Below are 55,648 nucleotides of genomic sequence, written 5' to 3'. Positions count from 1 at the left end.
ATCATAAGTTAAATAAACACCTATTCCTAAGAGAAATAACCCTAAATATTCTTTCTCATATAGAAAGTAAATGCCCGATATATTCATTATTAGAGAAAGTACTAATAAAAAAAGAATAGCAATTCTTGAGTAAAAAATTACCGTTTCTTTTGGTACTGAAATGTCATCTTTAAAAATGTCTTTTTCAAGAAACTTTTTCTCTAACTGTTTTAATTTCTGCTTTTGCTGATAATTTTTAAATTCTGTTTTTTCAAACCAGCTTCCGCTTTCCCAAATCAATTTTTCTTCAACTGCCTTTCGCTGTAATTCGTGGACATTTCTAACATTTTCGAAAGCCCAAATTTTCCATTGATTGACAAAATAACTCCACACGAGCCATCCAGATAAAAAGCCTAATACAAATCCGACGGGAATGATCCAACCTTCAAATGTTTTTGCATAGGAAAGGTAAATTCCTCCTCCAATGATGCCAAAAGTTACAATCATTGGCAAATGTTTTAATTGCCATCTGCCTTTTTTTAAAGCTTGTTCTACGGTTACAGTTTCGGTCATTTTAGTTTTTTGGGGTTAAAAAGGGAAAATTAATGTTTAAATTATATTGTTTTCTTTCTTAAATCTATTTCGTTGAACAGTAAGAACAATGCTTAATTCAGTTGCGTCTGTACTTAATTCACCAAGATCAAATTTCATTATCTGGTCAGATTCGATAATATAGTAGATGAAATATTCTGTGCGGCCTCTTTTATAACCATTGTTTACCGAGATAGTTCTTTCGTTTTCAATGTTATTCCACGGGACCAAAATATCCTCTTTATACTGGATTCCTTTGGAATTAATTATAAACTGAATTTCATCAATTCTTTTTATGGATTTAATAAGTAGAGGGATTTGAAAAACAAAAACGAAAAAAAATATTGAAACTAAAATAAGCTGGCTTTGGATATAAAAATAAAGAAGACCTATAAGAGCTCCAGTTACATAAAATATTCTCTCAAGGATTTCTCCTCTTGTATAATAAATCAAAAAATCCTTAGAATAATTAAGATTATTTTCGTCAATAAGCGGCCTCATATTATTTTTGCAACGAAATTTGTCTTTTCGCTTCTCCAACCACAAAAGCCACAGAATTAGCAATATTAAAACTACGAATCAATTTTGACATTGGAATCGTTAAATGATTTTCAAATAAAGCCAAAACTTCTTTGCTTAAACCAACACTTTCTTTTCCGAAAACCAGCCAATCGCCATCTTGAAAATCAGTTTCTAAATATGATTTTTCGGCATGCGAACTCATTAAAAAAACACGAGATTTATCTGGAATCTGTTGCATCCATTCTTCGACATTTTGATATTCCGTTACATCAAGATGCACCCAATAATCTAATCCTGAACGTTTCAGGTTTTTGTCATTGATTACGAATCCGAAAGGATGAATTAAATGAAGTCGGCTTTCTGTACCAACGCATAATCTTCCAATGTTTCCGGTATTATTAGGTATTTCAGGTTCTACAAGAACAACGTTTAGCATTTTTTTTGAGTTATGAATTATGAGTTATGAATTATGAGTTATGAATTATGAGTTATGAATTATGAGTTTAGTAATTATCTAATTGCCATATTTTCTAATTATCTAATTGAAAATCTAAAACTTCAAGAACTTCTCCCGCTTTTAGGTTTTGCAAATATACATTACCAATTCGAACACGAACTAAGCGTAATGTTGGAAAACCAACTGCAGCAGTCATTTTTCGAACCTGACGAAATTTTCCTTCTCTGACTGTGATTGATGCCCAGGAAGTTGGACCATGACGTTCATCACGAATTTTTTTAGCTCTCACTCCAAAATCCGGAATTTCAGTAACAATAAAAGCTTTACAACGTTTTGTTTTGTATTTGCCGCCATCAAGTCCAATTTCGACACCTTTTTGCAATTGTTCTATCGCTTCAGGAGTAATTAATCCATCAACTTGAACATAATACTCTTTGTCGACCTTTTTGCTTCGAACGAGTTCGCTCATATTACCGTCGGTTGTCAGCAAAAGCAATCCTTCAGAATCTTCATCAAGTCTTCCAATTGCCATTGTTCCTTCGGGAAAATCATGCAATTCGCCCAAAAGTTTTTTCTTTCTTTTTAATTCATAAATGAATTGGCTCAAATAGCCGTACGGTTTAAAAAGAATAAAGTGTCTGTGCATTTTTAATTTTTTGCAAAGATAGTTTCTTTGGCAAAATTAATGGGTAAAGTTTTTATGCTTTCATTTTTTTGAGCCATTGATACACAAACCAAATTACAGTTATCCCGAAAACGACAAGCAAAACCTTATAATAGTTTTGGAAAAATTCATGAAAATAGCTTCCGGCCAAAATATAAATTGAAGCCATACATAATTTTATAAGAATGAATTCGGCATTTGACCAACAGGTTTTGATTTTGAAGAAATTCATAATAATTCGAATGTTAAGTTGCTATCATTAAAGGTAATAAATTTCGAAAAGATGGCAATTATAAAACAAAAGCAAGATCAAGTCGTAAATTTTTCAAGTGAGGAATTCGTAATATTATAGAAAGAACTCTAAATGAATAAAGTTATGGAAACGAATAATTTAGGTACAAAAAAAATAAATGGAGTACAGAAAAATGTTGATGATACAAAAGGCAAAAATGTTTCGCACGATGGAAAGTCAGAATCTGCCAATTTGAAAAAAGAAATTATTGCAGATAAAGAGGGAAATAAAGAAGTTGTGGAAAGAGCAAGAAACGAAAATGAGAAAATTAAAAAAGTTGCCGATGAAATAAGTCCAAATAATCCAAATGCTAATCGTGGTGTAGAAACAGATGAAGAAGCTAAAAAAACAATAGAGAATAAAGACAGGAATTCAGACATAACACCAAACCGTTATCCAAATTCATATCCCGAAAGTCATGAAGATCGAGGAAACATGAAATTGGATGGAGAGAATTAAAACATTACGGATTTTTTCTTAAAAAGAAGCCGTTTTAGCGTTAAATAACATTTGATTAGCATATCTAGTTAATGTTATTGTAAACTCCGTTTTTACTGCTCTCGTTGCGTGTTATCTTCGTAAATTGTAAAGACAATTTAAAATTACAAGAATATGGCACTTTTAGAAAACAAAGTGGCTTTTGTATCTGGTGGCGGTTCAGGAATTGGGCGCGCGGTTGCAGAAGCTTATGCTCGAGAAGGAGCAAAAGTGGTCCTTTCGGATATTAATGTTGAACATGGTGAAGAAACCGTAAAAATTATAAAAGACAGTGGAGGCGAAGCCTTTTTTGTAAAAGGTGATTCGTCGACCGCAAGTGATAATAAGCGCATGGTTGAGGTGACAGTTTCAAAATACGGCCGACTTGATATTGCCTGTAATAATGCCGGAATGGGCGGGCCAGCAAAACCAACCGGAGAATACGAACCTGATGCCTGGGATCGTGTAATTGCGCTTAATTTAAGCGGTGTTTTTTATGCGTGCCGTTATCAGTTAGAGCAAATGGAAAAAAATGGTGGAGGAAGCATTGTTAATATTGCCTCAATTCATGGTCAGGTTGCAGCGCCAAACAGTCCAGCTTATACTGCATCAAAACATGGAGTAGTGGGATTGACTAAAAATATTGCGGCAGAATATGCATTGAAAAATATTCGCTGTAATGCCGTTGGTCCCGGTTATATTGAAACGGCTTCGCTGAAAGATAATCTTACTCAAAATTTGATGGATGCCGTTGAAGCAAAAGCACCAATGAATAGACTTGGAACTGCTCAGGAAGTTGCAGATCTGGTTGTGTTTTTGAGCTCTGAAAAATCGTCTTTTACAACAGGAAGTTATATTATTGCAGATGGAGGTTATACTGCGATTTAACTTTAAAATATAAAAGTGAAAAAGGCTGTCTGTTTTACCAGGCAGCCTTTTTTATTAATAGGAAATCAATTTTTTAAAAGCGTCAAAATCAGGTTCAGGAACTATTGGATAAAAATAATCCAATTGCCATTGCTGTGTTTTTTTGGCTTGTTTGCTTTCAGTTTCATCCCAAGGCGGATAAACTCTGATGGCTCTTTTTCCTTCTTCTGTTTTTGAAGAAAAAATGGCTTTTTCCAGCATAACATTTTTTGGAAAAATGAATTGTCCCAAGAGATTATCTTTTCGGACACTTAAGATGACAAAATCGATGGCATCAGAATGATCAAAAGGCTCGATCAGTCCAAGTCTGCTTCGTTTCCACAAAGTGACAAACTGCCCGGTTTTGGCTGGAGTGATTTTAGCCTCACGATAACAAATGTTTTTTTCATTCATCTGGAAGCGATAGGCACTGTAATCAATGCTTTCACTTTCCTGCTGCGGCTGAGTGCAATCAAAATCAAAACAATCATAAACCAGTTCCTTGGCTAAAATCAAATCCTTGGGGAAAGATTTGTGGTTCGACCAATGGTTTTTTACGATCATTTTGAGAAGACTTGCTTTTAGGCTTGTTTTCAAAATTATGTAGGTTTAGGGGGTTACGTTGGTTTTGGGGTTTAAATAGTTAATAATTTTTTTAAAATGAAACATTCAATCCAAAGTTCAATCCCCATTGGAATTGATTGAAAGACTGACTGCTCAAAGGATTCATATAATAATTCATAGCTGGTTCTACAAAAATATTTGTTTTTTTATAAACTCGATATTGTACTGTACTGCTTAAAGTTGGTCCGTAAACAAAACTATTTGCGTTTGCGTTTTCACCAATCGAAGTTCCATCAATAGCAATACTATTTCCAATTAATTTTCCAACAAATCCGCCCGTATTTAAACTTATACTTGCTTTGTTTTTTGAAAAAACAGCATACGAAACCTCTAATGGCATTTCGATATATTTCAAGCTCTGATCTAAGTTCCCACTCTGAACATTATTACTATTCAGTGCATTTCTTGTGGTATTAGAAACCAGTACATAACTTTCGTTTGTTGCAATCTGAGGAACGGTCGCATTTTGTATTAAATAATCACTGGTTCCTAAAAATGCATTATTTTTCGTGCTAATATATGAAACATTTGCAACACTTTGTCCTAATTCATTTATTTTAAATCCAGAACCTACAGCCCATTTTTTGTTGAGCTTGTATTTCGTTTTCACTCCATAACTGTTACTTTGTTTGGAATCGTTGACGTTGCCCAGCGTTTTGTCATTTTTATAGTTTTCAGAACTTGCTACGCCTGCAAAAACTTCAACTGCCCATTTCTCACCACTTGAAGCGGTTTTAGGTTTCTTTTCTTTTTCTCTAGGCTCTAAAAAAGTTGCGAGTCCAGACTGAATATTTTGAAGCTCTATTAATTGAATAGAATCTTGCTTGGTTAAAACCTCGTTGTTTTTTGAATTATTTTTTTGAGTGTTTTCAGCAATCGCATTTTCTGATTTCTGAGTCCTGTCTAAAGTTTCCTTTTTGTTTTCACTCAGCATATTTGGCTTTCTTTCCGTTGAATTTGTTTTCGAAGGATTTAAAGCGACATTATTTGCATTCGAATTTAAATTGTTTTCAAAAACAGAATTTGGAAGTTGGGTTTTTGAAGTCGAATTAAATGAATTCGTTGTTTTGCCTGTAAATGTTTTTTCAGCCAAAACTTTGTCAAGATTTCTTTTTTCATTTTCAGAAAATTGATTTTTTCCCGCTGAATTAAACCCGTTTTGTTTTCCAGAAGTATAATTTTTAAACGCTACAGCCTGATTCGAATTTCCTTTTTCGTTGTTTGATTTTTTATTTTCAGAAGTGTTAAACTGATTTTTCTCAGCTGAATTAAACCTGTTTTGTTTTTCTGAATCGTAACTTTTAACTGCTACAGCTTGATTTGAATTATTTTTTTCAGTGTTTAATTTCTGAGTTTCTGAAGCATTTAATTGATTTTTATCAGCTGAATTAAATCTATTTTCTTTCGCTGAATTATAATTTTTAACTGCAACCGCCTGATTCGAAATTTGTTTTTCTGAGTTTATTTTTTGATTTCCACTAACAGAAAATTGATCGTTTTTCTCTTTAGCAGTTTTTCCATCGGCGACAGCCTGATTTGTATTGCTATTTATAATGTTTGATTTTGAAACATTTGATTTTGAACGTGCAGTTTTAGAAGTATTTTCTGTTTCTGAATTATTTTCAGCAACTGCTGTTTCTTTCGTTTGATTTACAATCGAATTGTTTGTAGGGTTTGTAACCTTTTCAGAATCTGTGTTTAAAATTCCTTCGTTATTGTTTTCCGAATTTTGATCTTCTGTTGAAGTCGATTTTTTATGGTTTTCACCATTTTTATTTTCATCAAGAACTACATTGTTTTTTTCTAAAGAAGTACCATTGCCAATTTTATTGCCCGAATCAGACAGAACTGCAGGAAGTGATAAGCATAATAATAAGCATGCCGCAGCCGACCACCAAAGAATCACTCTTTTTTTCTTTTTAGGTTTGTCTAGTTTTTCCTCAATACCAGCCCAAAGTTCTGGTGGCGGAACACTCGAAAAGTCTTCCAATGATGAAAAAATATCTTCTATTTTATGCTTCTTCATGCTATTTTAAAATTTTTTATGCTCAAAATCCTTTTCTGCAAAATTCCCTTTGCCCTGTTTAAATTTGATTTTGATGTTCCTTCTGAAATCTTCAATAATTCGGCTATTTCTTTATGTTTCATATGTTCAAAAACATATAAGTTGAAAACCGTCCTGTATTGATCGGGTAAATCCCGAATATATTCTAATAGTTTTTCTTTTTCTATCGGAATTGTTTCTAATTCTTCTTCTTCAATAAAATCAGTATCAGGATCAAAAACATCTAAAAAGAAACTTTCTTTTTTCTTCTTATTTAAAGTTTCAATGAGTTTGTTGATGAAAATCCGTTTTAGCCAGCCTTCAAAACTTCCTTCAAATTTATATTGGCTTATTTTCTGAAAAACAATTACAAATGCTTCTTGAAAAACATCCTTCGCATCATCTTCATTTTTCATATACTTTAAGCATATACCATATAAAACCGGAGAAAACAGCTGATAGATTTTCAGCTGTCCTTCTCGGTTATTCTGCATGCAGAGCCTAATGTATTTTTCTAAATCGTCTTTCAAAAAAGTGGTATTGTTTGGTTTTGCAAAAATAGTTTATATAAACTTAAAAAACTATCTTTTAAAGATACTGCGCGCAGCATCCTGATTGTTGCTTACAATGGTTAGGTTTTGATTATCAAGATTTTCTATTACGTATGTTTTGCCTTCAAAGGTAATTAGGTCGTGTTCTGCTTGATCAGAAAACCCAATTCCTTTTCCTATTTCATAAGAGCTGTTTCTAATTTCGACATCATTTTTATAAGTGATAACTCTTCCGTTTGAAGTAAAAATTACTTTTTTGTTAAAACCAGCAGTTTTTGGTGTTGCTGTATAGGGATTGCTTGCGCCGCCAACTGATTTTTCCCAAATCCAGGTATTTACAATTGAACCCGAATTTAAATTGGAAGAATCAATTGAATAGGCAGTGGTAAAAAGTCCAAAAACTATAAGAAATAAAAAATGTTTCTTCATAATCAGATTATTTTAGATTTGTGATTTTATCTTTAATCGCTCTTTTGAAAGTGATGACATCTGTACTTTGATCTGCTGTATCGTTGTTGTCAAGAAAAATTTTAGTTGTAGTTGCACCCTGTTTCCATTGGAAAAAGACACCACCTTGGTTTGCTGAATCTGGTGTTCCAAATGTTTTATTTTGTCCTTTTAAGCTTAAAATTTCTGAAGGAATAATTTTTCCAAATGCAGTATATTCACCTCTTTTAGTTTTTGCAAAATAAGCAGACTGATTAAAATTGAAGTTTCCAGGAGCTGTACTAGTTAATTTTAGAATGTTGAAATCATTTAGTTGAAAGAAGTTTTGACAATCAGAACCTGAACAATTTCCAAAATAGCTTCCGATAATAATATTATCTGGACTTTCGGTAGTTTTACTGAAAATGATTGTTTTAGAAGATCTTGGAAGTATAATAAAATCCGAAGGATATGTTGGAGCTACATTAGTTGCTTCTCCAGATTGAGGACCACTTTCGAAATAACTAATTAAAATTTCGCAGTTGTTTTCGACTACTGAAGTCATTTTTATCGAATATCCGCTTGTCGCTTTGACACCTGAAAAAATTCCAACTATCATGTTTTTATTAAAATCTATATTTGGGTCAGTTGCAATCGGGCATGTGTTTTCATGTTTAGTGAAAAGGAAATCCAATTTTTCTTGAGATGTTACTATTACAGCAGCCGGATTATCTGGGTAAGTTTTAACTGCGTAATTGCACAAAAGCGGATAACCTGCAAAAGGAAGTTCTTTACTAGCTCCACAATCTACATTTAAATCATCATTTCCTAAAGAGCATGCACTCAATCCAAAAGCTATAAATAAGCTCAACATTAATTTTTTCATTATATTATTTTAATAGGTTATATTTTGTAGATGGCTGAGTTTTAAAAAGGTTGCGTAGAAATTTATTTTTTCTTTTAATTTTTTTCAAAATGATGATTTAATTTAGAATAGATGCGAATTCGTGAAATTTTAATTTTAAAGATTTACTACTACGTATTATTGCGTACTTTTACTTAAAAAAAACTTAGATATGTTGAACTTTCTTCCCGTTTTATTGGCTTTTATTGTCGCGCTATTTTTAGGTATTTACTTGGGAAAACTTTTAATGTCGGCTAAATCTCAAACTGAAAAAGTGAGTTTAGAAGAAAAATTAAATGCCAATTTAAATCAGCAGCAGCTGCAAAAAGAGCAGCTTGAAACGGAAAGAAATAATTTTCAGAAACAGATTCAATTAATCAATGCTGAAAAAGAAAATATAAGAACAGAAAAAGACAGTCTCGCAATTCAGCTTTCAAAAAAAGAAGTCGATTTTGAAAATTTATGGGAACGCCATAAAGAGCAGAAAGTTGAAATAACAGAGCTTCAGGAAAAATTCACCAAAGAATTTGAAAACCTGGCGAATAAAATTCTCGAAGAAAAGTCGGCTAAATTTACAGAACAGAACAGTGAAAACATGAAAAGCATTCTGTTGCCACTTCAGGATAAAATTCAGGGATTTGAGAAAAAAGTCGAACAAACGCATAAAGAAAGTATCGATTATCATGCTGCTTTGCGCCAGCAAATTATTGGTTTAAGTGAAATGAATGCGCAAATGAGCAAGGAAACCCTGAATTTGACCAAAGCTCTGAAAGGCGATACTAAAATGCAGGGAAATTGGGGCGAACTAGTGCTGGAGCGTGTTTTAGAAAAATCTGGTTTAGAAAAAGGACGCGAATATGAAGTGCAGCAAAGTTTTACCAATACAGAAGGAAGTCGAGTTCTGCCAGATGTTGTAATCAATTTGCCCGATGGAAAGAAAATGATTGTCGATTCTAAAGTTTCGTTGGTTGCTTACGAAAAATGGATTAACGAAGAATCAGAATTATTGAAAATCGATTTTCTGAAAGAACATGTGAGTTCTATAAAAAGACATGTTGAGCAACTCGGAAACAAAAACTATCACGATTTGTATCAAATGGAAAGTCCGGATTTTGTCTTGCTTTTTATTCCGATAGAACCCGCTTTTGCAATTGCTTTAAACGAAGATGCTACCTTATATAATAGAGCTTTCGATAAAAATATTGTAATTGTGACTCCGACTACTTTATTGGCGACTTTGCGTACAATTGACAGCATGTGGACGAATCAGAAACAACAGGAAAATGCTTTTGAAATTGCGAGACAAGCCGGAGCACTTTATGATAAATTTGAAGGTTTTGTGAGCGATTTAGTCCGAATTGGAAACAAAATCAAAGACACCAAAACCGAATACGAAAGCGCTATGAATAAATTAGTTGACGGAAAAGGAAATTTGATTTCAAGCGTTGAAAGACTTAAAAAAATGGGAGCAAAGGCAAAGAAGTCGCTTCCTGAAAATATTATTGCAAGAGCCTCAAATGAAGACGAAAATCAATTTTTAAATTAGATTACGATTTAACTACATCCAGAATAATATAAAATACAAAAAAAACAAAAACATGACTTCAGATTTCAAACTCGTTTCATCATCAAAAATTAGTATTTCAGAATTAATGCTGCCATCGCATACCAACTTTAGCGGTAAAATTCATGGAGGATATATTTTACAATTACTGGATCAGATTGCTTTTGCATCGGCATCAAAATTTAGTGGAAATTATTGTGTAACTGCGTCGGTCGATACAGTAAACTTTTTAAAACCAATTGAAGTTGGCGAATTGGTAACTATGAAAGCTTCTGTAAATTATGTAGGAAGAAGTTCAATGGTTGTTGGAATTCGTGTGGAAGCCGAAAACATTCAGACCGGAGTAATAAAACATTGTAATTCGTCATATTTTACAATGGTTGCCAAAGATAAAGAAGGTAAAAGCGTTCAGGTTCCGGGACTTATTTTATCAAGTCTGGAAGAAGTACGTCGTTTTAGAAAAGCCATCAAGCATATTGAAATCAAAAAAGAAGTTGAAGAGCATGAAAAAGTTGCTAATGTGAGTTCTATTGAAGATTTAGCGAGCTTGGATAAATATAATGTTCTCTTAGAAATCAGTTAGATTGTCTATCTTTAGGTTATAACATTAGAATTATAACACAATGGTAAAGTTTGGATATACAATATTATATGTTGAAGAAGTAGAAAAAGCAATTGAATTTTATGAAAATGCCTTTGGATTTTCAAGAAGATTTATTAGTCCGGACAATGATTATGGCGAATTAATTACAGGAGAAATCACGCTTTCATTTGCATCAAAAAATTTAGCAAACCAAAATCTGAAAGATGGCTTTATTCAAAGCAATTTAGAAAATAAACCTTTTGCAATTGAAATAGGATTTATAACTGAAGATGTTGGTGAATTGGTGGAAAAAGCAACTTCTTTTGGAGCCGTTTTAGTTACTGAGCCCACGAAAAAATCTTGGGGGCAGGTTGTAGCTTATGTGCGTGATCCCGAAGGATTTTTGATTGAGATTTGCACGCCTGTTCAGTAATAAAATTGAGGTAAAGTCCCTACGGGACAAATAGCGGTGTTAATATGTTTTTTTCTACCAATATTTAATTCCTAACGGAATATCTCGTAGAGATTATATATTGGTAGAAATATAATAGAACACAATCCTTTTTTGTCCCGTAGGGACTTCACATTTTGCGTTTCACAATAATCATTTCACCCCCAAAATATTCACAAATTTTTAGCAGTAGCTCTAGAACTTTGTAAAGAGAAATTTCGTAACTTTAAGTATAATTATTTAGGTTATAGAATATCTCACGGAGTACTGCCATTCAATTTTTTTAAGCCATTATCTTAAGTTCTGATTTTCTCTTCTTAAAATAAAAAAATCGAATGACATAATTGTTTAATGATGACGATTATGAAAAGAACTACTTTATTAATTTTACTTTTTACCGCATTTTCTTTGCTTGCTCAGGATAAATTTAGAACCAATTCCGCGGTTGTAAATTTTGAAGCTTCTGTTCCTTTTTTTGAAGAAGTGAAAGCGGTAAATAAGCTCGGAACTCTTGTTCTTGAACCTGAAACAAGTACGCTTATCTGTACTGTTATTATCAAAGATTTTCGTTTTAAAATGGATTTAATGCAGGAACATTTTAACGATAATTATATTGAAAGCCATCGGTATCCAAAAGCTGTTTTTAAAGGCAAAATTGAAAAATTTGACCTAAAAAATATCGATGAAACTGAAAAAGAATATGATATTAAAGGAAAATTATATCTGCATGGGAAATCGAAAATGATTGCGGTAAAAGCGCTGATGAAAAGAGTTCCTGAAGGAATTCAGATTGTATCGACTTTCCCTATTTCAGTAGAAGATTTTAATATCGAAATTCCGTATGTTGTAGCCAACAAAATTTCAAAAACTGTCCAGACCGATTTAACGGGAATCATGAAATAAAAATTGACGAAGATTTTTACAAATTCTTTTGGTTTTTAAAATAAATGGGTAGCAGCATATTGACCTCAAGAATTTGTAGAATCTGAGTCGTATGTTATTGCAAACAACTTCGAAGCGTTCGCTCTAAATCTGTAAACTGGAATTCAAATCCTGTTTTCTGGATTTTTTGTGATGCAACACGTTGTCCTTTTAAAACCGCTTCACTCATTTCTCCAAGCGCAATTTTTAAGAAGAAAGCAGGTATTTTAGGAAGCCAGATGGCATAACCTAAAACAGTCGCTAATGTTTTTGAAAACCCTGAATTTGTCGTGTTATCAGTAACACAGGCGTTATATGCGCCATCTATATTTTCATCGGTAATTGCTTTTAGGTAGATTTGAACTAAATCATCAATATGAATCCAGGGCAAATATTGTTTTCCTGTGCCTAAAACTGCACCAAAACCCGATTTAAAACTCGGAACAACTTTTTTTAGGAAACCTTCATCTTTCCCAAAAACAATTCCAGTCCTGATTTTTACCGTTCTAATTCCGAGTGTATTTATTTTGTCGGCAGTATTTTCCCAAATCTGGCACGTTTTTCCGAGAAAGTCATTTGCAGGCCGCGTTTCTTCATTACAAATTTTGTGACTTGTAATTGCCCCATAAATTCCAACTGCAGATGCAGAAACAAATGCGTTTACTTTTTTATTGTTTTCTTCTAAAATTGAAAAAATAAGTTCGATAGGTTTTGTTCGGCTTTCTAAAATTGCTTTTTTACGCCTTTTAGTCCATCTTTTTTCAACAATTCCTTCACCGGCAAGATGTATAATATAATCAGCATTCAGAACGGCTTCTTTCTCAATAAAATTTCTTTTGAGATCCCATTTGTAATACGTAATAGATGGCGTATTTTTTTGTTCAGATCGGGTCAAAACAGACACGGAAAAGCCATTGTCGATAAGAACATCGGTCAGATGTTTACCAACAAATCCTGTTCCGCCGGTTAGTAAAACATTTTGAGCCATAATAGTTTATAATATATTTAACAGTGGTTCTTGTTTAAGGATAAGTAAAGGTACTTAAACAATGTTTACCTTTATGGCAAATTCTAAATTTTAATAAAATGGCGACTAAAAAAAAGGTAATTACCAAAGATGATATCGTTTCAATATACATGAATGAAGTTTTAGAAAAAGGCCAAAAACCAAAATCCGTTTTTCATTTTGCGAAAGAAAATGATTTTACCGAAGCTGAGTTTTATGCTTTTTTTGGAACATTAGAAGGTTTAGAAAAAGAAATATTCCGACTATTTTTTGAAAACACAGTTAACTTACTTCACAAAAACGAAGAATATCAGCAATATGATATGAAAAATAAAATGCTGAGTTTTTATTACACTTTCTTCGAAATTTTGACAGCCAACAGAAGTTATGTGCTTCAATCGCTTAAAATCGACAGAAATCCGCTTAAAAATTTAGTTCAGCTGACGTCGCTCCGAAACAGTTTCAAAGAATACGTTTCAGAAATTCTAACAGATGATTACAGATTAGAACAGGAAAAACTTCAGAAATTTCAGGAAAGCGCCATTCAGGAATCGGCTTGGCTGCAGTTGATGCTGACGATTAAATTTTGGATGGATGATGAATCTGCCGCTTTTGAAAAAACCGATATTTTCATCGAAAAATCTGTGAATGCTTCCTTCGAATTGATGAATGTAGCGCCAATGAATCATTTGATTGATCTTGGAAAATTTCTGTTTAAAGAAAAAATATACAGCAAACAATGAAAACAATCGATTATATACCAACTTCGAAAATAGAAAGAGCTGGAAAACTGGTTCAGACCGGCGCCAAAATTGGAGTAAATTACGTAAAACATTACGCAGAAAAAATAGTTAATCCAGATTTGACCCGTGATAAATTAAATGAAAATAATGCCGAGGATATTTATGACGGATTAAAAAGTTTAAAAGGAAGCGCGCTGAAAGTCGCTCAAATGTTAAGCATGGATAAAAACTTTTTACCTCAGGCTTACGTTGAGAAATTTTCGCTTTCGCAGTTTTCTGTTCCGCCGCTTTCTGCGCCTTTGGTTTTAAAAACCTTCAAAAGCAATTTCGGAAAAACGCCTTATGAGATTTTTGACGAATTCAATCCAAATTCTGTAAATGCGGCGAGTATTGGTCAAGTACATTTGGCTAAGAAAAATGATAAAAAACTGGCGGTTAAAATTCAATATCCTGGAGTTGCAAACAGTATTTCTTCTGATTTGGCTTTAGTTAAACCAATTGCCATCAGAATGTTTAATCTTCAGGGAAAGGATTCGGATAAATATTTCAAGGAAGTCGAAGACAAATTGATTGAAGAAACTAACTATTTGTTAGAGTTAAAACAAAGTCAGGAAGTAGTTGATGCTTGTAATAAAATCGAGAATATTTCTTTCCCAAATTATTATCCTGAATTTTCATCAGAGAAAATCATTACAATGGATTGGATGACGGGAATTCACCTTTCTGAATTTACGGCTAAAAATACAGATCAGGAAGTTGGCGATAAAATAGGGCAGGCACTTTGGGATTTTTATATGTACCAAATTCACGTTTTGCGAAAAGTACACGCCGATCCGCATCCGGGAAATTTTTTGGTTGATGATCAAAATCAATTAATTGCATTGGATTTTGGTTGTATGAAACAAATTCCGGAAGAGTTTTATACGCCGTACTTTGAGTTAATCAATAAAAATGTAATTACAGACGAGAAACTTTTTAATGATAAGTTATACGAATTAGAGATTCTTCGTGAAGATGATACGCCTGCAGAAGTAGAATATTTCACTGAGATGTTCCATGATTTATTATCGCTTTTCACGAAACCTTTTCAAAACGAAACTTTTGATTTTGCCGATGAAACTTTCTTTAATGCAATCGCACAATTAGGAAAACGTTTTTCAGAAGACACTAATTTGAAAAAAATGAATGGAAATCGTGGTTCTAAACACTTTATTTACATGAACCGCACTTTCTTCGGACTTTACAATTTAATGTTTGATTTGAAGGCTAAAATCGTCGTTGAGAATTATTTGAAATATTAAAATATTGTTTGTTTTGTTTCAAGTTTCAGGTTTCACGTTACCCAACCTGAAACTTGAAACCTGAAACAAAAACAATCTATTTCAAAATTCCAGCTTTATAAGTCGCAATCGCACGATCTCTCGCGAAAGCGTGATCAATCATTGGTTCATTATAACCAAAATCAAATTCAGGAATCCATTTTCTTATATATTCGCCTTTTTCGTCAAATTTCTTTTGCTGGATTTCGGGATTAAAAACTCTGAAATAAGGTGCGGCGTCGCAACCTGTTCCAGCCGCCCATTGCCAGTTTCCTACGTTTGAAGCCAATTCAAAATCCAATAGTTTTTCTGCGAAATACGCTTCGCCCCATTGCCAGTTAATCAATAAATGTTTGCATAAAAAACTCGCCACAACCATTCGAACACGATTGTGCATATAACCTGTTTCGTTTAGCTGACGCATTCCAGCATCGACCATTGGATAACCTGTGGTTCCAGAACACCAACGTTTAAAATCTTCTTCGTTATTGCGCCATTGGATTCCGTCGTAAGCCGATTTGAAATTATGATTGACGCAATTTGGGAAACTAAATAGTATTTGAATAAAGAACTCTCTCCAGATTAATTCACTTAAAAAAGTCTGATTTTTTCGGTTGGCCCAATTCACTAATTTTCGAATGCTCACGGTTCCAAAACGCAAATGCGGTGAAAGATAGGAGGTGCTGTCTAGAGCAGGAAAATCCCGTGTTTCTTTATAATTTGAAATCTGAGTTAAATTATGAGGTTGTACTTTTATAGCACTTCTTTCAAAACCAATTTCTGATAATTTTGGAAATGAAAACTGATTTTTGAAAAAATTAGATTGAAATGGAGTAGAATCATATTCTGGAGCTGATCCTAAAAAATGATATTTTTCGAGCCATTTGTTTTTATAAGGCGTGTAAACCGTATACGGATTTCCATCAGCTTTTGTGATTTCTTTTTCTTCGAAAATTACGTGATCTTTAAAAGAGAAATACTCGATTTTATTTTCTTTTAAAAGAGAACAAATTGTATTATCACGTTTGATTGCAAACGGTTCGTAATCTTTATTGAAAAAAACGTTTTGGATGTCAAATTCTGTAATAAGTGATTTCCAGACTTCTGTTGTTTTTCCTTTTTTGATTAGAATTGAAGAATTGAATTCGCTTAGCTGTGAATTTATTTTTTGAAGTGAATCGTAAATAAAAGTTACTCTGGCGTCATTTTTCGGAAGATTATCCAAAATATCTTCGTCAAAAATAAATAGCGGAATTACAGGAAAATCCGATTGTAAAGCATGAAATAATCCGGTATTGTCTTCTAAACGTAAATCGCGTCTGAACCAGAAAAAAGAAACTTTTTGTTTTGTCATTTGTATAATTTTCGCTTGACGAATATTTCTACGTGTTTAATATTTTTTGCTTGCCGTTAATTTGGATAATTTGTGGCTCTTTTTGGGTATTAAATAATTCTTCGATTTTGTTGTGACGGAAATCGAAGATCGTTTTTAATTTGTTTCTGACAATCAAAGTATTCATGAACCGGCCTAAAATTCCGAGTGGAAGAGCGTAATGAACAATATCTGTCATTTTTGTTCGGCCGTCTTTTGTGCGTTCAAAAAAATGTTTGTGATGCCATAATTTATACGGACCAAAACGCTGAATATCGATGAAATATTCATTTTCCTTGCAGGCCGTAATTTCAGTAACCCAAGAAATTTTAATTCCGAAAAGCGGTTTTAAGGTGTAAGTAATGAGTTGTCCGTGATACATTCTTTTATTATCAAAATCCTGAATTTCAAAACTCATATTGTCAAGCGTTATGGTTTTAAGATTTTTGGGACTGGAGAAAAAATCCCAGCAATCTTCAACACTTGAATTTACATACTGAACGGTTTCTATTTTGTATAATTTCATTTTCTCGTTGAATCAATTGTTCTTAAAAAACGTGAGCGTTAGGGGTTGCAGTGGAGCTCTTTTTGTGGCTGGCTTCTTTAGCCAGACATAAAAAAGCGGGAACGGAAAACCCGGCCGTTAGGTAACGCCCAAAATATTTTACATTCTATAATATTTAAACGGTACAAACAACATTCCGAAACATTCTCCTTTTTCTTTATTAAGGTGTTTGTGGTGTATTTTATGCGCTTTTCGGAGTCCGATGAGGTATTTGTTTTTAGTGTTTTTAAACCATTTAAAACGCTGATGAATCAAAACATCGTGAATCAAAAAATAACAAACGCCATAAAGTGTGATTCCGCAGGCCACGAAAAACAAATAATTAAAACCACCCTGAACACCAAAATAAAACAGAATAATACTTGGAGTCGCAAAAATGACAAAGAAAATATCGTTGCGCTCGAAAGTATGTTCGTATTTTGGCTGATGATGATCTTCGTGAAAATACCACATAAAACCGTGCATTACGTATTTGTGCGTAAGCCAGGTAATACATTCCATGAACAGAAAAACGCCTATAAAGATTAAAAAAGAAATCATTTTATAAATGTTGTTATTAAAATTATGATTTTATTTTGTTTGAGTTTGACTTTAGGTTGTAAAATGTTAACTCTAAAGATTTTTTGTTTTAATGTTGATTCTCTCATTTTTGTCATTCCGAGGAACGAGGAATCTCCGCAAGTAACTCCGCAACGAGAATCCAATCTTTGTCGAGCTTCTCGTGGAGATTCCTCGTTCCTCGGAATGACAAAACTATGCGCATAATCAAACTAATTTCAATTTATATGTCACAAAAGACTGCGCTAAAAGCCCCGCTTTTGTATAATTTGAAACCCGAATTCTGGAATTACCAATTTCATGCGACGGTGTGTTTTTTAGTTTTTTGAGTAATTTTTTATAATAAACATAAGCCGTATAAACGCCAAATTTGGCTTCAATTGGTAATTTTACAATTCCTTGATAGGCGATACGGAAATCTTCTTCAATTTCTTTAATAATTTGTGCTTTTGAAGCTTCGTTGAAATTGTTGAGGTTGATTCCCGGAAAATAAGTTCGGTTTAAAATAAGATTGTCATCTCTTAAATCTCTCAGAAAATTGACTTTCTGAAAAGCTGAACCCAAACGCATGGCTTCATCTTTTAATTGTTCGTATTTGTGCTCTTTTCCAGCAACAAAAACCTTCAGGCACATTAAACCTACAACATCTGCAGAACCGTAAATGTAATCTGTAATTTCGGTTTGTGTGTTGTAAGTTGATTTTATAAGATCGAGTTTCATGCTTCGCAAAAAAGCCTGAACTAAATCATCGGTAATATTATATTCTTTTACGGTATGCTGAAATGAATTCAAAATAGGATTTAAGCTGATGCCCAATTGCATTGCTTTGTAATATTCTTTTTCGAAATCATCAATAAGATATTCTTTTTCATAATCGTGAAATGAATCTACAATTTCATCGGCAAAACGAACAAAACCATAAATGCTGTAAATGGCATCGCGAATACTTGGCGAAAGCATTTTTACAGCCAATGAAAAAGAGGAACTGTAATTTTGCGTAATCAGTTTACTGCATTTGAAAGAAACGGCGTCGAATAATGATTTCATTTTTTAAGATCTAAAAGATTTTTGAATTAACTCAGCAACCAATTTTCCCGAAATTAAAGCAGGCGGAACCCCTGGACCAGGAACAGTTAATTGTCCTGTAAAATATAAGTTACGTACTTTTTTGCTTTTTAGTTTTGGTCTTAAAAAGGCGGTTTGCAATAAAGTATTTGCCATTCCGTAAGCGTTTCCTTTGTAAGCGTTGTAATCTGTTACAAAATCATTTTTACAGAATGACTTCTTAAATATAATGTTATTTTTTATTTCTTGTTTCGTAAGCTTCTCGAAACGAGTGATTATCTTTTCGAAATATTCTTCCCGAAGTGCTTCATTATCTTCGATTCCTGGTGCAAGCGGAATTAAGAAAAATCCTGATTCCATTCCGTTTGGTGCAGCTGTTAAATCGGTTTTAGAAGGGAAATTGGCATAAAATAATGGAGCTTCGGGCCATTTTGGATTATCATAAATGTCTTTTGCATGTTGATTGAAATCGACATCGAAGAACAAAGCATGATGCGAAACGTTTTCTATTTTTTTATTAAAGCCAATGAAAAACAGGAGAGAAGATGGTGCGAAAACACGGCTTTCCCAATATTTATCAGAATATGCACGATGGTTTTTTTCTAATAAAGTTTCGGTATGCTGATAATCGGCGCCACTTAAAATTAAATCTGCTTTTATGATTTCTCCGTTGATTTTAACTCCGGTTGCGGTTTTATTTTCAACAAGAATTTTTTCAATTGGTGAATTGGTTTTGATTGTTACGCCAAGTTCAAGAGCTAGTTTTTCGATGGCACAAATCACATCAAACATTCCCGTTTTTGGATGCCATGTTCCTAGTCCAAAATCGGCGTAATTCATGAAATTATAAAAAGAAGGCGTTTTGTCTGGTTTTGCTCCGAGAAATAAAACTGGAAATTCTAAAATCTGAATTAATTTTTCATTTTTGAATTTCTTACGGATATCCTGACTGACATTGCTTAAAAACTGATTTAGTTTTAATGCGGTTTTTGGAGTAATTAATTCTAAAGGCGAAACTCCGGGACGATAAACCAAATCTTTAATGGCAATATCGTAATTGCTTTTTGCCTGATCGATAAAGTCTTGAAGTTTAGTTGCGCTTCCTTTTTCGATAGTTTCAAAAGTGGATTTGATTTCTTCCAAATTATCACAAATACTGATAAAATCATTTGTTCCAAAATAAACCCGATAAGCTGGATTTAGTTTTATTAACTCATAATAATCAGAAGTTTGTTTATTGAAATCCTGAAAAAAACGTTCAAAAACATCTGGCATCCAGTACCAACTTGGCCCCATATCAAAGGTAAAACCGTCTTTTTTGAATTGTCGGGCACGACCACCAATTGTTGGATTTTTTTCATAAATAATGACCTTGTTTCCTTGCTGTGCCAAGTAACATGAAGCGGCTAATGAAGAAAAGCCAGATCCTATTATGATGATAGTTTTTGTCATTTGTTTAACAAATATACAAAAACTTTAAACAAAACTATTGAATTTCTTCTATTGTTTCTTCCATCGAATCAAAAATACGAATGCGTTCGTGCAAAGCTGATTGATCAATATGTTCAACCATATTACCCATAAGCCAGATTTCGTTGTTTTTCAACAGCAGTTTTTGTCCCATTGATTTCACATATTGATTGATAACAGCGCGATCAGGTTGTACAGTCATAAACGAAACGAAAGTGATATTTTCAAAATGACGCGTTAAATCCTGAAGATTTTCAATTGGCATACTTTCACCCAAATAAATGGTTTTGTATCCTTTTGATAAAATCTCGTATTGTAAATACAAAAGACCAATTTGATGAATTTCATTTAAAGGCAATGAAAGAACAAAGATTCGATCTGTTTTGGTAGGTTTTAATATTTGAAGACTTTCGGTATAAATTAAAATCTTTTGCTTGATCAAATGACTCATGAAATGCTCATTTGCAGGTGTAATAGTTTCAGATTGCCATAACAATCCTAATTCTTTCAACAATGGAAGAAAATGCTCTTTGAAAACTTCTTTAAAGCTTTTTTCTGAAATAAGCCAATCAAAAGTATTAAAGAACAATTCCTGGTCAAAATTCATCATTGCCATTTTAAATGAGGTAATGGCATAGTTTTGCGAATTTTTCTTTGAGATAATTTCGCGAACTAATTGTGGAATTTTCTCTTCAGGATAAGTCGCAATTTTAGATATTTTATAACCGTACTCGTGCAGTAAAGTAATATTTAAAAGCTTTTGTAAGTTTTGTAAATTATATAGTCTGATATTAGTATCAGTTCGCATTGGTTCAAGAATATTATATCTTTTTTCCCAAATACGAATTGTATGCGCTTTAATTCCAGATAAGTTTTCAAGGTCTTTTATGCTGAAAACTGTTTTTATATTGTTTACCATTTTTAATTGTTGAATAAACAAAAATAAAATAAAATCTGAAAAAACCTCTAAAACTTTATCAAAATGCTAGATTATTGAAAGTTTGTAGTCTCATACTGATTTAATTTGTCCAGATGAAGAATTGTTTTGGATGCGTTTTTACTTCTGTTGTACATAGTTACAAATTTTGCGCCGTATATAATTTCGTCAAAAGTATACGAAGTTCGGGCAGCAACCGTGTTGCTAAACATGTCATCAAAAGTGGTAATAAAGACTAAAATTTCACCATGTGTTTTTTTGAAATCTTCTTCGGTAAAATTATATAAAGGACTGTTTTCTGTAATTGGATGCACCAATGTCCAGCTTAATGTAAGCGCATTGATTCGGTCCAATTCCAGTTCCAAATTGTAGAATTTATTTACTCGTTCGCCATTTTCTTCAAGACTCAATCCTAAAGTTATTTTTGCAGTGGCATCAGTAAAATTAGTGTTTTTAAAAGGTACTAACCGAATCATTAAACCTTTGTTTTCTCCATAAGGCGAAATTAAAGCATTATGGGAAAATTTTAAAAAGGCGGTAGGTTTGCTGAATCTTCCAAAAAACAATCCTGTTGCAATTGCAAAGCTTAATAATCCAATTAAAGCTTCGGCGGCAGATAAAGCGCTCGTTAAAAATCCTGTCGGACTAATATGTCCATAACCAACCGTGGTGAAAGTTTGTGCACTAAAAAAATAAGCTTGGCCAAATTGCGTCAAAATACTTTGAGATTGTTCGATTCCATTAAGATGCTCAATCCCGATAGCATAATAGATGACGGCAAAAATAAAATTGATGACAATGTAAAAACTAAATAAGATGAGCATAAATTTCCAATTTGGCATATCAATCATGGTATGGTACCAGCTGATGCGTCGCAATAAATGCATGCCTCTTTTTTCAACATTTGCAGTTCCGTTTTTATTCACAAATCTTCCGCCGTAGCTTTCTGCATTGGTTCCAAATCCGGAATTTTTATCGGTTTGAGCGTAGTTGTTTATTTTTTTAAGAAGCGCCATAGAAATTTAATTGAAGAGCAAATTTATAAATATCTTTTGTGGAATATCAAAGTGTTTGTAAAATAAAAGCCATTTGTATTTTGGACTTTACAAATGGCTTTTTATTATTTGATTTTTATTTATTTACAAAACGTTGCTCTATTTTTGATGGCACTCTGACTACCTAATTCAACAGCTTTTGAAAAATCTTTACAGGCATTCTTTTTGTCCCCAAGTTTATTATAAGCAAGACCTCTTAAATTGTAAGCAATATAATCTTTTGGATTTAAGCCAAGTGATGAAGTACAATCGTTAATAGCGTCCTGATAATTCAACAATTTATAATTTACGTTTGCTCTTCCTGTAAAAGCATCGGCATTCATGCTATCTAAGTCGATTGTTTTGCTAAAATCGGCCAAAGCGCCTTTTAAATCATTAAGTTTTAGTTTGGCTACGCCTCGGTTTTGGTAAGCTTCAACAAATTTAGAATTCATGCTGATGGCTTTTGTGTAATCGGCAATTGCGCCTTTTGTGTTTCCGGCTTCGGCTTTTTTCATGGCTTTGTCAAAATAAGCCGTTGCAGATTGCGCCCATGTCGCGCAGGTAATCATAATAAAAGATACTAGTAGTAGGTTTTTCATAAACTAATTTGGGATTAGTGATTAATTATTTCCAAACGAATTTAAGAAAGATTTGTTTTGTAAGAGAACTACTTTTGTAAAATAATTGTGATATAAATTATATTTTTAAGCAACCTCGAAATCCTCGTGCCGCATAATAAGATTCGGCACCATTATGATAAAGAAATACTCTTCCGTAACGGAAATCACAAAATACAGCACCGCCTAATTTTCTAACATCTTCTGGCGTTGCAATCCAGCTTGAAGTTTTGGTGTCAAAGTTTCCAAGTTCTTGTAATTGGCGGTATTGTTCTTCGGTCAAAAGCTCAATTCCCATTTCTGCCGTCATGTCAACAGCGCTGTTTTTTGGTTTGTGTTCTTTTCTTGAATCCAATGCTTTTCTGTCGTAGCAAAGACTTCTTCGTGCTTTTGGACTTTCGGCTACGCAATCAAAAAAAATATATTCGTTGGTACTTTTATCATAAGCTACTACATCTGGTTCACCTTCCGTTTTTTCCATTTGAAGAAGCGACCAAAGTTTTTCGGGATTAGCAATAAGTTTAGTTTCTACTTTTGTCCAATCAATATCGGCATGACGACTTAAGTTTTTTTCGAAACGAACTTTCAGAATACTGATAATTTGTTCTTGTTCTTCTTGCGAAATTTTATTTTTCATTTGAATATTTTTTAATTTTTATTCTTGTCGGCGTACCATTTCGTTGATCCAAATTGGCGCAAAAGGAGAAGTACAGCCTTTTGAAGTTGGATAATCTCTGTAAATACCTAGTTTTTCTCCAATGGCTAAAGCACGAGCTCTATATTCAGGAAATTTGATTCCAATTTGTGCTAATGTGCTGTTAATCGTCCATTGAACTTCCGGTGCTGCATTTGGCATTTCATTTTCAATTCGATCTAGTAAAGCGGGCAAATCTAAAATATCAGGATTTCGGGCAACGCATCCGCTGGTAAGGCTCCATGCAGCGCGGCCGTGCATCACATCAGTTGAATGCATCCAGGCTTGGCGCAACGTTTCTCTATCTGAATAATCTTTAATTATATAAGAATAAAACCAATCGGCAATATGAACGAATTTTTCAGAAGAAACCATTTTGGCAATTTGTTCATTTGAAAGCTTTTTGGGATCGATGATTAAAATAGCTAAAAATCGGGCATCAGCATTTTCAGTGTCCCAAAGTTCGAGCCCTAATTCATGATTGATTTTGATTTTTTTTGCCAATGTTCGAATATCGCCCATTTTAACGCCAAATTGATTTTCACTTGCGCCGCGTTTTTTATTTTGAGCAAATACTTTTTCGTCTCCAAGAGCTTTTAGCTGTATTAAAATATCGTTTGCTGTCATTTTGATTTGGTTTTATTGCAATGGAAAATTAATCATTTAAACCTTTTCCATCCAGAATGTTCTGAGTATGTTTTTCAACTCTTGCTTCTCGCGTTTTGGCTTGTTTTGGTTGAGAAAAATGAAGCAAATAAGCTCTTTGTCTCCCTGGAGTCAAATCTTCAAAAGCTTTTTTTAATTCGGGATTTTCATCTTGTTTCTTTTGAAATTCTTCTGAAACAGGAAAGTCTGAGGTTTTTTTCAGAGTTACTTTCAAACCTGCTTTTTCAATTTCAATAGCTTGATAAATATATGTTTTTAGAATAGGTTTCAAATCAACAATTTCTTTCAAACTTGTAAATCGGATATGACGTGCTGCCTGAACATTTTCAGATTGTTGAATCAAAATTCCGTTAGTATCTTTTAGCAAAGCGCCTTTGAAAAATAAAAAAGCGCAATAATCTTTAAAAGCATGAATCAAAACAACATTGCTATCTTGGTACATATAACAAGGGTTTCCCCATTTTAATTCTTCATTAAGCTGACATTCAAGAGCAATGGTTCGCATTTGTTCCAATTCTTCCTGCCATTTTGTGGCTTTGTCAAAGAAAAAATCAACTTTCGGATTCATTTTTATAAGTTTAAGCGTTAATGAGTTTTCGTTCTGCTGGTCTGAAATACCAAGATATTACTGTTAAGACAATTAAAAGTGCTGGACCAAAAAAATCTTTTGCGCTGTCATTTGCTGCAAAATGCGAAAATAGTGCGCCTGACATTGCAAAGAAAAAACCAGCATAAGCCCATTCTTTCAATAATGGAAATTTAGGAATCAGAACTGTTATTACGCCCAATAATTTCCAAATGCCTAATAAAGTTAACAAATAAATTGGATAACCCAAATGCGACATTCGATCTGTTTCGTCTTTTGACTGCATTAATTGTACGATTCCGGTTGCTGTCATTCCTAGTGCTAGCCAAAGCGTAGCAACCCAGTAAATAATTTTGTTTCTTTTTGTCATGATAGTTTTATTTTAGTTTACTACAAATTTCTTCTAATCGATTATGAGCCATGTTCAGCCCTTGTTTAAATGGTAATTGAAGCATTTGATCTCTTAAAGCTGTCGATTTATAAACGATTTGCATGGTGAGTTTGCTTGTGGATTCGCTTACTTTTTCAAATTCCAAAAATTCTAATTGAACAGTAAAAGGCGAATTTTCCATTTCAAATGTTCGGGTTATTTTTTCATTTGGAATAAATTCATGAATAACACCATTCATCTGAACAACGACGTTTCCTTTTGCATCGCTGGTTTCAAATTGATAGCTGCCATGTTTTTTGCTTTCAAGCTTTAAAACTTTGGTTCCCATCCATTGTGCTACAATTTCAGGTTCGATATAGGCTTTAAAAAGCAATTCGACGGGCAAATCAAAGTCACGCGTAATAACAAGTTCTTGTTTGTCGTCTTGCGCATTTATTTTTGTTTTTAATTCCATATCAGTTAGTTTTTCGGTTTGTAGTTTTTCATGATTTCTTCAAGTTTGTTGAATCTTTCGTCCCACATTTGTCTGAACGGCTCTATGAAATCGGCTATTTCTTTCATTTTTTTAGCATTAATTGTATAATGAACTTCACGGCCATTTTGGGTTTGTTGCAATAAATCGCATTCTGTCAAAATTTTTAAATGTTTGGAAACAGTTGGGCGTGCGGTATCAAAATTGGAAGCGATCGCACCTGCGGTCATCGAATGCGAAGTCACCAAAAGTAATATAGCTCTTCTTGTAGGATCGGCTATGGCCTGAAATACATCTCGTCTTAAATTCATATTATGAAGTTATTTGGCTACAAATATATGTGTAGTTATTTGACTACGCAAATATTTTAATAAATATTTTTTGTAATTAACTGAAAATGTGTTGTTAGTGACAGAGGCGATGTGTTAGTAATCCTTGAAATTGTTGGAGAATTGAAAAGTTTAACTTTCAAAAAATTGTTTTTAATTGGTTTGTTTTACTTTTAAAGAAATTATTGAAGTGAAAGTTTTATAAATAATAACAACTAAGAAATTTAGATATGAAAAAGATTCTCGCATTATTTTTATTCCATATTTCGGTTGGCGTTTTTTCGCAGGTCGCAAAAGATTCCGAATTGTTTTTGGCTTTGAAAAAACATGATAGTATTTTTTTTGAAAAGAGTTTTAATCAATGTGATATTGCCTTTTTAGAAAAAGCGATTCATCCCGATTTGGTTTTTTATCACGATCAGGGCGGTATTCAGAATAAAAAGACTTTTTTAGAAAATGTAAAAAAGAATATTTGCGGTAAAGGTTCGCAAAAACCAATCAGAAAAGTAAAGCCGGAAAGTTTAGAAGTGTATCCGCTTTATAGCGAAGGAAAGCTTTACGGAGTGGTTCAGACCGGAATTCATGATTTTTATTTAAGAGAAGCAAATAAACCAGATGTTTTTACAAGCGAGGCAAAATTTACTCATGTCTATCTTTTAATTAATAAGGAGTGGGTTTTAAAAGAGGTTTTGAGTTTTGATCATAAGAGTTAAATGTGACCAATAGAATAGAAAATATTGTCAACTTATTAATTGAGTAGAGTTATTTGTTTAAATAAAAGTTTAGTAGCCTAATGAATAAATTTAATTTTAATAATAAAAGATTTGCACTGATTCAAAATTCTGAAAATGGGCAAGTAAATACAGAAACAATTTTTAATTACAAACAAGAGGATAACCTCGTAACTGCTGATTATTTTGGTGGAACCATAAAATACGGAAAAATTATAGCTGAATTAAAGGGAGATCAATTAAATATGCTTTATCAATGTTTGACAATAAATAATGAATTGAAAGCGGGCAGGGCGTTAGCTCAGATTGCATTAACGGAAAACGGTAAAATAAAATTGAGTTTAGATTGGGAATGGTTGACAAACGGAAATGAAAAGGGAAAATCCGAATATATGGAGATTGATTGAAATAATAAGAAGAGTTTGAAAAGCATAAAAAAAAAGCCTATTTCGAAATGAAATAGGCTTTTTTGTTTTTGTGACCCGACTGGGGCTCGAACCCAGGACCCCATCATTAAAAGTGATGTGCTCTACCGACTGAGCTATCGAGTCATTGTTTTCTCTAATGAGGGTGCAAATATAAGTACTTTATTTAGGTTTTGAAGACTTTTTTTAATGCTTTTTTGTAATAATTTGTAAAAGCCTATTTTACAATAAAATAAGCTTAATGTTTTTTAGTGACCACGGTGGGATTTGAACCCACACGCCCTTACGAGCACCACCCCCTCAAGATGGCAAGTCTACCGTTTCTCCACGTGGCCTAAAAAGAAAAAAGGTCGAGTAAAATAAATTACCCGACCTTTGTGACCCGACTGGGGCTCGAACCCAGGACCCCATCATTAAAAGTGATGTGCTCTACCGACTGAGCTATCGAGTCATTGCTTTCAAGAAACTTATTTTGTTAATCACAAATTTTTTTAGCCGACTGGGGCTCGAACCCAGGACCCCATCATTAAAAGTGATGTGCTCTACCGACTGAGCTATCGAGTCATATTCGTTTCTTGAATGCGGGTGCAAATATAAGGAGTTATTTTCGAAGTTTCCAAGCATTTTTATTATAAATTTGTCTTTTTTTACGAAAAGTTGCCAATGTCTTAGTTTATAAGGTTTTATTAATATGAAAAAAATAGTGTTGTTAGGTTATATGGGTTGCGGAAAGTCAACAATTGCCCAAAACTTGTCAAAAATTACAAAAATTCCGTTTCTCGATTTAGATACTTGCATTGAAAAAAGAGCAAATTTGTCCATAAATGAGATTTTCGAACAACATGGAGAGATTTATTTTAGAAAATTAGAGCATGAAATGTTTCTGGAATTATTAAAATCTTCAGAAAATTATATTATTGGTCTTGGTGGAGGAACTCCATGTTATGCTAATAATCATTTACTGCTTCAAAATGATGATATCGTTTCTATATACTTAAAAGCATCAATTGATACTTTATATAATAGATTAGCCCAAAACAAAAGCAAACGCCCGCTGATTGCTAATATGGAAGAGGACGAAATGAAAGAGTTTATTGCAAAACATTTGTTTGACAGAAGTTTTTATTACAACCATGCACAGCATAAAGTGTCGGTTGATAATAAATCAGTCGAAGAAACGGTTGAGGGTATTTTGGAAATCTTAGCTTAAAAACGCGTAATTATCGCCATTTTCATCAAAAACAACCTGAACATGTTCTAATAAAGAAGTTGACAAAGAAATTCCTTTAAAATCGGCTTTTACAGGATATTTTTTGTGATTTCTGTCAACAAGTACTGCTGTTTTGAATTTCTTAAGCGGAACGTCTAAGAAATGACGAACAGCGTATATTAATGTTGTACCCGAGTTTAATACGTCATCAACTAATACTAATCCTTTATTTTGGTATTCTTCCTTAGTTAAAGAAGTATGGATTGGTAATTGCGGATTTTGCTTGTCGACTTTAACTTCGCAGGTAGAAACTTTCAGCGTTGAGATATTGCTTAGGGCAGTGGCGATTTTTTGGGCAAAAACAGATCCGTTAGAAGCGATTCCGGCAATAACGATTTCTTCTTCGTCAACAAATGTCTCGTAAATTTGATAGGCAATACGTTTGATTTTGTGTTCGATTTCCTGATTCGTTAAGATGATGTTTTTGCTCATGATTTTATTTTTTGCTAATGTACAAATTTATGAATTGCAGTTTTTAAATTCCAAATTCCAATTTTAGAAAATTAATTCTTTATGTTTTTTGGAAATTGAGATTTCAGAATTAAAATTTAAATATCGTTTTCTTCGTCTTCATCAAAAATTTCATTTCCATATTCGTCAATATCTCGTCTGTCTTTTTTGGTTGGTCTTCCTGTTCCGCTTTTTCTGTAATGTTCTTTTGAGAGTTTTAATAACTCTAAATGTGCATAAGCTTCAGGAGGAGTTTCGTTTTTGCGGTATATATCAACAAGTTTCGCACCCACACGGCTTTCCGGAATATCAAGTACAGTAATTATTTGTGTAATTTGATCTTTTCTAAAGGTAATTTTGTCTGTTGGGAAAACTTCTTTCGAAGGTTTGGCAACCTGCCCATTTACAGTAATATGGTTCTTTTTGCAGGCTTCTGTAACCATGTTTCTGGTCTTGTAATAACGCATGCACCATAAGTATTTATCTATTCTCATAATTTTTCTAAAATCCAAGTTAAATTCTTTACAAAAATAAATCAATATTGTATCTTGCGCACCTAAAAAATTAACAATAATGAATAAATTTAAATATTATTTTATTTTATTGCTCGCTGGTATTGCCATGGTTTCTTGTAATAAGAGTGATGATGATGAAACTGTAGTTGAGGTAAGAGATTATAATGTGCAATATAAAGCAGATAATGACTCTATAATAAAATATTTAAAGACTAATTATATTGACAACGTTACTGCAAATTATGATATTGTAATAAAGAAAATTCCTGCTGGCGGTACGCAAACTTCAATTTGGGATCAAAAAACATACCCCTTAAAAGTTAGAAAAGTTTACAATCGTGATGTTAATTATGATGTTTATTATTTAGAATTAAGAAAAGGAACTGGTGAAGCTCCATGTAATACGGATAAAATTTACGCTTCCTATTCAGGTAATTTGCTTGACGGAACTCTTTTTGATACTTCATATGGATATGGAGTAAGTTTTGATTTGTTTGTTTATACTCAAGGTGCCGTAATTGATGGCTGGGGAGAAATTTTTCCTCAGTTTAGGACTGGAACATCAACTACTGCTTCAAATGGTGTAATTACTTATGATAATTTTGGAGCTGGTGTAATGTTTTTGCCTTCAGGATTAGCGTATTATGCATCGGCGCAAGATAAGATTCCTGCATATTCTCCTTTGGTATTTAGTTTTAAATTATATGGTTTGTTAAGAATGGATCATGATATTCAAATAAATGGTACAACTGTAACTGCAAATCCAGATGGTATTCCTGATTATTTTGAAGATGTTAATAAAGCTGTTACTGCTGATGGTTTTGATGGCAATGGATATGTTTATGACTTAAGAGATTTGGTAAGGTATCCAAATCCGCCAGCGTGGATGAAAGACGATACAGATGGAGACGGAATTGCAGACTTTTTAGATGTTGATGATGATGGAGATGGTTATACTACTCGTTTTGAAACTACAAAACCTGCTGATGCTCCAGTGACTGGTATAAGTAAATATTATCCTTTTGATCCAATTCCGGATAATCCTAGCACGCCAAATGTAGATGAGACTGAAACATATGGTATTCCTGCATTTGGAGGTGATTATACTTCTCCAGGACGATTAAGAATTCATGTTGATAAAAACCACCATAGTGTAAAGTAAAATTGTAAAGAATAAAAAAAACCTCGAAATTGGATTTCGAGGTTTTTTTTATAAAGTAAGAAAAGTGAAAATTATTTTCTTTTGATAACTCTTTCTACAGCTTCAACAATCGCTTGATTGTTTAATTTGTGTTTTTCCATTAATTGCTCTGGAGTTTCAGATTCACCAATAACCATCTTGTCTTTGTACTTCCCTATTAAGATTAAGACTTCATGTTGCTAAAAATCATAAATCATCATAATTTGGAAAAATTAGATGTGAAATAGAAACAAAAAACCTCGAAATGTGAATTTCGAGGTTTTTTTATAAAGTAAGAAAAGTAAAAATTATTTTCTTTTGATAACTCTTTCTGCAGCTTCAACAATCGCTTGATTGTTTAATTTGTATTTTTCCATTAATTGCTCAGGTGTTCCAGATTCTCCAAAACTATCTTGTACTGCTACAAATTCTTGTGGAGTTGGATTGTGTAAAGCTAATACTCCTGAAACGCTTTCTCCAAGACCTCCAAGATAGTTGTGCTCTTCTGCAGTAACTACACATCTTGTTTTTGCAACTGATTTAAGAATAGCTTCTTCATCAAGAGGTTTAATAGTGTGAATGTTGATTACTTCAGCAGAAATTCCTTTTGCTTCTAAAGCTTCGGCAGCAATAAGAGCTTCCCAAACTAAGTGGCCAGTTGCAATAATAGTAACATCTGTTCCTTCGTTTAACATAATTGCTTTTCCAATTACGAATGGTTCGTCAGCAGGTGTGAAGTTTGCTACAACTGGACGTCCAAAACGTAAATAAGCCGGACCATGATGATCTGCTAATGCAATTGTAGCAGCTTTGGTTTGGTTGTAATCGCAAGTATTGATTACAGTCATACCTGGCAACATTTTCATTAAACCAATATCTTCTAAGATTTGGTGAGTTGCTCCGTCTTCTCCTAAAGTTAAACCAGCGTGAGAAGCACAGATTTTTACGTTTTTATCTGAATAAGCAACAGATTGACGAATTTGGTCGTAAACTCTCCCTGTAGAGAAGTTAGCGAAAGTTCCTGTAAAAGGAATTTTTCCTCCAATTGTTAAACCTGCAGCGATTCCAATCATGTTAGCTTCTGCAATTCCGATTTGGAAAAAACGCTCTGGGTGATTTTTTTTGAATTCATCAAATTTCAATGAACCAATTAAATCTGCGCATAACGCTACTACGTTTTCATTTTTTTGACCTAATTCAGTCATTCCCGCTCCAAAACCAGAACGAGTATCTTTACTTCCTGTATTTTCGTATTTTTTCATTTTATTTCTTTTGAGATGCTGAGCTTCTAAGTGACTAAGTTTCTAAGCTGAAAACTGTCTACTAAGACTGAGCACTTTTTAATAATCCGCTAAAGTTGAAATGTTTTGAGCCAAAGCGTTTGCTAATTGGTCATTGTTTGGTGCTTTACCATGCCATGCATGAGTATGCATCATAAAATCAACTCCATTACCCATTTCGGTATGTAATAAAATACAAACTGGTTTTCCTTTTCCTGTTCTTGATTTAGCGTCATTCAAACCAGCAAGAATTGCATCAATGCTGTTTCCTTCTTTAATTTCTAAAACATCCCAGTCAAAAGCTTCGAATTTAGCGCGAATGCTTCCCATTGGCAAAACTTCGTCAGTTGTTCCGTCAATTTGTTTTCCGTTTAAGTCGATAGTTGCAATAATGTTGTCTACTTTTTTAGCAGAAGCATACATGATAGCTTCCCAGTTTTGACCTTCTTGCAATTCTCCGTCTCCGTGTAAAGTATAAACGATATGCTTGTCGTTGTTTAATTTTTTTGCTTGCGCCGCTCCAAGAGCTACAGATAAACCTTGTCCTAATGAACCAGATGCAATACGCACTCCAGGTAAACCTTCGTGAGTTGTTGGGTGTCCTTGTAAACGAGAATTTAATAATCTAAAAGTAGCAAGTTCTGAAACTGGAAAATAACCGCTGCGTGCTAAAACGCTATAAAATACAGGAGAGATATGTCCGTTTGAAAGGAAAAATAAATCTTCTCCAATTCCGTTCATATCAAAACCTTCTTTGCGGTCCATAATATTTTGATATAGTGTTACCAAAAATTCAGTACAACCTAATGAACCACCTGGGTGTCCAGAGTTTACAGCATGTACCATTCTAAGAATGTCTCTTCTTACTTGGATCGTTAAATCGCTTAATTGTTGTGTGTTAGGCTTCATTTTATATGTAAAATTTTAAACTGAAGCAAAAGTAAAGGTTATTTTGCGGGGAGACAAATCATTTTTTGCTTTAGTTTGCTCCAATTGTTAAATTTTTTTGCGCTTTTTTTATCAGATTCAGGGAAAATTCGAGATATTGATAATTGGATATAAAAATTATGCCGCGAATTAAATACATAACAACGATTTTAAATGTTGTAAACACACTTAATTTGCAGCATAAAAAAAGTTGCAGAAAATTTGATGTGAAAATTAATTTGAATCGCTTTCGCTATAAAAATTATTTTCTTCATCTTCGGAACCAATTTCTTCCTGATCATCATCAAGTTCGGCTCCTGGGACATCAAGATCATCGCCGAGTTTGTCACTGTTTTGTTTCCATTCGTGATTGTTCTGATTAATGATTCTTTCGCCTGAAATATCTTCTGGATCAATATCCTCAAGTTTGTCTTCCTGATTATAAATATCTTCGTTTGCCGGATAATCTAAATTCTCCAGATTTCTTTCAATTTGATCTTCGTTTGCGGTGTTTTTATCTTCTGAATTTATCATGATTTCTAAATTTTAAGTGTTTTATAAATTTATGAAATCAATGAATTTGATTTGTTATATTTTAGAAATCAGAAAATTGCAATATTTACATTAAGTATAAAAAATTATCTCATTTTCTAATTGACAAATTATCTAATTGCAGCAATCTCTTTCCATGTAATAAGTTGAATATTATTTTCTTTGAGTTTTGCGGCGCATTCTTCACTAGTGAAAAAATCAAAATCTATTTGGCGCCATTCTGAACCAAAATTTGGATGGTTAATTGTAATTCCTTGCATTTCAGAATCATCAAAAGCAGGATGTAGTAAGAAAACATTGAATCCGGGAATTATTTTGTCTAAAGCTTTTTCATAAGATTTTCTAAGTTCACCTTTTTCGAAATCATTGTAATATCCAATTAAAAGATTATCAGCTAAAAGTGTATTTTCAAAATTATATTTTTCATCAGACAAACTAATGGATTCTACAAAACCTGTATTGATGAAAACTGGTAAATTGTATGTTTTTCCGAGTTCCTTGTAGATTTCTAGAATTTCAGGATTTACACCAACACTGCACATGTGTGAGTCGAGATGTGTAGGTTGGATTCCAAATTGTAAAGCTCTTTCGATTTGGGCTGTAAGTTCTTTTTTTATTTCAGAAAGTTTTGCGTTGTTTTTGAAGTCTTGTCTGGTTTTGTAGAAATAACCGTTTTGATCGACTAAACTTGGAACTTCAGAAATAGAAAGAATTGGCCCAAATTTATAATTCTCCCATTCACAAGTCAGCGTTAAATGAATGCCACAATCGTAATTTGGATTGTCTTTGGCAAATGTTGCCATTTCAAAAAACCACGGACACGGTACCATTATACTATAGGAGTTGACAGATCCATTCTGTAGTGCTTTTATCGTTGCTTGATTTTCTGAATGAGATAATCCGGCATCATCGGCGTGAATCATTAATAGTTTGGTGCTTTCTGGATATCCGAGTTTTTGAGCTAGATTCATTTTTAATTGATTTTATTCAAATTTAAAAATTTCTAGAGTTTAGGTTTTATATTGTTTTGGAATTAACTCAATTTTATAATTGACAAATTGCCTAATTAATTAAATTTCCATGAAATTAACTTATCTTTGCCGACTGAAAAAAGAAACAAATGAAGTTCGATTTATTACAAAAAGATCCGCAGTCAAAAGCAAGAGCGGGAAGTATAACTACTGATCACGGCGTAATTGAAACGCCTATTTTTATGCCTGTAGGAACGGTGGCTTCTGTAAAAGGGGTGCATCAGCGTGAGTTGAAAGATGATATTAATCCGGATATTATTCTTGGAAATACCTATCATTTATATTTGCGTCCGCAGACAGAAATTCTTGAAAAAGCAGGAGGATTGCATAAATTCATGAATTGGGATCGTAATATTTTGACGGATTCTGGCGGATATCAAGTGTATTCTCTTTCTTCAAATAGAAAAATTAAGGAAGAAGGAGTGAAGTTCAAATCGCATATTGACGGTTCTTATCACTTTTTTACACCGGAAAATGTAATGGAAATTCAGCGTACAATTGGTGCTGATATTATAATGGCATTTGATGAATGTACGCCTTATCCTTGTGACTACAGATATGCGCAGCGTTCAATGCACATGACACACCGTTGGTTGGATCGTTGTATTAATCATTTGGAAAAAGTTCCATATAAATACGGTTACGAACAAACATTTTTCCCGATTGTTCAGGGAAGTACGTATAAAGATTTACGTCGTCAGTCGGCTGAATATATTGCTAACTCTGGTCAGCAAGGAAATGCAATTGGTGGACTTTCAGTTGGAGAACCAGCTGAAGAAATGTACGCAATGACAGAAGTAGTATGCGAAATTCTTCCAGAAGATAAACCTCGCTATTTAATGGGTGTTGGAACTCCGATAAATATTTTAGAAAATATTGCATTAGGAATTGATATGTTCGATTGCGTAATGCCAACGCGTAACGCAAGAAACGGAATGTTGTTTACAGCAAACGGAACGATCAACATCAAAAACAAAAAATGGGAAGCTGATTTTTCTCCAATCGACGAAATGGGGCATACTTTTGTAGATACAGAATATACAAAAGCTTATTTGCGTCACTTATTTGCTGCCAACGAATATTTAGGAAAGCAAATCGCTACGATTCATAATCTTGGTTTTTATATGTGGTTGGTTCGTGAAGCGAGAAAACATATCTTAGCCGGAGATTTTAGACCATGGAAAGAAATGATGGTTAAAAACATGAGCCAAAGACTCTAAAAAAGTTCAAAATTGTTTCAGGTTTCAAATTTCAAGTCGCTGTATGTAACTTGAAACTTGAAACCTGAAACTTGAAACAAAAAAATATATGCTGACAATAATAGATAAGTATATTTTAAAAAGATATTTAGCCACTTTCTCGGTGATGATATTATTATTTATTCCGATTGGGATTGTAATTGATGTTTCTGAAAAGGTGAATAAAATGTTGGAGAACAAGATTCCGTTTATGGATATTGCGTTCTATTACTACAACTTTACTATTTATTTTGCAAATTCACTTTTTCCGATATTTTTGTTTTTATCGGTAATTTGGTTTACTTCGAAACTGGCAAATAATACAGAGATTATTGCGATTCTAAGTTCCGGAATTTCATTTACCCGATTTTTGAGACCTTATATTATTGGTGCTTCAATCGTTTCGGTTTTTGTGCTTTTAATGGGATTTTTTATTGTTCCTGCGGCGAGTGAAGGATTTAATAATTTTAGATATACCTATTTAAAAGGAAACGGAAAAGCTGAAATGCTAGGTAATAATACCAATGTTTACAGACAATTAAACGATCACGATTTTATTTATGTAAACAGTTTTAATGAAGAATCTAAAACGGCTTTTAATTTTACACTAGAGCATTTTGAAAAGGAAAAAATGACGTATAAAATTTCAGCAAGCCGAATTAAATGGGATCCAAAAAAGAAAACATATATTTTATACGATTACACTAAAAGAACTGTTGGTGAATTAAATGATATAATCGAAAAAGTTCCTGAAAAAGAACAGAAATTCAAATTTGAATTAGCCGATTTGACTCCGGTTGTTTATATTGCCGAAACACTTTCTTTAGGGAAATTGATCGATTTTATTGATAAAGAAAGAAAAAGAGGTTCAGGAAATATCAATACTTATTTGGTTGTACTTTATAAAAAGTATAGTGTACCGGTTTCTGCCTTTATTTTAACGATTATCGCCGTTGCGGTTTCTTCTATGAAACGCCGTGGCGGAATGGGAACCAATCTGGCTATCGGAATTGCAATTGCTTTCTCATTTGTGTTCTTCGATAAAATATTTGGAACCCTTGCCGAAAAATCTACATTCTCACCTTTATTAGCTGTTTGGTTCCCGAATATTGTTTTTGGAATTTTAGCAGTTTACCTACTACGTAATGCGAAACGATAATTTAAAAAGTTATTTAAATCTTCATTTAATTGTTTTTATCTGGGGTTTTACAGCCATTTTAGGCGCTTTAATCACCATTGATGCCGAAAATTTAGTCTGGTTCAGAATGCTTCTTGCCATGATTTTCCTGGGAGCATTTATTATTTACAAAAAACAATCTTTTCAGGTTCCGATAAAAGAGCTTTTTAAGCTGATATTTGTTGGTTTGTTGATTGCATTGCACTGGATTTTCTTTTTTAAAGCCATTCATGTTTCCAATGTATCGATAACACTTTCGATATTTTCTTTAGGCGCTTTTTTTGCCTCATTACTCGAACCGCTTTTTTACGGAAGAAAAATATTGTTTTACGAAGTTTTCTTCGGATTGATTATTATTGCTGGTCTCGCTTTGATCTTACAGGTTGAAATTAAATATCTTACAGGTGTTTATTATGCCTTGGCAGCGATAATTTTAGGAGTATTATTTACGCTGATGAACGGAAAATTAATCTCAGATCATGAACCGTCTGTGATTACATTTTATGAATTTGGTGCTGGAGTTTTTTTTATCACGATTTATTTTTTATTTCAAGGAAAATTTACCGCCGATTTTTTTACGCTGTCATTAAATAATTGGGTGTTGCTTTTAATTTTGGCATCTATTTGTACGGCTTATGCTTTTACGGCATCTGTAAAAGTTATGCAGCGATTAACACCTTATACGGTAATGTTAACGACTAATTTAGAGCCAGTTTACGGAATTATGCTGGCTTATTTTATTCTTGGCGGAAAAGAAAAAATGAGTACTGAATTTTATATAGGAGCCGTAATAATCATCATTACAGTTATTTTAAATGGTGTTTTTAAACATTATAAAAACAAGAAAGAAGTGTAATAGTTTACTTATCTTTTAATTCACAATTTGATACTTTACTAACAATTAACTATGCCAATGATATAATATTTTTATATTTGCGGTTCGATTTAAAAACAAAATTCAAAAATCCATGGAATATTTAGATTTTGAGCTTCCAATCAAAGAACTTGAAGAACAGTTGCAAAAGTGTGTTGTAATTGGAAAAGAATCTGAGGTTGATGTAACAGCAACTTGCAAGGAAATCAACAAAAAATTAGAGCAAACTAAGAAAGAAATATATAAAAACCTTACGGCTTGGCAACGTGTACAATTGTCAAGACATCCAAACAGACCTTATACTTTAGATTATATCAGAGCAATTTGCGGTGATACATTTCTAGAACTTCATGGAGACAGAGGTTTTAAAGATGATAAAGCAATGGTTGGTGGTCTTGGAAAAATAAACGGTCAGTCGTTTATGATTGTTGGACAGCAAAAAGGTTTTAATACAAAAACACGCCAATACCGTAATTTTGGTATGGCAAATCCAGAAGGATACCGTAAAGCTTTGCGTTTAATGAAAATGGCAGAGAAATTCGGAATTCCGGTTCTTACTTTGGTTGACACTCCGGGTGCATATCCAGGACTTGAAGCTGAAGAAAGAGGACAAGGTGAAGCAATTGCAAGAAACATTTTTGAAATGGTTCGTTTACAAGTGCCAATCATCACAATTATTGTTGGTGAAGGTGCTTCTGGAGGAGCTTTAGGAATTGGTGTTGGAGATAAAGTTTACATGTTAGAAAATACTTGGTATTCTGTAATCTCACCAGAATCTTGTTCTTCAATTTTATGGAAAAGCTGGGAGTACAAAGAACGTGCTGCTGATGCTTTGAAATTAACTTCATCAGACATGAAAAAACAAAAATTAGTTGATGATGTAATTCCTGAACCACTAGGCGGAGCGCACTACGACCGCGAAACTACTTTTAAAACAGTAGCAGAATACATTACCAAAGGATATAATGAATTGAAAGACTTATCAACAGCCGACCTAATTGCCCAGAGAATGGACAAATATAGTAATATGGGCGAGTATAAAGAGTAAATTCTTACAGATTAGTTAAAAATCCGAAGCCTTACAGTTTCGGATTTTTTTTTGGTTATGAACATAAAAAGGATATTTATAAACAATTAATAGTTATAACTCGATAACAATTTTTTTTTAAATTTTGTTACTTTCGCTATATGGAAAATTTCAAAAATGTAAACCCTGTAAAGGTAGATAAAACCACTATTATTAATCTTGAAAAAGGAAAACTTCCTCCGCAAGTAATTGATCTTGAAGAGGCTGTTCTTGGTGCGATGATGATTGATAAAAAGGGTGTAGATGATGTAATTGATATTTTGCAGCCTGATGCTTTTTACAAAGACGCACACAAACATATTTTTGAGGCGATTTTACAGCTTTTTACCGAAACACAGCCAATCGATTTATTGACGGTTTCAACGCAGTTAAAGAAAAATGGAAAGTTAGATGTAGCGGGTGGTGATTTTTATTTGATTCAGCTTACGCAGAAAATTGCTTCGTCTGCGCATATCGAATTTCACTCGCGTATTATTCTTCAGAAATTTATTCAAAGAAGTTTGATCAGAATTTCTTCAGAAATTATCGAAGAATCGTATGATGAAACTACAGACGTTTTCGATTTATTAGACAAAGCCGAATCTAAATTATACGAAGTAACTCAGGGAAATATCAAGCGTAGTTCTGAAACTGCGCAGAGTTTGGTTCTTCAGGCGAAAAAACGTATTGAAGAAATTGCTGGAAAAGAAGGTTTGAGTGGTATTGCAACTGGTTTTGAAAAATTAGATGAGGTAACATCTGGATGGCAACCTTCGGATTTGATTATTATTGCAGCTCGTCCGGGTATGGGTAAAACGGCTTTCGTACTTTCGATGGCACGAAATGTAGCGATTCAGTTTGGGCATGCGGTGGCAGTTTTCTCTCTGGAGATGGCATCGGTTCAGTTGATTACAAGGCTTATTTCTTCTGAAACAGGATTGTCTTCAGAAAAATTAAGAACTGGAAAATTAGAAAAACACGAATGGGAGCAATTAAGTACTAAAGTTAAAAACTTAGAAAAAGCCCCATTATTTATTGATGATACACCTTCGCTTTCGATATTCGATTTACGTGCAAAATGCCGTCGTCTAGCTTCGCAACATGGAATTAAATTAATCATTATTGACTATTTGCAGTTAATGACTGCCGGAGGAAATGGAAAAGGAGGAGGAAACCGTGAGCAGGAAATCTCGACAATTTCCCGAAATTTAAAAGCTTTAGCAAAAGAGTTAAACGTGCCGGTTATTGCACTTTCTCAGTTATCGCGTGCCGTTGAGACTCGTGGATCTAGTAAACGTCCTTTGCTTTCGGATCTTCGTGAATCTGGAGCGATTGAGCAGGATGCCGATATTGTATCATTTATTTATCGTCCTGAATATTATAAAATTGAAGAATGGGATGATGATGAGGCATCTCCAACTGCAGGTCAGGCTGAGTTTATTATAGCCAAACACCGTAATGGTGGACTTGAGAATATTCGTTTGAAATTCTTAGGACATTTAGGTAAGTTCGACAATCTTGAAGAATTTACCGGTGGATTTGATGATTTGCCTTCAAAAATGAATCACGACGATAATCCATTTATTACTAAAAATCTTCCGTCAGCGAATGAAGCTTTTGGAAGCAATCTCAATGACGATGACGATGACAGTGATGTACCATTCTAAATACAATTTAAAAACCTTTTTATAAGGTTTTTTTTATGTCTTAATGTTAAATTTATTAATAAAATTCAGTAGATTAGCGAATCGATTGCTAAACAATCGCTTAATTAACTGTAACCAATAAACAAATTATATATTATGGCAAATGAGAGATTACCTGAAAAGGACACTAACATTACTTTAGAAGTAGCTCAAACTTGGGTAGCAAGTTGGAAAAAGCAAACAGACGAAGAAACAGCAAAGAAACGTGTTAATTCGTTTTTAATTCCTAAAGTTAATTTAGAAAAAGTTTTAGCACAAGGAATTGATGCTGCAAGAGCTTATATAGGAGTAAACGATAAAGGCTTGCAAACTTTAATGATCGTTGGAACAACATATAATGAGAAAACTGGAATTTATGAAGATCAAATTCCTGGTTACAAAGATGGAGTAGCTGAAGACGGTGCAGGTATTTATGATTTTACAGAACCAAGCCCTCCTGCTACCGCAGATCCAAATAGTCCTATGAACGAATAAAAGTATGTATTCATTTCTTGTAAACTGTGGATACGTTTTCTTGTTCCTTAATTTTATTTTGTATACCATAAAATTCCCTGGAAAAAACAAGGCATATAAAGTGTTTGTAATTTACTTGCTAATTATTGTATGTGTACAGATTGCAGGAAGAATATGTATGATAAAAAAAGTTAGTAATTTATTTTTATCGCATATTTATTTTATTGGACAGTTTATTGCACTGAGTATTTTTTATCTAAAATTAGTAAAAGATCAATTCCAGAAGAAAGTTATTAAAATTGGATTTGTGCTAGTTTTGTTAACCTTAGGTATTCAATATGGTTTAAAACCAGAAATGTTTTTGAAATTTAATTTATATGAAATTTTTATTACTTCGTTTTTGTTGATTATTTACGCAGTTTTTCATTTTTATAATATGCTTGACGAAAAAAAAGAGTTTTATTTTATTAATATGGGCATTTTATTGTATCTGTTCGCAAGTACAATTTTATTTCTAATTGGAAATTTGACTGCAAAATTCAGCAAGGATTTTAATTTGATAACTTGGACTTTAAATGCTGGTTTGGTTATAGTTTATCATTTGTTTTTTTTGTACGAATGGAAAGTAAGTTACTTTAGAACAAAGGCAATTAATTCTAATTGATTAATTTAAAAAATAGATGTTTCTCTAGATGTTTACAATGGTGTACGTCCTTCACTTCCATATTAAGATCTAATTTCTTAGGAAAATATTGAAACTCTCTCGCGATAAAAATGGTGAGAGAGTTTTATTTGAAAATTCACTATGAATTTCAGTTCAAAAGTGTAAAAAACAAAATTTATTAAAATAATTATGAGAGCTCAAGCAATCCAAGAATCCGAAATTGTTGCAACCGCAATATTTAGCTGTGTTTCTTTTTTATTAATGGGGCTTGTTTTAATCTTGTTTTTTTATTTTTCGCGAAAAAAAATAACTCAGAAAGAACTAGAAAAAAGAGATCTTGAAATCTTCCATCAAAGGGAACAGTTGCATGCAATTATTGTTACTCAGGAAGAGGAAAGAAAACGAATTGCCCAAGATCTTCATGATGATATTAGTTCTAAACTAAATATTGTTTCGTTAAACACACATTTGTTATCTGCACCAAATTTAACAGAATCTGAAGTTAAAGAAATCACAGAAAACATTATTGATCTTACCGCTAAAGCTTTAGAAAATTCCCGAAAAATTGCACACAACTTACTACCTCCGGTTTTTGAAAAATTTGGACTTAATGCTGGAGTGGAAGAGTTATGCGCAGAGTTTGAAACCAGTAAATCGGTAAAAGTGTATTATAAAAATGAAATTGATTTTGATGAAAAAGATATTGATCGCCATTTGCACATTTTTAGAATTCTTCAGGAATTTATGAATAATTCACTTAGACATGGAAAAGCAACTGAAATCAAAATTTCTTTCTCTGATGAAAATGGAATTTCAACTTGCAATTATCAAGATAACGGAATTGGTTTTGACAGTAAAAATGCTGAAAATCAAAAAGGACTCGGAATGAAAAATATTGAGAGCCGTATTTCTTTCTTAAAAGGAACAATTCAAATTTCTTCAGAAAAAAATAAAGGTTTCACTGCAAATTTTACATTTTAAGTTAAAATGGTGTATTATTTGTAGTTTTAAATCGACATATTAGCTTTCTTGAGTTATTGTTTGCTACATATTTTGTAAATTCGGCAAACCAAATGACCAAAAACAGAATAAAAAATGAAAGCTGCTGTTAAAATTGCTTTAGTAGATGATGAAGTTTTATTTCGAAAAGGAATTGCCTTTTTGTTGCAGAGAGAAGAAAATATAGAAATTATTTTTGAAGCATCTAATGGTGAAGAACTTCTTGCCAGCTTAGAAGAAAGCGAAACAAAACCTGATATTATTGTAATGGATTTGAAGATGCCAGTCCTCAACGGTGTCGAAGCAACAAAAATCATTCGTAAATCTTATCCGGATATTAAAATAATTGCCCTTACCAGCTACGATACAAAATCATTTATAGCCAATATGATTCAGGTTGGTGCTGTTGCCTATCTGATAAAAAATACAACTCCAAAGGATTTGATACATACTATTAATGAAGTTGCAAAAAAAGGATTTTATTATAACGAGAATGTATTAAAAATAATTCAGGAAACGATTGTTTCGTCAAAAACATCAAAAGTTAACCTGGAAACTAGTTTTCTTTCTCCTCGTGAAATTGAAATTCTCCAACTTATATGTCAGCAAAAAACAACTACTGAAATTGCAGAACATCTTTTTTTAAGTCCGAGAACAGTTGAGGGGCATCGCAATAATTTACTTCTTAAAACAGAATCTAGAAATATTGCTGGATTAGTTGTGTATGCGATACAAAATGAAATTGCCGTTTTGACGCTATAATTTTTTAGGCTGTTAGAAATTGTATTGACAGAACATAATACAAGATAATGGTAAGAACTAGTACGCAAATCCCAATTTTTTGAATGACATTTAATCCTTTAGGCTGGTTATTACTTTCGTTAAATTTCATATTTTTCATTTTCATTGATTTATATCTCAATGATTTGGGATACCAAATGTAGTTAGAATTTGTTTTTGTGAAATAGGTGTTTATACCTGTTTTTACATTCTTACATATAAAAAGTTAATTTTTTTAACTTTTCTTTCAATCATAAAACAAGGACAACTATAGTATTTTACGAGCTTCCTTTATATCTTTACTAAAATAATTTTTTAATGAAGAAGAGTTTAGTTTTTATCTTTATAGTATTGCTTTCGTTTTCCGCAAAAGCGTCATTTATTTTGCTTCCAATGGACGAAACGACACAGCAAAATCACCTTAAAGCTTACGGAATTACCTATTGGTGTTTAAGTAAAGATTATAAGGCAAGCTGGCTTCTAAATTATAGAGGAGGTTCATTTTTATTGCCTGATGCCGAAGAAATTAGGAAAGAATGTAAAATTCGAGGTGTAAGCTTTGAAGTTTTATCTGATAGTGAAGAAGCGGCAATTTTAAATGATATTTCTAGTCCGTCTCAAAATATGGAATCGGTTATTTTGGAAAAAGCTCCAAAAATTGCGGTATATACTCCAAAAGGAAAACAACCTTGGGATGATGCGGTAACATTGGTTCTAACTTATGCTGAGATTCCTTTTACACCAATATATGATGAAGAAGTTTTAAGTGATCAACTCTTATTATATGATTGGCTTCACTTGCATCATGAGGATTTTACGGGTCAATATGGTAAATTTTATGCGGCATATAAAAATACGCCATGGTATATTGATCAGAAAAAAGATGCTGAGGCTTTAGCTGCAAAATTAGGTTATGCCAAAGTTTCTCAGGAAAAAGGTGCAGTTGCCAAGAAAATTCGAGATTTTGTAATTGGTGGCGGTTTTATGTTTGCTATGTGCTCTGCAACAGATAGTTTTGATATTGCACTTGCCGCTGACGGTGTTGATATTTGCGAAGCCATGTTTGATGGTGATCCAAGTGATTCTAATTATCAGTCAAAATTAGATTATGGAAATTCATTTGCTTTTAAAAATTTCACTTTGGAAAGAAGACCAGAAGTTTATGAGTTTTCAGATATTGATATGACGCTAAAACGTAAAGTTCCAATGGAAAAAGATTATTTCACTTTAATGGAATTTTCAGCAAAATGGGACCCAATTCCAAGTATGTTATGTCAAAACCACACTCAGTTGGTTAAAGGATTTATGGGGCAGACGACTTCGTTTGATACGGCATTAATTAAATCTAATGTTTTAATAATGGGAACCTGTGAATTAAATGGTGAATCAAGATACATTCATGGAGAAAAAGGAAAAGGAATGTTTACTTTTTTTGGAGGACATGATCCGGAAGACTTCCAACATCAAGTCGGAGATCCGCCAACTGTTTTAGATTTGCACCCTAATTCTCCTGGTTACCGATTAATTTTGAACAACGTTTTGTTTCCTGCGGCAAAAAAGAAAAAACTTAAGACTTAAATTAATTTAAAGAAAATTCCAGCCAAATTGGTAAATGATCGGATATTTTTCGGGCTTCTGCCAATGAATTAAACTTTTTGTAGAACGGAATTATGCCTGAATTTATATAGTTTAAATTTGTTGTTTTGTAAAATATATTGTCAAATTCAGATGCAAGACATTCGGTGTTTTTGCATTTTTGTTTTAATGTCGTTTTTTGATTTATTAAAGCAGAAGTATATCCCATTTTCTTTAATGGAAAAAATACCGTATGTGATTGCGGACAATTAAAATCCCCCATAAAAATCAAATTCAAATCATGGTAGGAGTTAGGTATAAATTTAAAATATTTTATTTCGGTTTCTGGGTTTTTATTTTTGGTGATGGCGTGAAAGTTACTTAAAGTGATGGTCTTTTTGCCAATTTCAAATGTGGCATAATAAGGTTCGCGATCAATTTCTAAACTATATTTTTTTTCAAGCCACGGTTTCCCTTTTAATTTTGCCTTACTTGTTTTCCATATAAAGGCATAACGTTCGGCCTTATAACTACTGCTGGTCGTAGGGTCACTGATTGTATAAGCCCATTTTGAGCCTTTTTCGTTTAAAACTGAAGTAAGTTTTGCAATAGCCTGAGCTCCGCCATAACTGGCAACAACTTCCTGAATGGCAATGATATCGTAGTCGAGAACTACATTTGCGATAAAATTTATTTCGGATTCAGATTTTGATTTCCCATAATTTTCTAAATTCCAGGACAGAATTTTTGTCTGTGAAAAAGAAAGGAACGTAAAAAAAGAAAGAACAATGCTTAATATGTTTTTCATTCGAAATTTAAAAATTCAAATATAAGCATTACAAGTTTTGACTAAAAGAGATTAATTCTTTTTATATCTGTTTTTTAATGCAGTCGAAATAATAATGATTTGTAATACTAGCAGCGCCGGAATAAAAATCATTTTCCATTCAATTTCATAACCACCTGATTTTTCAGATACAAATGCAAAACTTACAGATAGAAAGATACAAAGAAGCATTGTTTTCATAATAATTCTGTTTTTGGTTGTATTAATTTTTGCTAAAAAATTAATGCGATATTTAGGTTTCATTGGTCAGTTAATAGAATTGTACACAAATTTATGAGTATAAAAGGGCATTTCCTTACGGAAAACCGTAATGAAAATGTTAATTAAACCAAACCAAAATCTTTTGCAATAGCAATTAAATGAACATTATTATTTGCTTTAAAATATATTTTTAATTTGTTGATTCGTTTTTCGATACTACTGGTTCCATTTGGCGTTATCGATAATGCTTTGAATTCATTTGAAATATGCTCTAAAATATAGCCTTTTGCTAAAAGCGATAAAATTGAAATATCATATGATTCAATTTCAATTAGAGATTTGTCATTAAAACTAAAAGATAAATCAGATGATAATATTTTTTCTTCATTCTGATAAACTTTTTCAATAGCTTTTCTTAATTCTTCGATACTATTTCTGCCTTTAGATACGTATGCATTAATGCCTAAATCATTGAATAATGATTTTATGCGATATGATTTGTCTTCTATAGAAAAAATAATTTTTTTTAACTCAGGTTGTACTTTATTAGCGGCTTCAACAAGATCTTCACCACTAGTCAGCTGGTTTTTTCTATGATCAATCTTGAATGATAAATCACTAATTAATAAATCATAAGGGGCATTATCAGCAATTGCTTTTTTTATTTTTAATAAACCATCATCACAATATTTTACATGGTCGATTACAGGAACTTTTAAATCTTCAAGTACTTGAATTACAGCTATGCTTATGCTGTCTAGATCTTCGGCAACTAAAACCTTTTTGAACATATAATTTTCTTTTAAATTGGGAATGTAAAACTTACTTTAAAACCTTTGTCAGAATTTTTATCAAAAGTAATAGTTCCTTTTATAGTTTTTATACGGTTTTCCACATTTTGAAGACCATTTTTAAGAATTAGAGGATTATTTGTTGTTCCAACACCATTATCAGCATATAAAACAGTTAAGAGGCTATTCGATATTTTTAATGTAACACTAACTAAGCTTGCTTCGCTGTGTTTTTTCATGTTACGAAACATTTCCTGAAGTACTCTATAGAGCATTATTTTTTTGTTTTTTTCAATTTGGTTCCAACGAACGACATCAAAACCTTGAAGTAGAATGGTCACTTTTTCGGTTTTAAAACCTGAAATCATTTCTTTTAATTCAAAAACATAATTTTCATCAGTGGTAATAAAGCTGTTTTCTTTAGAAATGTTTCTAGTTTTTGAATATATATTTTCAAGGTTATTTAAAAGCTGATCTTTATTTTCATTTTGTTCCAGATTTCCTTTTTTGATGAGGATTAAAGTTTGATACAAATCGTTAGCCAGTTCAGTATCTAATTTTTTAGAAATTCTGGCTTCACTTATATAGATAGCTTCGTTTTTTTCTTTTTTACTTTTTTTGAAAAGATGTAAAAATAAAAATAGGAATGCTGAAAGAACAAAGACTATAGAAATATATAAAATGATATTACGGTTTTTTTGTCTTTCTAATTGTAGTTCTTTTTCTGCTTTTTGATTTTTTAATTCTAGATTTTCTTCTTTATCTTTCTTTGAATTGTATATAATATCAGCAAATTGATTTTTTGCTTTTTTTCTGCTTACAATAAGACTGTCACTCTTTCTAATGTAAACTTTCCAGTGTTTTTTTGAATTTTTGGCATCATCAGCCTCAATAAGTTGGGCCAACATATTAATTTCATTTGTCGAGGATTTTGCTCTTTTTGCGCAATAGTAGGCTTTCTCGGCATTAATTTTTTTCAGCTTTGGATTGTTGTACTTTTCATAATATTTATAAAAAGAATGATAACTGCCAATTAGTTCATAATCATCTTTCAGTGTTAGTGTTATTTTTAGGCTTTCGTTAAAACATTTTAATGCTTGTTCTTTATGATTTCCAAGATATAAATAGGAAAGTCCTAGATTATATAAAATAGCTGCACGTTGATAATTTGTCTTTGAAGGGGTTATTTTATCTTCAATTTTATATTTAACTATTGGTTCTAATAAATTTATAGCCTCTTGATATTTTTTTTGTTGCATGTAGACAAATGCAATTTCAGACAATATTCGTGATTTTCTAAAGGTGGATACTGCTTTTTTTAATGCCTTTTTATGGTAATATAATGCCTTTTCGTAATCATATGTAAACAAATAGTTATAGCCCATAAATGTATAAGCATTAACAGCATATTTTATATTGGTTGTTTTTTCTAAGTAGGGAAATGCTTTTATAAGTGTAGTTTCTGCTTCGTAATAATTGCCATATCGCTGCAATATTTCTACCATATAGTTTAATGATTCAACATAATAATCTGCATAATCAGTTTTTGGTTCACATAATAGCTGTGTTTTATTGAAATAAAAAAATGCGCTATCATGTTTTCCTGAATTAAAAAAAGTAAATGCTTTTTCTTGCATTTGTTTTATTTCGGCTGTACGGTCTTTTTTGATGTATTTTATCTGCAGGTTTTTTGCCTGAGAAAATTGTATAGAAAAAATTGTTGCCAATACGATAGAAAAGAATAGCAAGTAAAAAACAACGAGTTTTTTGTAAAAAAAACGAATTAAGTTCTTAATCATCATAATGGGAATTTAATTAGAACTTTAAAGCCTTTTCCAAACTCTGAATGAATATCGATTTCGCCTTGAATACTATGAATTCGATTTTCCATATTGTGCAAGCCGTTTTTCAAAATCATTTTGCTTGTATCTATTCCTTTCCCATTATCAGTATAATTGATTATAATAGTATTGTCTTTTTCTTTAAAAGTTATTGCAACTAAGCTGGCCTCGCTATGTTTTTTCATGTTTACAAGTAATTCCTGTATAGCTCTGTAAACTGATATTTTTTTTATTTTATCGACTTTATTCCACGAAATTGTGTCCAAACCATTTAGTAGAAGATTTACATTAGTGGTGTTGAATCTCGAAATCATTTCTTTAAGCTGAACAGTAAAATTCTGATCGCTCAAAACGGGATTATTTTCCTTTGAAATATTTCGCGTTCGGGAATAAATATCATCTATCTTTTTTAATAAATGAGTACTGTTTTCTTCAGCAGAAAGATTTTTGTTTTCTATAAATGCCATAGCATGATAGACATCATTAGCTAATTCATCATGTAATTTTTTAGACATTCTAGTTTCACTCTGATAAGTTGCTTCAATTTTTTCACGATTTGCTCGTGCGGTTAAATAAAAATAAAGAAAGATAATAAGGCATAATGCTACTATGATTATGACATATGAAATGATATTTCTTCTTTCCTGTTTTTCTATTTGAAGCTCATTTTTAATTTTTTGAGCTTTTAGTTTTAAGTTTTCTATTTTTTCTTTTTTAGAATCATATTTAATTTTTGCAAATTTATTTTTTGCTTTTTGTCTGACTTCATAAATACTATCTACTAATTTTATATATATAAGTGTATTTTTCTTTGTCTCTATATCTGAGCTATTATTTATAATCAATTTCAGTGCAAGTAAACAATCATCAATATTGCCGGCCGAAGTGAAATTTTCATAACTTAATTTTGCATATTTCATTGATAAAGCTGCATTGTCTTTTTCATAATAGTCAGCAAGATTATAATAAGTTCGGCCCAGGCCATCTTGATCTTTTGCTTCAGATTTTATTTCAATACTTTTTTGAAAATAAGACAATGCTCTAGGATCCTTAAGTCTATAATAGCAATGCCCAATATAATCGAGTATTTTTGAATAATATGCGGGGTTTTGTTGTATAATTTTTTCTTTACTTATTGAAAGAAAAATTCGCAGGGCTTTATTGAATTTTTGTTGTTTTATATAAATAACGGCGATGTTATTTTCTGCTTCAAGTTTATTGATTCGATTGCTTTTTAAAATAAATGCTTTCGAATAATAATAAATAGCATTTGGGTAGTCATAAGTATAATAATAATTTCTGCCTAAAACGCTATAGATATTCCATACATATTCAGAATCAGTAATTTTATTTAAAAAAGGAAATGTTTCTGTTGCGGTTATAGTGCTTCCAATAAAGTCTTCATGGTCCTGTTGAATTTCGGCCATGTAATACATGCAGTAGACATAGCTTTTAGCATCTTTATTTGGGTTACAGTTTGCTCTTGCTTTATTGTAAAGATAAAATGCGCTATCGAGCTGTTTATTCTTATAAAATAAATCAGCAGCATTAATTATCTTTTCTATTTCGACCTTATTGTTTGTGATTTTCTCTGTATTATTTTTTTTCTTCTGACAGGCAAAAAACAACAGAAGAAGAGACAAAATAGGCCAAGAAAATCGTATTCTTTTTGTAACCATGCGCCAAAAATAGAAAATTATATTTCTTACAACCACGTATAAATACGGTATTTTGTATTAGTTTGAAAAAAATAAATTTCGGAATCTCATTTACAGGCATATACAAACATACCCTTCAATAGAAGGGTGTGTACGCGTGAATTTGTTGTAAAATTTATCTTTATAAAATTATTCTGCCCTCATTCCGGTAGCAATTCCAATTCTGTTCCAGGCATTAATTGTAATAATGGCTAAAATGATTTCAGCTAGATATTTTTCGTCGAATAATTTTGCAGCATTTTGATATACTTCTTCTGAAACATGATTGCTAATTAAAGTTATTTCTTCAGTAAGTGCCAATATTGCTTTTTCTTCTTCACTGTAAAAATCAGCTTCGCGCCAAGCACTTAACAAATAAATACGTTGTTCTGTTACGCCTAATTTTCTTGCATCTGCTGTATGCATGTTTATACAGTAAGCACAGCCGTTGATTTGCGATGCTCTAATTTTGATTAACTCCTTGTGTACTGGAAATAGGGAAGTAGAAGCAATATATTTTTCTAGGCCTAACATGGCTTGGTAAGCTTCAGTGGCAACTTGCGGGATAACGATTCTTGATTTCATTTTTATATGTTTTAAAAGTTCATTACAAAGGTCAGTAATGTATGCTTGTAAAAACTTGAACTACTTCAAGAAAGTCGAATCAGACTTTTCCTGCCCTAATTTTACTCATAAACTCTGCTGAAAAATCTAAATAAGATGCGATCATGTATTGAGGAACGCGTTGAACAAATTCTGGGAAATGATCGTTAAAATGATGATACCTTTCTTCAGCCGACATAGTGAATAAGAATTTAATTCGCATTTGCATTGCACCAAATGTTTTTTGAGATACAATTCTAAAGTATCGCTCCAGACTTGGAATTTCAATTAAAAGTGTTTCCAAGACAGTCTTCTCAATTGCAATAACCTCTGTGTTTTCTACTGCCTGTAAATAAAAGCTGGATGGAATATGATTGTGGTAACTCAGATAATCTGTAATCCACCAGTTTTCGATGCCAAATTGCAATGTTTGTTCCGCGCCTTTCGAGTTGATAATATATTGCCTCATGCAGCCTTTAATTATAAAATAGATGGTGTTGCAAATTTGACCTTCTTCTAATACATGCTCTTTCTTTTTAATTTTAGAAAGAGTAAGGGCCGATTCTAATTTATCAATTTCTGAAGGTTCTAAAACAATGAATTTTCCAATATGATCAAAAAGTGGTTTGTACATAATACTAGCTTGGTTTGTGCAAAGTTACTTTTTAATTTTATTTTGTATAAAGGGTATATTTGAAAGTTGTACAAAACAAAAAACCATTCGCGTTAACGAATGGTTTTTCTATAATAAGTAAGTAATCTTAAATTGAGTTTATAAAACGTTTTATTTTACTTTATTAAGAATAGCTTTGAAAGCTTCTGGGTGGTTCATAGCTAAATCTGCAAGAACTTTACGGTTCAATTCGATTCCATTAGCTTTAACTTTCCCCATGAATTGAGAATAAGACATTCCTTCTAATCTAGCTCCAGCGTTGATACGTTGAATCCATAATGAACGGAAATTTCTTTTGTTTTGTTTTCTATCGCGGTAAGCGTAGCACATTGCTTTCTCTACTGCATTCTTAGCAACTGTCCAAACGTTTTTACGTCTTCCAAAGAAACCTTTGGCTTGCTTCATTATTTTTTTTCTTCTTGCTCTTTTAGCAACTGAATTTACCGATCTTGGCATAATTTTAATGTGTTTTTGTAGCAGGCGTCCTGAATTGAATCAAAGGAACTTAATGGCCATACTCCAAGGTTATATAAATAATTTTTTAACCTAAAGAATTATTAGATAATTCTTAATTGTTGTTTGATGCTTTTCATATCTGTTGAGTGAACTAGCGCTGAGTGTGTCAAAGCTAATTTACGTTTTTTAGATTTTTTAGTCAAGATGTGACTTTTAAAAGCATGCTTTCTTTTAATCTTTCCAGAACCAGTAACTTTAAAACGTTTCTTAGCGCTAGATTTAGTTTTCATTTTAGGCATTTTTCCTAGTGTTTTAATTTATTCTTACTTACTTATATCTTGAGTCAAAAAATTTGAAAGTCAAAAGTCAAAAGTCAGTTTATGACTTTCGACTTTAAGACTTTTTACTTTAAGACTTATTTCTTTTTCTTAGGAGCAATGAACATAATCATTCTCTTTCCTTCCAAAACTGGCATCGCTTCAACTTTACCATGTTCTTCCAAATCCGTAGCCAAACGCAATAATAAAATTTGCCCTTGATCTTTATAGATGATAGAACGTCCTTTAAAGAATACGAAAGCTTTTAATTTAGCGCCTTCTTTAAGGAACTTTTCAGCATTCTTTCTTTTAAATTCATAATCATGCTCATCTGTTTGAGGACCAAAACGAATTTCTTTTACTACAACCTGAGTTGACTTAGCTTTTAGAGCTTTATCACGTTTCTTTTGTTCGTAAACAAATTTCTTGTAATCCATGATTTTACAAACCGGTGGCTCAGCATTTGGTGAAATTTCAACCAAATCTAATTCGAACTGATCTGCTAATCGCAAAGCATCTGCAAGTTTAAAAACACCTGGTTCGATGTTTTCACCCACTAGTCTTACTTCTTGTACACCACGGATATTGTTATTTATCCTGTGTGCGTCCTTTTTTTCTACTCGAGGTTGAAAACCTCTGTTGCTTCTTATTGCTATGACTTTATAATTTAAGTTAAACTGTAAAAACTTTTAATGTCTTTTTTATTTCTTCGTTTACAATCGAAGCAAATTCTTCGATAGAAACTGTAATGTTACCTTTTCCTTCTTGTCCGTGGCGACGAATAGAAATAGTGCCGTTTTTCTCTTCTTCTTCGCCTACAATCAGCATAAATGGGATTTTTTGCATTTCTGCATCCCTAATTTTCTTGCCAATTGTCTCGTTTCGATTGTCAATTAGGGCGCGAATTTCGTGATTTTCTAGCAAATCTAAAACTTTTTTAGCATAATTTTCGTATTTCTCGCTCAAAGACAAGATTATAGCCTGTTCAGGCATCAACCAAAGTGGGAAATTTCCTGCAGTGTGTTCTAGTAAAATTGCTATAAATCGTTCCATAGATCCAAAAGGAGCTCTGTGAATCATAACTGGTCGATGTAATTCATTATCAGCGCCTTTGTAAGTCAAATCAAAACGCTCAGGCAAGTTGTAATCTACCTGTATTGTTCCTAATTGCCATTGTCTTCCTAAAGCATCTTTTACCATGAAATCCAGTTTCGGACCATAGAACGCTGCTTCACCATATTCAACAACAGTATTAAGACCTTTATCTCTTGCTGCGTTGATAATAGCATTTTCAGCTTTTTCCCAATTTTCGTCAGTACCAATATACTTTTCTCTGTTTTCTTGATCTCTCAAAGAAATTTGAGCTGTAAAGTTTTCAAAACCTAATGAGCCAAATACATATAATACAAGGTCAATTACTTTTTTAAACTCTTCGTCTAATTGTTCTGGAGTACAGAAAATATGCGCATCATCCTGAGTAAATCCTCTAACACGAGTTAAACCGTGTAATTCGCCAGATTGCTCATATCTATATACAGTACCAAATTCAGCATAACGTTTTGGCAAGTCTTTATAAGACCAAGGACGAACATTATAAATCTCACAGTGGTGAGGACAGTTCATTGGTTTCAATAAAAACTCTTCACCTTCTGCTGGAGTATGAATTGGCTGAAAACTATCAGCGCCATATTTTGCATAGTGACCAGAAGTTACATAAAGTTCTTTTTGACCAATATGTGGACTCACAACTTGTTCGTAACCTGCTTTCTTTTGAGCTCTCTTTAAGAATTGCTCTAAACGTTCTCTAAGTGCAGCACCTTTTGGTAACCATAACGGTAAACCTTGACCAACTTTTTGAGAGAAAGCGAATAATTCTAATTCCTTTCCTAATTTACGGTGGTCACGGCGTTTTGCTTCTTCAAGAAGTTCAAGATATTCAGTTAAGTCTTTTTGTTTAGGGAAAGATGTTCCGTAAACACGAGTTAACTGTTTGTTCTTTTCATCACCTCTCCAATAAGCACCAGCAACACTCATGATTTTTACGGCTTTGATGATTCCGGTATTAGGAATATGTCCTCCACGGCATAAATCAGTAAAAGTTGCATGATCGCAAAAAGTAATAGTTCCGTCTTCTAAATTCGAAATCAATTCAGTTTTGTAAACGTTATCTTTATACATTTCTAAAGCTTCGGCTTTAGTTACAGGACGCATTTTGAAATCGTATTTTCCTCTTGAAATTTCAAGAATACGGTCTTCAATCTTTTTAAAGTCTGCTTCAGAAATTTTCTGATCTTCAAAATCAACATCATAATAGAAGCCATTAGCAATCGCAGGTCCAAGTGTTAATTTAATTCCTGGGTATAATTCCTCAAGAGCTTGCGCCATTACGTGTGAAGTCGAATGCCAGAAGGCTTTTTTTCCTTCAGCATCATTCCAAGTATATAATATAAGATTACCATCGGTCGTCAATGGAGTTTCGGTTTCAATAGTTGTACCATTAAAAGATGCAGAAATGACATTTCGTGCAAAACCTTCGCTAATGTTTTTAGCGACCTCCATTGGAGTTACGCCTTGAGCGAACTCTCTAATTGACCCATCGGGTAAAGTAATCTTGATCATTGTTTATAATTTTGTGAATGCAAATATACATGATTACAAAAATACATACAATATATATTGAGAAGATTGCTCTATTATATATATGTATAAAATGATTACCACATATAATAGTAGATTTTGTTTGTACAAGTCGATAGAAATTCAAAACCTGTCGGGTTTGTTTTTTTCTATACATATATATGTATATAGAAAGCTATACTATATAGTAAGAGTAGAAAACCCGAATTTTGGATTGTATATAAGGAGCTGTTTCCCGCTATCCGCTTCAATCTTTTGCTTTTTAAAGAAAAAAGCAAAAGGATTTCCGCTTCTATCGGGGCTATGGCAGTTGTTTTCAGAAGAAATCCCCCGAAATAAAACACCAAAGAGGACCTTGAATAGAGAAAATCTAATGCTTTGCTGTCTTTCCGGGGTCAAAACCGCCGGAGAATCCATTTCAAAATCCTGTTTTCTTATCAAAAAAGCGTGGCGAAGACTAAAAATTCAACAAAACGGATAACAGAAAAGTGCCGAAAAGAATCAAAACCGCACCTTGATTCAGAAAAAGGCTACAGATGGGTAAAAATTTTTGGATTGTAAAGAATCTGTTATCAGCGAGTTAAGAAAAAGGGCAAAAAAAGATGAAAAAAACACATGGAAAAAGCTTGTATAACTGAATAAAGGTTCTACTTTTGCACCCGCAACAACGAAAGACGTTCACTGAAATACTGGCAAGCGAGACGATTTAAACTGAAAATTTTTTTCAAAAAAAGATTTCGAAAAGCTTGTGAGATTTGAAAGTGGTTTTTACATTTGCACCCCGCAAAACAGGGAAAGTTCATTGAGAGATTGGGAGGAAAGTTTAGAATATGAGACGAAAAAAAAGTTTCAAATTTTTTTAAATTTTTCTTGCGAGAAACAAAAAGAAGTTTTAGTTTTGCACCCGCT

The 55,648-nt window shown here is 32.6% G+C and carries 64 protein-coding genes and 4 tRNA genes (1 of these 68 cut by a window edge); 22 read left to right on the top strand and 46 right to left on the bottom strand.

Annotated elements, in window-relative coordinates; translation table 11 throughout:
- From GQ47_RS14070 to GQ47_RS14050, 5 genes are all read right to left on the bottom strand, one after another.
- Positions 1-552, bottom strand: partial view of a hypothetical protein gene (locus tag GQ47_RS14070; protein ID WP_035649663.1) — the 5' portion only. The gene continues 255 nt to the left of window position 1, outside the view; the window shows 552 of its 807 coding nt (coding positions 1-552); it begins with the start codon at positions 550-552; its stop codon lies beyond the left edge, outside the window.
- Positions 553-588: 36 nt separating this feature from the next.
- A complete protein-coding gene (locus tag GQ47_RS14065) occupies positions 589-1,071 on the bottom strand; it encodes a hypothetical protein (RefSeq protein ID WP_035649660.1) in 483 nt (160 codons plus the stop codon).
- A 1-nt stretch (position 1,072) separates the two neighbouring features.
- Positions 1,073-1,528 (bottom strand): tRNA (cytidine(34)-2'-O)-methyltransferase, encoded by a 456-nt coding sequence (locus tag GQ47_RS14060; protein WP_035649659.1) that lies wholly within the window; start codon positions 1,526-1,528, stop codon positions 1,073-1,075.
- Between the two features lie 94 nt (positions 1,529-1,622).
- The gene (locus tag GQ47_RS14055) at positions 1,623-2,195 is read right to left on the bottom strand and encodes a pseudouridine synthase (protein WP_035649657.1); all 573 of its coding nucleotides are present in this window, start codon (positions 2,193-2,195) and stop codon (positions 1,623-1,625) included.
- 52 nt (positions 2,196-2,247) lie between these two features.
- Positions 2,248-2,445, bottom strand: a complete 198-nt coding sequence (locus GQ47_RS14050) for a hypothetical protein (protein ID WP_035649654.1) — start codon at positions 2,443-2,445, stop codon at positions 2,248-2,250.
- Positions 2,446-2,589: 144 nt separating this feature from the next.
- Here GQ47_RS14050 and GQ47_RS14045 point away from each other — a divergent pair, with 144 nt between their 5' ends.
- Entirely contained in the window at positions 2,590-2,964 is a 375-nt protein-coding gene (locus GQ47_RS14045; RefSeq protein WP_035650634.1) for a hypothetical protein, read from the top strand.
- A 153-nt stretch (positions 2,965-3,117) separates the two neighbouring features.
- On the top strand, positions 3,118-3,870 hold the full coding sequence (locus tag GQ47_RS14040; RefSeq protein ID WP_035649651.1) for an SDR family NAD(P)-dependent oxidoreductase: 753 nt from the start codon (positions 3,118-3,120) through the stop codon (positions 3,868-3,870).
- Between the two features lie 54 nt (positions 3,871-3,924).
- On the opposite strand, the gene GQ47_RS14035 is transcribed toward GQ47_RS14040, so the two are convergent.
- The 5 genes from GQ47_RS14035 to GQ47_RS14015 are packed head-to-tail and all read right to left on the bottom strand — an operon-like array spanning position 3,925 to position 8,419.
- Complete coding sequence (locus tag GQ47_RS14035) at positions 3,925-4,485, bottom strand: MepB family protein (protein ID WP_238567990.1); 561 nt, start codon at positions 4,483-4,485, stop codon at positions 3,925-3,927.
- Positions 4,486-4,543: 58 nt separating this feature from the next.
- Positions 4,544-6,538, bottom strand: coding sequence for a hypothetical protein (locus tag GQ47_RS14030; protein ID WP_035649645.1), 1,995 nt, complete (start codon positions 6,536-6,538; stop codon positions 4,544-4,546).
- A complete protein-coding gene (locus GQ47_RS14025) occupies positions 6,535-7,086 on the bottom strand; it encodes an RNA polymerase sigma factor (protein ID WP_035649643.1) in 552 nt (183 codons plus the stop codon). The genes GQ47_RS14030 and GQ47_RS14025 overlap by 4 nt, the downstream gene beginning before the upstream one ends.
- Positions 7,087-7,137: 51 nt before the next feature.
- The gene (locus GQ47_RS14020; RefSeq protein ID WP_035649640.1) at positions 7,138-7,536 is read right to left on the bottom strand and encodes a hypothetical protein; all 399 of its coding nucleotides are present in this window, start codon (positions 7,534-7,536) and stop codon (positions 7,138-7,140) included.
- Between the two features lie 7 nt (positions 7,537-7,543).
- Positions 7,544-8,419 (bottom strand): protease complex subunit PrcB family protein, encoded by an 876-nt coding sequence (locus tag GQ47_RS14015; protein WP_035649639.1) that lies wholly within the window; start codon positions 8,417-8,419, stop codon positions 7,544-7,546.
- Between the two features lie 190 nt (positions 8,420-8,609).
- Here GQ47_RS14015 and GQ47_RS14010 point away from each other — a divergent pair, with 190 nt between their 5' ends.
- From GQ47_RS14010 to GQ47_RS13995, 4 genes are all read left to right on the top strand, one after another.
- Complete coding sequence (locus tag GQ47_RS14010; protein ID WP_035649636.1) at positions 8,610-9,983, top strand: DNA recombination protein RmuC; 1,374 nt, start codon at positions 8,610-8,612, stop codon at positions 9,981-9,983.
- 52 nt (positions 9,984-10,035) lie between these two features.
- The gene (locus GQ47_RS14005; protein WP_035649634.1) at positions 10,036-10,584 is read left to right on the top strand and encodes an acyl-CoA thioesterase; all 549 of its coding nucleotides are present in this window, start codon (positions 10,036-10,038) and stop codon (positions 10,582-10,584) included.
- Between the two features lie 40 nt (positions 10,585-10,624).
- Positions 10,625-11,017 (top strand): VOC family protein, encoded by a 393-nt coding sequence (locus GQ47_RS14000; RefSeq protein ID WP_035649631.1) that lies wholly within the window; start codon positions 10,625-10,627, stop codon positions 11,015-11,017.
- Positions 11,018-11,398: 381 nt separating this feature from the next.
- A complete protein-coding gene (locus GQ47_RS13995; protein ID WP_035650633.1) occupies positions 11,399-11,938 on the top strand; it encodes a YceI family protein in 540 nt (179 codons plus the stop codon).
- Between the two features lie 94 nt (positions 11,939-12,032).
- Here the strand turns inward: GQ47_RS13995 and GQ47_RS13990 are convergent, their stop codons facing one another.
- On the bottom strand, positions 12,033-12,944 hold the full coding sequence (locus GQ47_RS13990) for a TIGR01777 family oxidoreductase (RefSeq protein WP_035649627.1): 912 nt from the start codon (positions 12,942-12,944) through the stop codon (positions 12,033-12,035).
- A gap of 98 nt (positions 12,945-13,042) precedes the next feature.
- Between GQ47_RS13990 and GQ47_RS13985 the strand changes: the two genes are divergently transcribed.
- Positions 13,043-13,705 (top strand): TetR family transcriptional regulator C-terminal domain-containing protein, encoded by a 663-nt coding sequence (locus GQ47_RS13985; protein ID WP_035649625.1) that lies wholly within the window; start codon positions 13,043-13,045, stop codon positions 13,703-13,705.
- A complete protein-coding gene (locus tag GQ47_RS13980; protein ID WP_035649623.1) occupies positions 13,702-15,006 on the top strand; it encodes an ABC1 kinase family protein in 1,305 nt (434 codons plus the stop codon). The genes GQ47_RS13985 and GQ47_RS13980 overlap by 4 nt, the downstream gene beginning before the upstream one ends.
- A 76-nt stretch (positions 15,007-15,082) precedes the next feature.
- Here GQ47_RS13980 and GQ47_RS13975 read toward each other — a convergent pair whose 3' ends face one another.
- From GQ47_RS13975 to GQ47_RS13910, 14 genes are all read right to left on the bottom strand, one after another.
- A complete protein-coding gene (locus GQ47_RS13975) occupies positions 15,083-16,378 on the bottom strand; it encodes a cryptochrome/photolyase family protein (RefSeq protein ID WP_035649621.1) in 1,296 nt (431 codons plus the stop codon).
- 28 nt (positions 16,379-16,406) lie between these two features.
- The gene (locus GQ47_RS13970; RefSeq protein ID WP_035649618.1) at positions 16,407-16,922 is read right to left on the bottom strand and encodes an SRPBCC family protein; all 516 of its coding nucleotides are present in this window, start codon (positions 16,920-16,922) and stop codon (positions 16,407-16,409) included.
- Between the two features lie 138 nt (positions 16,923-17,060).
- Positions 17,061-17,501, bottom strand: a complete 441-nt coding sequence (locus tag GQ47_RS13965) for a sterol desaturase family protein (RefSeq protein ID WP_035649617.1) — start codon at positions 17,499-17,501, stop codon at positions 17,061-17,063.
- Between the two features lie 225 nt (positions 17,502-17,726).
- Complete coding sequence (locus GQ47_RS13960; RefSeq protein WP_035649615.1) at positions 17,727-18,566, bottom strand: phytoene/squalene synthase family protein; 840 nt, start codon at positions 18,564-18,566, stop codon at positions 17,727-17,729.
- A 3-nt stretch (positions 18,567-18,569) separates the two neighbouring features.
- Positions 18,570-20,036, bottom strand: coding sequence for a phytoene desaturase family protein (locus GQ47_RS13955; RefSeq protein WP_035649614.1), 1,467 nt, complete (start codon positions 20,034-20,036; stop codon positions 18,570-18,572).
- 34 nt (positions 20,037-20,070) lie between these two features.
- Positions 20,071-20,973, bottom strand: a complete 903-nt coding sequence (locus GQ47_RS13950; RefSeq protein ID WP_035649612.1) for a MerR family transcriptional regulator — start codon at positions 20,971-20,973, stop codon at positions 20,071-20,073.
- A gap of 71 nt (positions 20,974-21,044) precedes the next feature.
- On the bottom strand, positions 21,045-22,007 hold the full coding sequence (locus GQ47_RS13945) for an ion channel (protein ID WP_035649611.1): 963 nt from the start codon (positions 22,005-22,007) through the stop codon (positions 21,045-21,047).
- A gap of 119 nt (positions 22,008-22,126) precedes the next feature.
- Entirely contained in the window at positions 22,127-22,627 is a 501-nt protein-coding gene (locus tag GQ47_RS13940; RefSeq protein ID WP_238567989.1) for a tetratricopeptide repeat protein, read from the bottom strand.
- A gap of 97 nt (positions 22,628-22,724) precedes the next feature.
- Positions 22,725-23,282 carry a DUF4256 domain-containing protein gene (locus GQ47_RS13935; protein ID WP_035649608.1) on the bottom strand — a complete coding sequence of 186 codons (558 nt, stop codon included), beginning with the start codon at positions 23,280-23,282 and terminating at the stop codon, positions 22,725-22,727.
- A gap of 18 nt (positions 23,283-23,300) precedes the next feature.
- Complete coding sequence (locus GQ47_RS13930) at positions 23,301-23,966, bottom strand: DNA alkylation repair protein (RefSeq protein WP_035649607.1); 666 nt, start codon at positions 23,964-23,966, stop codon at positions 23,301-23,303.
- A 28-nt stretch (positions 23,967-23,994) separates the two neighbouring features.
- Positions 23,995-24,573, bottom strand: a complete 579-nt coding sequence (locus tag GQ47_RS13925; RefSeq protein ID WP_035649606.1) for a YdeI/OmpD-associated family protein — start codon at positions 24,571-24,573, stop codon at positions 23,995-23,997.
- Between the two features lie 10 nt (positions 24,574-24,583).
- Positions 24,584-24,961 carry a DoxX family protein gene (locus GQ47_RS13920; protein ID WP_035649605.1) on the bottom strand — a complete coding sequence of 126 codons (378 nt, stop codon included), beginning with the start codon at positions 24,959-24,961 and terminating at the stop codon, positions 24,584-24,586.
- 7 nt (positions 24,962-24,968) lie between these two features.
- Positions 24,969-25,436 (bottom strand): SRPBCC domain-containing protein, encoded by a 468-nt coding sequence (locus tag GQ47_RS13915; protein WP_035649604.1) that lies wholly within the window; start codon positions 25,434-25,436, stop codon positions 24,969-24,971.
- A gap of 5 nt (positions 25,437-25,441) precedes the next feature.
- Positions 25,442-25,765, bottom strand: a complete 324-nt coding sequence (locus GQ47_RS13910; RefSeq protein ID WP_035649603.1) for an ArsR/SmtB family transcription factor — start codon at positions 25,763-25,765, stop codon at positions 25,442-25,444.
- Positions 25,766-26,013: 248 nt separating this feature from the next.
- Between GQ47_RS13910 and GQ47_RS13905 the strand changes: the two genes are divergently transcribed.
- Both GQ47_RS13905 and GQ47_RS13900 read left to right on the top strand, forming a co-directional pair.
- Entirely contained in the window at positions 26,014-26,496 is a 483-nt protein-coding gene (locus GQ47_RS13905) for a nuclear transport factor 2 family protein (RefSeq protein ID WP_035649602.1), read from the top strand.
- A gap of 80 nt (positions 26,497-26,576) precedes the next feature.
- Positions 26,577-26,921, top strand: coding sequence for a hypothetical protein (locus GQ47_RS13900; RefSeq protein WP_035649600.1), 345 nt, complete (start codon positions 26,577-26,579; stop codon positions 26,919-26,921).
- Positions 26,922-26,992: 71 nt separating this feature from the next.
- Here GQ47_RS13900 and GQ47_RS13895 read toward each other — a convergent pair.
- The 4 genes from GQ47_RS13895 to GQ47_RS13880 form a co-directional block, all read right to left on the bottom strand.
- Positions 26,993-27,065, bottom strand: a tRNA-Lys gene (locus GQ47_RS13895).
- 126 nt (positions 27,066-27,191) lie between these two features.
- Positions 27,192-27,274: transfer RNA gene (locus GQ47_RS13890), tRNA-Leu, on the bottom strand.
- A gap of 43 nt (positions 27,275-27,317) precedes the next feature.
- Positions 27,318-27,390: transfer RNA gene (locus tag GQ47_RS13885), tRNA-Lys, on the bottom strand.
- A gap of 41 nt (positions 27,391-27,431) precedes the next feature.
- Positions 27,432-27,503: transfer RNA gene (locus GQ47_RS13880), tRNA-Lys, on the bottom strand.
- A gap of 127 nt (positions 27,504-27,630) precedes the next feature.
- On the opposite strand from GQ47_RS13880, the gene GQ47_RS13875 reads away from it, so the two are divergent.
- Entirely contained in the window at positions 27,631-28,149 is a 519-nt protein-coding gene (locus GQ47_RS13875) for a shikimate kinase (protein ID WP_035649598.1), read from the top strand.
- Here the strand turns inward: GQ47_RS13875 and GQ47_RS13870 are convergent.
- Positions 28,141-28,641, bottom strand: a complete 501-nt coding sequence (locus GQ47_RS13870) for a phosphoribosyltransferase family protein (RefSeq protein WP_035649597.1) — start codon at positions 28,639-28,641, stop codon at positions 28,141-28,143. The two genes, GQ47_RS13875 and GQ47_RS13870, sit on opposite strands and share 9 nt — an antisense overlap.
- A 116-nt stretch (positions 28,642-28,757) precedes the next feature.
- Complete coding sequence (locus GQ47_RS13865; protein ID WP_035649595.1) at positions 28,758-29,153, bottom strand: RNA-binding S4 domain-containing protein; 396 nt, start codon at positions 29,151-29,153, stop codon at positions 28,758-28,760.
- A 79-nt stretch (positions 29,154-29,232) separates the two neighbouring features.
- On the opposite strand from GQ47_RS13865, the gene GQ47_RS13860 reads away from it, so the two are divergent.
- Positions 29,233-30,336 carry an FKBP-type peptidyl-prolyl cis-trans isomerase gene (locus GQ47_RS13860; protein ID WP_035649593.1) on the top strand — a complete coding sequence of 368 codons (1,104 nt, stop codon included), beginning with the start codon at positions 29,233-29,235 and terminating at the stop codon, positions 30,334-30,336.
- A gap of 326 nt (positions 30,337-30,662) precedes the next feature.
- Here GQ47_RS13860 and GQ47_RS13855 read toward each other — a convergent pair whose 3' ends face one another.
- The 4 genes from GQ47_RS13855 to GQ47_RS13840 form a co-directional block, all read right to left on the bottom strand.
- Positions 30,663-31,616: a transketolase family protein gene (locus GQ47_RS13855; protein ID WP_035649591.1), complete on the bottom strand. Its 954-nt coding sequence runs from the start codon at positions 31,614-31,616 to the stop codon at positions 30,663-30,665.
- 78 nt (positions 31,617-31,694) lie between these two features.
- Positions 31,695-32,543 (bottom strand): transketolase, encoded by an 849-nt coding sequence (locus GQ47_RS13850; RefSeq protein ID WP_035649589.1) that lies wholly within the window; start codon positions 32,541-32,543, stop codon positions 31,695-31,697.
- Positions 32,544-32,795: 252 nt separating this feature from the next.
- Entirely contained in the window at positions 32,796-33,095 is a 300-nt protein-coding gene (locus GQ47_RS13845) for a hypothetical protein (RefSeq protein WP_035649588.1), read from the bottom strand.
- A 128-nt stretch (positions 33,096-33,223) separates the two neighbouring features.
- Positions 33,224-34,084 carry a polysaccharide deacetylase family protein gene (locus GQ47_RS13840; protein ID WP_035649586.1) on the bottom strand — a complete coding sequence of 287 codons (861 nt, stop codon included), beginning with the start codon at positions 34,082-34,084 and terminating at the stop codon, positions 33,224-33,226.
- A gap of 149 nt (positions 34,085-34,233) precedes the next feature.
- On the opposite strand from GQ47_RS13840, the gene tgt reads away from it, so the two are divergent.
- From tgt to GQ47_RS13790, 10 genes are all read left to right on the top strand, one after another.
- A complete protein-coding gene (gene tgt, locus GQ47_RS13835) occupies positions 34,234-35,364 on the top strand; it encodes a tRNA guanosine(34) transglycosylase Tgt (RefSeq protein WP_035649585.1) in 1,131 nt (376 codons plus the stop codon).
- A gap of 88 nt (positions 35,365-35,452) precedes the next feature.
- Positions 35,453-36,541 (top strand): LptF/LptG family permease, encoded by a 1,089-nt coding sequence (locus GQ47_RS13830; RefSeq protein ID WP_035649583.1) that lies wholly within the window; start codon positions 35,453-35,455, stop codon positions 36,539-36,541.
- The gene (locus GQ47_RS13825; RefSeq protein WP_035649581.1) at positions 36,528-37,415 is read left to right on the top strand and encodes a DMT family transporter; all 888 of its coding nucleotides are present in this window, start codon (positions 36,528-36,530) and stop codon (positions 37,413-37,415) included. Before GQ47_RS13830 ends, GQ47_RS13825 begins: the two co-directional genes overlap by 14 nt.
- A gap of 112 nt (positions 37,416-37,527) precedes the next feature.
- Positions 37,528-38,481: an acetyl-CoA carboxylase carboxyltransferase subunit alpha gene (locus GQ47_RS13820; protein ID WP_035649578.1), complete on the top strand. Its 954-nt coding sequence runs from the start codon at positions 37,528-37,530 to the stop codon at positions 38,479-38,481.
- 140 nt (positions 38,482-38,621) lie between these two features.
- Positions 38,622-40,166, top strand: coding sequence for a replicative DNA helicase (gene dnaB, locus GQ47_RS13815; RefSeq protein WP_035649575.1), 1,545 nt, complete (start codon positions 38,622-38,624; stop codon positions 40,164-40,166).
- A gap of 135 nt (positions 40,167-40,301) precedes the next feature.
- Positions 40,302-40,679, top strand: coding sequence for a hypothetical protein (locus tag GQ47_RS22905; protein WP_051951545.1), 378 nt, complete (start codon positions 40,302-40,304; stop codon positions 40,677-40,679).
- Between the two features lie 157 nt (positions 40,680-40,836).
- Positions 40,837-41,322 carry a hypothetical protein gene (locus tag GQ47_RS13805; RefSeq protein WP_051951543.1) on the top strand — a complete coding sequence of 162 codons (486 nt, stop codon included), beginning with the start codon at positions 40,837-40,839 and terminating at the stop codon, positions 41,320-41,322.
- Positions 41,323-41,511: 189 nt separating this feature from the next.
- Entirely contained in the window at positions 41,512-42,303 is a 792-nt protein-coding gene (locus tag GQ47_RS13800) for a sensor histidine kinase (protein ID WP_035649569.1), read from the top strand.
- A 114-nt stretch (positions 42,304-42,417) separates the two neighbouring features.
- Positions 42,418-43,083 (top strand): response regulator transcription factor, encoded by a 666-nt coding sequence (locus tag GQ47_RS13795; RefSeq protein WP_035649566.1) that lies wholly within the window; start codon positions 42,418-42,420, stop codon positions 43,081-43,083.
- 336 nt (positions 43,084-43,419) lie between these two features.
- Positions 43,420-44,679, top strand: a complete 1,260-nt coding sequence (locus GQ47_RS13790; RefSeq protein ID WP_035649564.1) for a hypothetical protein — start codon at positions 43,420-43,422, stop codon at positions 44,677-44,679.
- A gap of 1 nt (position 44,680) precedes the next feature.
- Here the strand turns inward: GQ47_RS13790 and GQ47_RS13785 are convergent, their stop codons facing one another.
- The 11 genes from GQ47_RS13785 to thrS form a co-directional block, all read right to left on the bottom strand.
- A complete protein-coding gene (locus GQ47_RS13785) occupies positions 44,681-45,484 on the bottom strand; it encodes an endonuclease/exonuclease/phosphatase family protein (protein WP_035649560.1) in 804 nt (267 codons plus the stop codon).
- A gap of 51 nt (positions 45,485-45,535) precedes the next feature.
- Positions 45,536-45,703 carry a hypothetical protein gene (locus GQ47_RS23645; protein WP_154275323.1) on the bottom strand — a complete coding sequence of 56 codons (168 nt, stop codon included), beginning with the start codon at positions 45,701-45,703 and terminating at the stop codon, positions 45,536-45,538.
- Positions 45,704-45,846: 143 nt separating this feature from the next.
- Positions 45,847-46,515: a DNA-binding transcriptional response regulator gene (locus GQ47_RS13775; protein WP_035649554.1), complete on the bottom strand. Its 669-nt coding sequence runs from the start codon at positions 46,513-46,515 to the stop codon at positions 45,847-45,849.
- An 11-nt stretch (positions 46,516-46,526) separates the two neighbouring features.
- Positions 46,527-48,152, bottom strand: coding sequence for a tetratricopeptide repeat-containing sensor histidine kinase (locus GQ47_RS13770; RefSeq protein WP_193745227.1), 1,626 nt, complete (start codon positions 48,150-48,152; stop codon positions 46,527-46,529).
- A 161-nt stretch (positions 48,153-48,313) separates the two neighbouring features.
- The gene (locus GQ47_RS13765; RefSeq protein WP_035649551.1) at positions 48,314-50,035 is read right to left on the bottom strand and encodes a tetratricopeptide repeat-containing sensor histidine kinase; all 1,722 of its coding nucleotides are present in this window, start codon (positions 50,033-50,035) and stop codon (positions 48,314-48,316) included.
- Positions 50,036-50,203: 168 nt separating this feature from the next.
- Complete coding sequence (locus tag GQ47_RS13760) at positions 50,204-50,638, bottom strand: carboxymuconolactone decarboxylase family protein (protein WP_035649548.1); 435 nt, start codon at positions 50,636-50,638, stop codon at positions 50,204-50,206.
- A gap of 79 nt (positions 50,639-50,717) precedes the next feature.
- Positions 50,718-51,290: a Crp/Fnr family transcriptional regulator gene (locus GQ47_RS13755; protein ID WP_035649545.1), complete on the bottom strand. Its 573-nt coding sequence runs from the start codon at positions 51,288-51,290 to the stop codon at positions 50,718-50,720.
- 150 nt (positions 51,291-51,440) lie between these two features.
- The gene (rplT, locus tag GQ47_RS13750; protein WP_035649542.1) at positions 51,441-51,785 is read right to left on the bottom strand and encodes a 50S ribosomal protein L20; all 345 of its coding nucleotides are present in this window, start codon (positions 51,783-51,785) and stop codon (positions 51,441-51,443) included.
- A gap of 101 nt (positions 51,786-51,886) precedes the next feature.
- Entirely contained in the window at positions 51,887-52,084 is a 198-nt protein-coding gene (rpmI, locus tag GQ47_RS13745; RefSeq protein WP_007810722.1) for a 50S ribosomal protein L35, read from the bottom strand.
- A 116-nt stretch (positions 52,085-52,200) separates the two neighbouring features.
- Positions 52,201-52,752, bottom strand: coding sequence for a translation initiation factor IF-3 (gene infC, locus GQ47_RS13740; RefSeq protein WP_081909355.1), 552 nt, complete (start codon positions 52,750-52,752; stop codon positions 52,201-52,203).
- A gap of 22 nt (positions 52,753-52,774) precedes the next feature.
- On the bottom strand, positions 52,775-54,721 hold the full coding sequence (thrS, locus tag GQ47_RS13735) for a threonine--tRNA ligase (RefSeq protein WP_035649539.1): 1,947 nt from the start codon (positions 54,719-54,721) through the stop codon (positions 52,775-52,777).
- Between the last annotated feature and the right edge of the window lie 927 nt (positions 54,722-55,648).

The sequence above is a fragment of the Flavobacterium sp. ASV13 genome (assembly GCF_000745775.1).
Taxonomy (GTDB): domain Bacteria; phylum Bacteroidota; class Bacteroidia; order Flavobacteriales; family Flavobacteriaceae; genus Flavobacterium.
Note: the sequence above shows the minus strand (reverse complement) of the source record. Positions and strands in the feature narration are given on the sequence as shown.

Coding starts and splice junctions, on each gene's coding strand:
- GQ47_RS13945 (WP_035649611.1), bottom strand. CDS start 22,007: ATGGCGCTTCTTAAAAAAATAAACAACTACGCTCAAACCGATAAAAAT.
- tgt (WP_035649585.1), top strand. CDS start 34,234: ATGAAGTTCGATTTATTACAAAAAGATCCGCAGTCAAAAGCAAGAGCG.
- GQ47_RS14000 (WP_035649631.1), top strand. CDS start 10,625: ATGGTAAAGTTTGGATATACAATATTATATGTTGAAGAAGTAGAAAAA.
- GQ47_RS13980 (WP_035649623.1), top strand. CDS start 13,702: ATGAAAACAATCGATTATATACCAACTTCGAAAATAGAAAGAGCTGGA.
- GQ47_RS13760 (WP_035649548.1), bottom strand. CDS start 50,638: ATGAAATCAAGAATCGTTATCCCGCAAGTTGCCACTGAAGCTTACCAA.
- GQ47_RS13830 (WP_035649583.1), top strand. CDS start 35,453: ATGCTGACAATAATAGATAAGTATATTTTAAAAAGATATTTAGCCACT.
- GQ47_RS13860 (WP_035649593.1), top strand. CDS start 29,233: ATGAATAAATTTAAATATTATTTTATTTTATTGCTCGCTGGTATTGCC.
- GQ47_RS14005 (WP_035649634.1), top strand. CDS start 10,036: ATGACTTCAGATTTCAAACTCGTTTCATCATCAAAAATTAGTATTTCA.
- GQ47_RS13800 (WP_035649569.1), top strand. CDS start 41,512: ATGAGAGCTCAAGCAATCCAAGAATCCGAAATTGTTGCAACCGCAATA.
- GQ47_RS14015 (WP_035649639.1), bottom strand. CDS start 8,419: ATGAAAAAATTAATGTTGAGCTTATTTATAGCTTTTGGATTGAGTGCA.
- GQ47_RS13935 (WP_035649608.1), bottom strand. CDS start 23,282: ATGAAAAATAAAATTTCGCAAGAAGAACAAGAACAAATTATCAGTATT.
- GQ47_RS14050 (WP_035649654.1), bottom strand. CDS start 2,445: ATGAATTTCTTCAAAATCAAAACCTGTTGGTCAAATGCCGAATTCATT.
- GQ47_RS13965 (WP_035649617.1), bottom strand. CDS start 17,501: ATGATTTCTTTTTTAATCTTTATAGGCGTTTTTCTGTTCATGGAATGT.
- GQ47_RS13955 (WP_035649614.1), bottom strand. CDS start 20,036: ATGACAAAAACTATCATCATAATAGGATCTGGCTTTTCTTCATTAGCC.
- GQ47_RS13790 (WP_035649564.1), top strand. CDS start 43,420: ATGAAGAAGAGTTTAGTTTTTATCTTTATAGTATTGCTTTCGTTTTCC.
- GQ47_RS13905 (WP_035649602.1), top strand. CDS start 26,014: ATGAAAAAGATTCTCGCATTATTTTTATTCCATATTTCGGTTGGCGTT.
- GQ47_RS14040 (WP_035649651.1), top strand. CDS start 3,118: ATGGCACTTTTAGAAAACAAAGTGGCTTTTGTATCTGGTGGCGGTTCA.
- GQ47_RS13970 (WP_035649618.1), bottom strand. CDS start 16,922: ATGAAATTATACAAAATAGAAACCGTTCAGTATGTAAATTCAAGTGTT.
- GQ47_RS14010 (WP_035649636.1), top strand. CDS start 8,610: ATGTTGAACTTTCTTCCCGTTTTATTGGCTTTTATTGTCGCGCTATTT.
- GQ47_RS13930 (WP_035649607.1), bottom strand. CDS start 23,966: ATGACAGCAAACGATATTTTAATACAGCTAAAAGCTCTTGGAGACGAA.
- GQ47_RS13975 (WP_035649621.1), bottom strand. CDS start 16,378: ATGACAAAACAAAAAGTTTCTTTTTTCTGGTTCAGACGCGATTTACGT.
- GQ47_RS13755 (WP_035649545.1), bottom strand. CDS start 51,290: ATGTACAAACCACTTTTTGATCATATTGGAAAATTCATTGTTTTAGAA.
- GQ47_RS13785 (WP_035649560.1), bottom strand. CDS start 45,484: ATGAAAAACATATTAAGCATTGTTCTTTCTTTTTTTACGTTCCTTTCT.
- GQ47_RS13765 (WP_035649551.1), bottom strand. CDS start 50,035: ATGGTTACAAAAAGAATACGATTTTCTTGGCCTATTTTGTCTCTTCTT.
- GQ47_RS14020 (WP_035649640.1), bottom strand. CDS start 7,536: ATGAAGAAACATTTTTTATTTCTTATAGTTTTTGGACTTTTTACCACT.
- GQ47_RS13770 (WP_193745227.1), bottom strand. CDS start 48,152: ATGCAAGAAAAAGCATTTACTTTTTTTAATTCAGGAAAACATGATAGC.
- GQ47_RS23645 (WP_154275323.1), bottom strand. CDS start 45,703: ATGAAAACAATGCTTCTTTGTATCTTTCTATCTGTAAGTTTTGCATTT.
- GQ47_RS14045 (WP_035650634.1), top strand. CDS start 2,590: ATGGAAACGAATAATTTAGGTACAAAAAAAATAAATGGAGTACAGAAA.
- GQ47_RS13915 (WP_035649604.1), bottom strand. CDS start 25,436: ATGGAATTAAAAACAAAAATAAATGCGCAAGACGACAAACAAGAACTT.
- GQ47_RS13985 (WP_035649625.1), top strand. CDS start 13,043: ATGGCGACTAAAAAAAAGGTAATTACCAAAGATGATATCGTTTCAATA.
- GQ47_RS14030 (WP_035649645.1), bottom strand. CDS start 6,538: ATGAAGAAGCATAAAATAGAAGATATTTTTTCATCATTGGAAGACTTT.
- GQ47_RS13910 (WP_035649603.1), bottom strand. CDS start 25,765: ATGAATTTAAGACGAGATGTATTTCAGGCCATAGCCGATCCTACAAGA.
- GQ47_RS13825 (WP_035649581.1), top strand. CDS start 36,528: ATGCGAAACGATAATTTAAAAAGTTATTTAAATCTTCATTTAATTGTT.
- GQ47_RS13805 (WP_051951543.1), top strand. CDS start 40,837: ATGATAAAAAAAGTTAGTAATTTATTTTTATCGCATATTTATTTTATT.
- GQ47_RS13960 (WP_035649615.1), bottom strand. CDS start 18,566: ATGAAATCATTATTCGACGCCGTTTCTTTCAAATGCAGTAAACTGATT.
- GQ47_RS13845 (WP_035649588.1), bottom strand. CDS start 33,095: ATGATAAATTCAGAAGATAAAAACACCGCAAACGAAGATCAAATTGAA.
- GQ47_RS13995 (WP_035650633.1), top strand. CDS start 11,399: ATGAAAAGAACTACTTTATTAATTTTACTTTTTACCGCATTTTCTTTG.
- thrS (WP_035649539.1), bottom strand. CDS start 54,721: ATGATCAAGATTACTTTACCCGATGGGTCAATTAGAGAGTTCGCTCAA.
- GQ47_RS13875 (WP_035649598.1), top strand. CDS start 27,631: ATGAAAAAAATAGTGTTGTTAGGTTATATGGGTTGCGGAAAGTCAACA.
- dnaB (WP_035649575.1), top strand. CDS start 38,622: ATGGAAAATTTCAAAAATGTAAACCCTGTAAAGGTAGATAAAACCACT.
- GQ47_RS13820 (WP_035649578.1), top strand. CDS start 37,528: ATGGAATATTTAGATTTTGAGCTTCCAATCAAAGAACTTGAAGAACAG.
- GQ47_RS22905 (WP_051951545.1), top strand. CDS start 40,302: ATGGCAAATGAGAGATTACCTGAAAAGGACACTAACATTACTTTAGAA.
- rpmI (WP_007810722.1), bottom strand. CDS start 52,084: ATGCCTAAAATGAAAACTAAATCTAGCGCTAAGAAACGTTTTAAAGTT.
- GQ47_RS13940 (WP_238567989.1), bottom strand. CDS start 22,627: ATGAAAAACCTACTACTAGTATCTTTTATTATGATTACCTGCGCGACA.
- GQ47_RS14065 (WP_035649660.1), bottom strand. CDS start 1,071: ATGAGGCCGCTTATTGACGAAAATAATCTTAATTATTCTAAGGATTTT.
- GQ47_RS14055 (WP_035649657.1), bottom strand. CDS start 2,195: ATGCACAGACACTTTATTCTTTTTAAACCGTACGGCTATTTGAGCCAA.
- GQ47_RS13865 (WP_035649595.1), bottom strand. CDS start 29,153: ATGAGAATAGATAAATACTTATGGTGCATGCGTTATTACAAGACCAGA.
- GQ47_RS13795 (WP_035649566.1), top strand. CDS start 42,418: ATGAAAGCTGCTGTTAAAATTGCTTTAGTAGATGATGAAGTTTTATTT.
- GQ47_RS13870 (WP_035649597.1), bottom strand. CDS start 28,641: ATGAGCAAAAACATCATCTTAACGAATCAGGAAATCGAACACAAAATC.
- GQ47_RS14060 (WP_035649659.1), bottom strand. CDS start 1,528: ATGCTAAACGTTGTTCTTGTAGAACCTGAAATACCTAATAATACCGGA.
- GQ47_RS13840 (WP_035649586.1), bottom strand. CDS start 34,084: ATGAATCTAGCTCAAAAACTCGGATATCCAGAAAGCACCAAACTATTA.
- GQ47_RS13920 (WP_035649605.1), bottom strand. CDS start 24,961: ATGACAAAAAGAAACAAAATTATTTACTGGGTTGCTACGCTTTGGCTA.
- GQ47_RS13855 (WP_035649591.1), bottom strand. CDS start 31,616: ATGAAAAAATACGAAAATACAGGAAGTAAAGATACTCGTTCTGGTTTT.
- GQ47_RS13850 (WP_035649589.1), bottom strand. CDS start 32,543: ATGAAGCCTAACACACAACAATTAAGCGATTTAACGATCCAAGTAAGA.
- GQ47_RS13900 (WP_035649600.1), top strand. CDS start 26,577: ATGAATAAATTTAATTTTAATAATAAAAGATTTGCACTGATTCAAAAT.
- GQ47_RS13990 (WP_035649627.1), bottom strand. CDS start 12,944: ATGGCTCAAAATGTTTTACTAACCGGCGGAACAGGATTTGTTGGTAAA.
- GQ47_RS13950 (WP_035649612.1), bottom strand. CDS start 20,973: ATGGTAAACAATATAAAAACAGTTTTCAGCATAAAAGACCTTGAAAAC.
- GQ47_RS13925 (WP_035649606.1), bottom strand. CDS start 24,573: ATGAATCCGAAAGTTGATTTTTTCTTTGACAAAGCCACAAAATGGCAG.
- GQ47_RS13775 (WP_035649554.1), bottom strand. CDS start 46,515: ATGTTCAAAAAGGTTTTAGTTGCCGAAGATCTAGACAGCATAAGCATA.
- rplT (WP_035649542.1), bottom strand. CDS start 51,785: ATGCCAAGATCGGTAAATTCAGTTGCTAAAAGAGCAAGAAGAAAAAAA.